Source organism: Nodularia sp. LEGE 04288, from assembly GCF_963896525.1.
GTDB lineage: Bacteria > Cyanobacteriota > Cyanobacteriia > Cyanobacteriales > Nostocaceae > Nodularia.
Window position 1 is genome coordinate 57,672 of the sequence record NZ_CAWQOY010000182.1, and the last position, 47,993, is coordinate 105,664.

Here is a 47,993-nt window from a genome sequence, read left to right on the forward strand (position 1 = left end):
CCAAATCGGGTGGTATAATTTGACTGCGCCATTCCAATTGAGCATTAGACGTAATTGAGATATCACTTAGAACTTGGGTAGGATTAATTGCCCAAGGGCGAATGCAGCGAATATCTACAACTTGCCCATCTTGCCAAAATTGAAAATTCCCGGCTTCTTCAAATTCGGCACAATAATCTTCTACGGGTAATTCTTGTTCTCGTTGTTGCAAATCTGACGGACTAATCCAGTGGGTTGCATAGATATGCTGCACTCCAAAGCGGCGCGTCGCCCTACCTGGAGTAAAGGTTTTCAGGGCTTGGACGATGGGCATGGAGTTGATATCTGGCTCACTGTTCCGGGTCTGTGCTGGTGTAGTAATGGTTACTTCTGGCAACAACAGGTCACTAAATAAATTCGGGGGAACAAAATCAGGTAACGGGTCACGGGTTTGATAGTCTTTGTCTGACTCATCTTGATAAATGGGAAGACGCTTCCAACCAGACTCTAAACGCCTTAGCAAAGTAGGAAGTACCGCCATCATTAATGACCTGGGCGGTTCCCAAAGAATTGCTTCGACTTCATCTTTGGACAGGTGTAGGGCTGATTGCAGATATGTCTCTAAGTTGCGTTGTCCAGCTTCTGTTTCCAGAATATTTTTAATTAGTTTTATTTCTAATTCCTGACGGTTAATTAAGTAAAAATTTGTAGTTGCAAAGTCTCTCCAGACACTTCCTCTAGTTGCGGTTAATTGCTGTCCAACCCAATCCATAAAGGCGAAAACTGCTTGAATGCGAATCACATAACGATTGGCGATGGGAAGCGATCGCTTTTCTAAAGTTGGGTTAAACAGCATATCATAGCCTTGATAGGCCATCCTGTCCCGTCCGTAATCAGACAGCACCACCACCGTCCAAGGTCGCATAGTTCTGCGTCGTCCCGCCCGTCCCTTTCGTTGCAGGAAAGATGCCATATCTCGCGGTGCTTTGTGCTGTATGACACCTCCAACTTCTGGATCATTAAATCCCACTTCCAAGGATGCAGTCGCAACAATCACGTCTGCATTGGGGGTAACTCCGGTATCTTGGGAACTGGTGCGCCCAATGGTTAAAGGAAGTTGCAAGCCGTGACCGATTTCTTCACATAAATACCAAGACTGACCAGCAATTAGGCGTTCTCTACCATCAGCTGCACCATGCGATCGCAAAGCTGCTAATGGCTGTCTTCCTCGCAAGGGACGACCCCAACTATCTCGACCTTCGGCATCCAAAAGGTTGTGGAATAAGCGATTGGTAACATCTAAGTCATCAGTGAAGGCGAAAACACGGGAACCATAGAAACCTTGGCTGGGGGGGTCTTCAGACGGGTCGAGTATACGCCGCAGCAGCATCGCTGTTTGAATACTGGTAGACAACAGACTTGTCCCTGATACGGGGTCGCCTCTGAGAACTAATTGATATTCCATTCCCTCTCTGCGAGACGCTACGCGAACAGCCATTTGGTCTTCTGTGGGAGAAATTTCCTCAACTGAACCCGGCTTTAAACCTGTCAGCTGACTGAAAAACTCCGCCGCACTTTCTAGGGTTGCTGAAAGTCCTGTGAACTGGACTTTTTTGTGAATCATTCTTTGCCAACGCCGCAGCAGGTAAGCAACTTGTGCGCCGTGAACTCCTGTATAAGTATGTACTTCATCTAACAAGACGATTTGTGGAGGTTTCGCCATTGCTATGCCAAATACATGACCATAATAGGAGTTCCCCATCGACCGATTTAGCATTTCTGTGCTGGTAAAAACTAAGTCTGGGGGAGTTTTCGCCATGCGATCGCGTGTTAAAATTACTTCATCTTCTTGGATAACAGCACCACAGGAGGGGTTGAGACAATGAAGTTTCTCTTTACCAGCTTCTAAATCTGCACGTCGCCAAGATAGCGCACCTTCGCATTTGGGACACCGCAGGTAAGGACAAGTAAACCCACCACTTTCTGATACCCATTTATCCTGTACCAGATTCAATGTTGCGCTTCTGGGAGTTAAGCCAAAAAATGCCCCAATCAGGATTTTACGCTGACCTTCTGCCTTAAGGACAGCATCGAGACGACGTGCTTCTTGATAGGTTTCAGAAAATTGGTCTTTGAGGAGTTCGTTCCGGGGATAAATTGCTAGTCCCTTACTCCAATACTCATTGTTTTTCAACAAACCTGTAATATGCGTTAGCGCTGGTAAGTAAAAAGATAAAGTCTTCCCCGTTCCTGTCCCAGCACAGACAATCATCCCACGACTTTTTGTGCTATTTAAATCCCGCAGCATTCGACTCGTAGCACGTAGCTGAAAATCTGCAAGTTGAACCTCACCGCGCGATGGCGAATTTAGTATTGCTGTAACGGCTTTTCGTCGGGTCGGAGTTAATAATTTATCTGCCTCTAGCTGTTCAATTACTGTTTTAGGTGTAATATCCCTATTGGGATAAATTCTCGGACGGATTTGTAAGCGATAATCAGCAACTAAAGTAGGAGATGTTTGCCAATTATTATTAGGGAACAGTTGGCGAAGACGGGCAAATAATCTCACCGCTTCTGCCATTCGGGTGCGGAAAAGGTGACGACCTCTGAGATTAAAATCAAACAACAATTTCCGTTCGAGGATTTGGTCTATAAAATCCCAAACATCTTCATCAATCTCGTAAGTATTCAGAAAATCTTCCGCAAGTTCTGCAATTTCATCTTCTGAAAATCCACCATCAACAATTCCCCAGGTCAAAAGTTGAACTTCCTGGCGTTCCAGCTTATCTAAAAATTCTCTAATTATTTTATCCCAATTGGTAGTCACCCTTGCTCTGCCCTTACTTTAATTTAAGTTAAGCGAATTTGAAAAGAATCAGAAATGCCATTTTGATTAATCCAATCTTGAACTTCTGGAGTTAAAAGATTTAAAGGCGATCCTTGCTCAGATGCTGCTAGGAGGAAATGCGATACTGCTTCTGGAAATTCATCAGACTTGAGACTCTTCCAAGAATGTTTTAATTGCTCTATTTTTTGTTCATATATTGTAAATTCAGCATTATTTTTAGGGAAAATAACGTTTTTTATCTCTTTATCTATAATCTGTATTTGCAAAACAGTTTGTTTAAAAGCTGCAATTTTAGCCAATAAATTGAGTATTTCGTTGTTCATAATAGGCATTTTTTGATCGCGGTAGCTTTTCCATCCCTCGCTGAATTGCTGTTCCAGAGTAGTTTTTAGATTTTCTACATTTGACTTTAAAAAATTACCTTTAAAATTTTTATTTTCAAGAATCCAATCAGGATTATTTTGTAAATTCTCCTCAGCATTGATAACGAACTTTAGAATGAACTCCACATTTTGAGTTAAATTAATATTGTTAATACCCCTTTGGCGAAAAGCTTTTAATGCTTCCATAAGTGGCTGAATGGTTGCAAGTGCATCACTAATTTGCTTTTGCCTAGTTTGAATAATTTGAAGATTAGCTGCAAAAATTATCAGAGATTTTCTACGTTGAGATAATTCAATTAGTTCCTGTGATTTTTCTATGATCATGGTGTATCTCCTTTCATTTCATTCATGATAATGCGTAAATTAGCTAACCCATCACAAATTTCTTGGTAACTAGATTCTACTTTTGCTCCATCAGATTGCTCTAACTCCGAAATACGACTTTTGGCTTCAAGAATCGAAGCATCCAAAAAATTATTAGTGTTATCGAGAAATTCTGAAGAATCAGTAATTATTTCTTGATAATCTTTGCTTAATTCTTGAAGTAATTTACCAATGTTATTTTCTGGTTTTTCTTGCTCATTTTGTACGCGGTTCATTGTGTCTCTATAAGGGTTAATTGCTGTACGCCTGAATTTATCTAACACAGTAGACATTCCTTCAAATCCTTTCTTAGCGCGAAATACGCCTGCATCTTGTGCTGCTTCCATTGCAGCTTTGAGGGTGTCAATAACATCCTTTTTCTTAACATCTTCTCCCAATTCGGATATTAGACACTGATAGATATTTAACTGTCGTTCGTACTCTTCTAGAACAGCTTTCTCTAACAATTCATCGACTTGTTGACGCACCTTTTGCAACTCTGGAAACTTATCGCGGACATCTTCAGGAATTTGCTGTTGAGGTTCCCAAGGTTTACGCACTTTTTCTAGAGGTTCAATAATTTGAATTGCATCAATAATTTGAAACGTTGAATTACTACCTTTTGTACAAGCAATTCGACTTTTAACAATATCTAATAATGCTTCCCGGTTTCTCTTGAGACTAAAAGTATCAAACAGCTTTTTCCAACTAGATGCACGAGTTGTATCATCGCTTTTATCTAAGTCGATAAACAAAGAATTAATCAAATTTTCGAGGGTATTAGTAGGATACCCTGCCATTGTGGCGCTAATCGCTAGTAATTCCACCGCAGCAGGTACGGGGTTCCAAGGTTCACCAGATTCGCGGGGATAAAGGCGAATTTTTTCGATGATGTACTGACTCCAACGTTCTAGATACTTTGCGTACATACGAAAATAGCGATCGCCATTTTCAAACTTCCAGTTACCAAATTTATTGTACTTTAATATACCTTGGATTACGTATACTGTTTCTGTAAATTCCTTATCATCATCTGGGTTAAGAGGCAGCGATACAATAATTCCAGAATAACGTGTTCTCTTAAGTTTCTTTGGGTTATGGAAAATGAGATTTTCTTGCTTAAGTAACTTCCCACCACTACCGATGAAACTACCCTTCAGCAGCATTTCCGTATCCCATTCGATTTTTTCGATAATAGCGGGGAAAAGTAACTGACGAATATGTTGTGCAAGCGTATCTGAGAGTTGTCCTTGATTATTCCAACTGTTGAGTTCTTCCAGCCTTTCTTGTAGCGAAGTATCAATCTGATATTCCCCTGAAGGTTCTACAACCCTTGGCGGTACTCGACGATTTTCGGGTATAACCTGCGGAATTTCTTTCGGTTTAGTCTTGACATCAAGCAGAGGTAAGTTAAACGCAGTATGAACTTCTGGAGACAAATTGCAAAGTTCATTACTATCATCCCACAAATCTAAAAATATCTCCCGACGCTTTGAATTTTGTGGGTCTTTAGTTTGAATATGTAACTTCACATCAGTACTCAATTTCATGTTACCAAAGTAGTTTCCTAAAGTAACTGAAGGAAAAGTTCCATTTTTAATATCATCAATAGAATTTTGTAGAGTGTGTTTTAAAACATCTCTGATTAAAATTCGGGGATTAAATTCACCTGGATTTACCCTACTAAACATCTGCGCTAAAGCTTTAGAATTGAAAGGATAAAGACCCATTCCCTGAACATGACCAAATCCTGTATGACAAGCTTGGGAATGTTGGCATTCGTTACAAGCACTTTCTATTTCATCTCTATTTTGAGAATTAGCCCAGTTTTCAATATCTTTTTCCTTTAAACGAACAGCATTGAGATATCTAGCAACAAATACTTGAATATCATCCTGAGTAATTAAAGATTTATCACCAACTGTATCAATATTAAGATTGACGCTGAAGGTAACGCGCTGTTGCACTGTATCAATCAAATTTTTAAAATAACCTGTAGTACAAGCTAATGCTGTACGTATAGCACATAATTGCTTATTTTCACCTTGCTGTGGTTTTGCTAAAACTGCTTCGAGGACTTCCCTATCAATACCTTGCAATTTAGCAAAATCTTCAATTAAAAGCACTAATTCAATATTTTTTTCTGCTAATGTCTCTCGGACTTCACGCATTAATTGTTGCAAGTCTTCTCGACCGAAATTTAAAACTTGGGTAATAGCAGGATCTAAGTTATCATTCAACCAAGTCACAGTTTGCTTTTGTATATCCTCATCCTTTATTAATAAACTATAAAATTCTCGTGCCTTTTCTCCAGCCTTTTGAAAATCTCGAAAATTAAGAGGTAAATCTTCAATAGAAAACTCACGGCGTTCATTAATATCTTCAACAGTATATTGATATCCCAATGTATGAATTACTAAACGATGGATAATTTCTCCATCTCTTAATAAATGTTCTCGAAAAAAATTATCATATAGCAAAGCAGGTAAATTTTCGATTAAATATTCCTGCGTTTCCTCATCAGCAAGTTTAGCGCGTGTATGTTGTCCGTTAATACCAACTTGAAAAGCTAAATTGTTTAATAATTGTTCTCTTGCAGCCCTATCTGTGAAAGTGCGGCTCGATTGATTTAACCGTTTGCGGTACTCATCTAATTTATCTACCTCAAATTCTGCAATATTTAAAATCTTTTCAATAATATCTTTTAAATTTGTCCCAATTCTGGGAATGAGTAACACCTTCCGTTTATCCGTTGATTTTATATTAGCTTGCAACCAACGAATCAGGTGAGATTTTCCCGTACCTGATTCACCCAAAACGGGTACAAAAGCAAAATCTTTTTCAGCTAAAAAATCATGAAGAAACTGCGATTCATCGTATTCACTCTTCGATAATGCCTTAATAGAGTCTTGACGATACATTGCAATAGGATGATGTGTAGCTAGAAACAAATGATTTGAAGTTTGGGTTGCTTCCACATTCATCACTTGACTAATCATATCCAGGTTCCAGCAGACAAACTTTTCAAAAGTCATGACTTTTCTCCTTTCCAAATAATGTGAGAAATTCGCCCATCATTGTCAACTTGGTTATTGGCTTTTGGTAAAATCATAAAGGCAGAATCAGATTGTCTCTCAAGCTGAATATCACCCTCATCGTGAAGTCGAAATAAGGCAAAAGCTGTACTTGTAGAAAGAAAATTAGTTTCACGTTTACCAATTTGTGTTTCTACCTCCTCTCGAAACTTTCCGGTTTCAAATAAAGGACATTGTTTTGCTAATCTTTTAATAAAATCTTGGATGGTAATTTCTTGTTCTCCATTAAACAAATGGTTGAGATTTCGTTTAATATAAGCACTTGGGTCGGGAACTGTGACAGGTTTTCCTGCTAAAGTATGACCCCATGCAAAACCCAAGTAGCGCATCCAATCGTCCATTTGGACAAAGAGACGACTGCTTGACATTTTCAAAAAATCGCCTACTTTTTGTTCGCTAACCCGGTTTTCAACTTCTTCCCAAGTTCCAGGCGCATCATAAATATCCTGTGCTAAATACCAAGCGCAAACCCGACCAAAGTCCTCTTCATCTTCGTTATCAGATGCAAAAAATAGGTAAGTGAAAGTATCAGGTAATAGCTTGTCACCAATCTGAGGATTTATTGCGTCTTTTGGTAAAATTTGGTTAATTGCAACTTCTTTATCCTCTTCAATTAAAAGTTTGCATTTTATGCTTTCCCTAATAGCATCATTGAACATAGGATGGGAGGATTTTTTATCTTTCAATTTTTCTTCACTCGCTAAATGTTCAACTAATTTATCAGGAGATAATATTCTTTCTAATACATCTCTCTTTTCTCTTTGTCCTTTAGCATGAAGTAAATATCTAAATATTCCCCGCATTCTACTGGGATGAGCTAAACCTGTTTTTAAAACACTCATATACTAATCTCCGTACAAAATACATCGAATTTAAAGTATCTGCCAGAAAAAACATTAATTAATCTTCTGTCCTCTCTGTTTGGGTCTGGTGTATTGATAGGAACTAAAATAATACGTGTCATTGTTGATGTACTGTAATTTGATAAATATTTTAATGGTATAGGTATTCCTGGAGCATGAAAAATTAAAGTAGGAATACGTGGCATGAGTAAAGGTTCGTAGCTATCAAATAGAAAAATAAACGAGTTATGTATTTTACTACTTTCTTTCAAAAAGTGATTATATTCTGGAGAAACTACAATATTCTTCATTCCTTGTTCTATTAGCCACTTAAACAATTTTCGACCTCTTGAAAATTTATTTAATTGTTCCAGAGAATCATAGAAAATAAGCAGAATTTTCTCGCCTGCAAACAACCTTTGGATTTCTTTCCCCTGAATAAAATTTGGTTTTTGCCATACAGGTCTGGAAGTAGGCATTATTCCCGGAAAAGGTGTGATTCCATTTTTTCTACAAACAGGACAACCCCCACAGGCACGAGAAACTATCACAGAATTTCTGGTTTCTGGAGTTTGACGTGGGGGGATGCTATACCCTTCCGTGAATATCTCTGAAATACAACGTTTAGGTTTTAAAGCTTCTTTCATTAATTGCAGGTTTTTATGACTCCAGGTTTGGCGTTTCTGGCGCACTGTTTCCACTTCAGATTCCCAAGTTGATTTTTCTAAATGAAGCTGATTACAGATACGAATAATGCGAGAATTGCGGTACAAATCCCAAGCTGCTTGATAAGCTTCTTCTGGTTGTGATTCAAAGTTTTTCTTTTGGGGAGGCTCGACTGAATCAATTGCAATTAAATTGGCTTGATTCATCAGCGTTAAAGTGCGGATATTCCAAGCCCTATTTTGATTATTTATCTGATCAATATTTTTTTCTTGAAATGAACGAGGTGTTTCTACTGGTACGCGAAAACGTCCATCACCTAGAGTTTCTTTTTTATAAAACATAGTTTGCCAACGTTGCAAACCCAATTCAATAGTTATTGCTGAGTTATCATTGAGGTCTTGGGCGAGTCCGAAGTCTTCAGTTGTATATAATGTTAGCGACATACAAGCTTTACCGTCTCTTCCTCCCCGTCCGACTTCCTGATAGAAACGGTCAATGGTTTCGGGAATACAAACATGAATTACTGCCCTGACATCTGCTTGGTCTATACCTAATCCAAAGGCAGAAGTAGCCACAACTATATCAATCTTTCCTGACCGCCATTTTTCAATTAGTTGCTCTCGTTGCTCAGTAGTAGATTTACCTGTCATTCGGTCACATCGTTTAAACCCAGCACGAGTTAATTCTCGTTTCCAATCCTCGACATCTTTAACTTGAGTCCCGTAAATAATTAACGGGCGAGGAAGATGATAAACTGCCTCAAGTAACCTTTGTTTTCTTACTTCTTTACTTTCACATCGCTTAAACCAATAAGCAGGCTCTGGTCGCAACTGTACCGCCGATATAACTTTTAAGTCCTTGTCAAATAATGTTTCAAGGGTGTCTAAACAAGATTCTGTTAATGTTGCTGTTAGTAATAAAGTTGTGAAGGAACTAAGACGCAATAAATCTCTTCGCAAACCAGGAATTTCTTGAAAGGCGGGGCGAAAATTATCTCCCCATTGCTCTACCATGTGCGCTTCATCGATAATAAAGTACCGTAAAATCCCCCGATGGGCTGCTTCATACAGAGCAGGTGCCAGAGAATCCATTAAACTTTCAGGAGAGGTAAAAATTATTCTTTGAGTTCCGGCGCGAATGCGATCGCGTATCCCTTCTCTTCTTTCTTTACCCTCTACAGAATCATCGCTATAATACGCTGTGGCATGGTGTACGAAAGGTTTTAATGCCCGTTCTTGGTCAATAGCCAATGCTGTAGTCGGTACAACTACCACACTGACACCATTATTGTTTCTGGAGTTGAGCAATGCAGGTAGTTGAGCGCAAAGGCTTTTTCCCGCACCCGTAGGTAAGTTAATAATTAAAGTTGAATTATCAGGAGCAGTCAAAACTGCACGAATTGCTTCACGCTGTCCGATACTGCGATATGTGTCCAACTCCATTAATTTCAAAAACGGGTCGCCGGAAACTGGTTCATCATTCCGTCGAGGTTTTTCATTCCATAAAGGGGTATCTGGGGGATATTGGTCAGCCAGGTCAAGCCATTCCGGTTGCCAAGGACGAGCGCTAATGAGATAGTGTTCTTGATCTTCGCGCAGCACGGTTATGCTAGCCTGCTCCCAAATACTGCGATTAGGAAAAGGAGGTTTGCGGGTTACTAAAAGAGTCGTTGCAGAACTTCCACCCTGTTTTTCATCTTCCCGCCGCAACACATGACGCACTAGGCTAACAATATCCCCAGACTTAGGGGAGTTTTGCAGCGCATCCAACAAGCGCTGATGACAAACTTCTGAAACATGGCTTGTATCTTCAGGGATATCACCTGTTTTGAGAATTTCCCGAAGTTCTGAGAATGAGTCATTCATAAATCATCCTCCTCAGATTGAACTGGAGGTCGCCCAGAAACGATAATAAAACCAACAGAATCAAGACGAATGGAGGGATGACGAATTCCTTCGATAATTACTTGGCTTAATGCCGTTTCGTTATTGAGTTCTTGCTCCAGTAACGGATGAGAAATTCGCTCTTGGTCAGTAAGTCGGTTGAAACGTAGACGCAATTGGTCTAGTCTCTTACCTAATTTTTGTTCAGCCCGGATGACGCTATTTTCACACAATGTCATAAATTCAAGGCGCTGACTGAGTAACTCTAAAGACGTGCGACGTGCCTGATGGCAAAATTTTGGCCAATTGCTAGACTCAATAAAATTATCAAGAATAGATAAATGACTTTTGGCTAAGTTGTAATCTCGGTGTTTACCACCTTTGCCTTTATAAGGAAGTTGCAGGATATTTAATAATGTTTCATCTTCAACAGCACACATTTGTTCATATCGGGCATCAATAAATACACTTTCTACAATGGGAGGGAATAACCCATCTACGCGTCTTTTCAAAATTTTAGATTTTGTACTTTTTTCTGTATATTTTGTTAAATCTGTTTCAATAATGTAATTAAATCGGAAACCATACCACTCTTCACCTTCCGCAGAATCCCAAGTTTCTGCAACTCTCCACATAGCAAAAGCTTTACCCCGGTCGTCCCAATGGATATAAGATGATAGTGCTTCTACAAATTTTTCTCCAATGCGGTAGAGTTTTACACCAGGTTGTTGATTGGCTAAACTGCGGTTAAAAGTCCCAAACTCTTCTAAAACCCTGGCAAAATTTCTGTTTAAATCATCTGCTGGGATTAATGTCTTTTCGGTAGGTTTATAACGCTTTAGTGCCGATACATTAGGATTATTGATTGCCCTAAATCTCAACGCATCACAAATCCAATCTTCAGTTAATTGTTCAATTTCCTGATAACGAGCATCATAATCGTCTAAAGCTTTAAAATATTGGGTAGCGTTCTCATCGAGAGCATCTATTTCATCTAGGGCATTTTGTTCGCTAATTTTTACTTGTTCCTGCTCAATTTCTTTTTGAATTACTTCTATATTTTCTAATAACCCATTTGCACCAGATTTAAAGAAAATTTCAGCTAAGACTGGTAATTTTTCATCAACATAAAACTGGAGACTGGCAATAGATTGTTCAAAGATATTAAACCCTTCTTTTAATAAGCAATACCATGCATCGTGGAGACTATCGGGTAGGTCTACGCCAGCAAATACTGTTAACTCAACTTTCAATGGACGACCAATACGGTCTATCCTACCAATTCTTTGTTCTAGGCGATTTGGCGACCAAGGTAGGTCAAAATATATCATGTAGTTGGTAAATTGTAGGTTACGACCTTCTTCGCCGGAGAAGTCGCAAACTAAAATGAAGCATTTTGAGTCTTTTTTAAACCGATTTAAGTTATTCTCAACTTGAGCGCGAGTTTGTCCAACTTGATGACTAACGACAGTTCCCTCACCAAAACAATCACTCAAGTAACGGACAATTTCGGTACAAGTTTGGACAAAACTGGTAAATATAACAATTTTTGGCAGACTGTCTCCCGGTATGGGTCTTTTTATCCGTTGTTGAACCTCTGCAAGCAATTTAGTCCCGTTAAATTTCAAGGATTGTAATTTTAAAGGTTCACAGAGTTGATAGAGTATAACTGTCTTGAGTAATTCCAGGCGATCGCCATCCTCTGAAGGTTGTTCTAGAATTTGCAGCAGGCTTTGCAAAATCTCTGCTTCCCCAGCAAATTGAGGAGTTTCAGTGAGGATACGAACACTATCAGCACCAAATTCTGGAATTAATTCCGCAGTGAATATACCCTTCGGATACTCTTCTATAACCCCTTCGGGGAACGCAGTTGTCTGAATCGGGAAACCCTCTCGCAGCGCTGTTTCATTACTTAAACGTGCTTGAATTACTTGTTTTAAAATACCCAGCCAAGTACCAGAAGCACGGAAGAACAAGAGAAAAATGTGGTAATATGGTTTGTCATCAGGAGCTACATCACGCCACTCCTCAATTAGTTCGTGGATGTCAGGCGATCGCTCATCTAAATCGTATTCGGTTCTAAGTGTAATATTACGGTCAAAAATCACATCTTCTACGGAAACGCGACGATTGCGAAGCATCCGGCGATGAAGTCTGTAGGTATCGCTAATATGAGTCCGAATTTCCCTGACAATTTTAACTGTATCAGCAGCCTTTGCTTGTAATCTATTTTCTAGCTTGTCTGCCAATTGAAGTAAATACTCATCTTGAGCAAACAAGTTACGGAGTTGTTTGAGATTAGTTTTCAGAACGAAAGGGTTTGCGCCTTCTTTAAATGACAGGAGAATTCTACCAATATCTTGACGTTTTACTACCCTGTCACGAAAACCTGCTAAGTCATCAAGTTGATAAGTTGTCGGGTCAAGCAGATGCAGCATTGCTAGAAAATCTTGCTCGTGGTTGAGTACAGGAGTGGCAGATAATAAAAGTAAGCGATCGCTTTTATGGGCAAGATTTTTGCAAGTCTCAAAACGCTGGCGCAAGTCTGCATCGTTAGAGGTCGCCATTGCCGCAATGTGGTGGGCTTCATCTAAAATTAAGCAGCCGATATTCGCTTTCGGGTTAATTTTAGAGATATCTTCAATCCTTAGCAAGTAGCAGTAAGCACTGAACAAGTTTTACTTAGTGTTTCCCATTCGTGAGCGTGCTATTTGACGTTGTTCTAGAAGCTCATTTAGTAGCTGATGTTGACTATCAGGGTGTTCCCAGTCTTCAATAAATCGTTTCAAAGCAACGTTGACCATATCTTGTATGCTTGGTGCAGCCTTCATATATTGAGGATCAAGAGAAAACTTGATGTGCTGCAAGATTGCGTACATTTCATCTGGAACTCGTACTGGTTGTGCCAAGGTTTGTGACTCTAGTGAAACTACTCTGCTAGTATTTTATTCAAAATCTAATCTTGTATACAAGTATTAATGAAGTCATGTTATTATTCTTTTCTAAGAGAATCGCTAAAAGTGTTATAAATTAAGAGTTTTTAAGATTCCACAGAAACTCAGACGGAGGAACTGCTATTTTAGCAGTGTCAAATTGGATATCTGTCCAGGGAGAAGCATTTTGTACATTAGCAATTATTCTAGCCCAATCAAGATTATTTGCAATTTTGATAACCCGCTCTGGTTGGACGGAAATCTCATATAAAAGGAGATGAATATGTTTCATCTGCTGTAGTTGAAACAGAGGTGAATGATTATTTTCTAAATTTGTGTAATGGTTAATCCAAACTTCATGTATAAAGTTAATACCAGGAAATAAAAATAACAAATATACTGCTACTACTCCCTGGTATTTGAAAGTACCCGCCTTTAATTGGATTTGCACTCTTTCGCCAAGTCTCCAACTTTCTCCAGGTTTCATTTTAAATAGAAACATTGGAGAATAATCAGTAGTAAGACGGTTACTTTCCGTCACAACTGGGATAAAATAATACTCAGATCCCTGCTCTTTTTTTGCCCAGTTCCAAACTGATGTTCCAACTTCATTATTCAGCAGAAGTTCTATAAAATCTGTTGATTGTGATTCCTTCATAACTCTCAATAGTTGAAATTTTTGAATTATGGGTGTATTAACATCTTACCTTCAGCAAGAGTTTATTCGACGAGCTTGCCCAGGATGGGTATGTCGTCATGAGAGTGCGATATTATCCAAGGATCTGACAAATTTCTTAGGCTATACTCCTCGTGTAGATGTCCTACTAGAACGTCAAGATGGTTCAAGGCGGCTATGGATTGAGTTCGAGATTAGCAGAGCAGATCCAGTGGCAAATCATGCCAAATTTGCTACTGCTCACTTATTCCAGCCACAGCAAGAAACTGACAGCTTTATTAGTATGGTTAGCTCTCATGTGGCGCGTGGGCGGCGAAATTTAGCAGCAAATACTATTTCATTGATGCGACACATAGGTATGAGTGCTTTTCAAACGGTACTGTTCCCACAGATACCTAGAGAAGAGATTCAGTATCTTAATCATTTAACCCTGCAAAATTTAACAAACCTGAGTCTAGCGGTAGAACCTGAAATTGAACGTGCTATGTCTGTTTCAGCAACCATTTTGACTGCTTCATCTCGTCGCATTCATTTCGCAGGTGACATGATGGATGTGATGCTCAACCTTCGACAATGGAATCATGATGTAAATACCTCTCAAGGAAAAAAATTATGGGGAAAGCGCACAATTACTTACTTTGTTTTTGATCCACACTCCAAAAGTTTTGCTCCGTCAAAATTCTGCGCTTATATAGCTATTCCATCTGTATTTAACTCTCATGTTACTAACGTTAGTTATATCAATAGAGCGCAAATGACAGTAGAGCTTTACGTAACTCTAGATGGTACAGATAGTCGTTTTGATGGTCATAATGCTCACAAGCATCTTACTCAAAGTTTAGCTATGACTCCTTGCAAATACAATGAATCTTCAGAAATAGGAGTTATATTTAATGAGTGGCTTAATCATCACTCAAGTAGTATTAACGTTCATCCTAATGGTGCTGTGTTTTTATTACCCCCTTCATGGTTTAAATAGTTAGAATTAATCATCCTTGAAACCGCTTTCGAGTAAATGTTTAATTCGTATGGAGTGCTTATCCACAAAAGGAATCCGAACGGCAGCATATTTTTTATCAGTAACAGTATAATAATTTGCCTTTGGATCTAACCAAGCACGGCGTAAAGGACTAGCCGAATCAAAACTTGTTACACCCAAGTGACGAAAGGCTGGAATAGCACTAATTCGAGCTACCCCAAATAAGTGCAATCGAGTATTAGAAGTTAAATGAGGATGAATTTTCTTTAAGATTTCTATAATCTGTTGGCTCGGAGTTCTAGCTAATCCACCAAGTGCAATATATTCATAACCCATACCAATATATGCTTTGACAGCCTCAGGATAAGATTCAGGGTCCCAACCCTGAACCGCACCAATGGGAGTAAATTTATATTCTCCACTTCGATGCTTTTGAATAAAATCTTCAGCATTTTTAATAGTTAAATCATAACGTTTTTCCCTAACACCTGCTTCAGCAAATGGACCAACTATCAAATGGTGAATACTGACCCCATAATTAAAACCTAAACTCTCATAATAATCCAAAATTTCTTCGGTACTGTAGGGAGGGACTTCTTCCTTGAAATAGCCAAAAGCCCCACAATCTCCCATTACTGAACCTGGAAAGCGAATAAATTGATGGATACCAATTTCGTTAATTTTAGCTTTCTTTGTTTTGCTATTTTCAACAACTACTTTAGAAACTAAAATTCCATCATAGTTAGAAAATGGAAACATTTCGTGAGCATACACGTCATTTTCATAGAGGTTTCGACTAGGTGTACTCATATCGTTTAAAAAGTCATAGCCAGGGTCTACTCGGTCATCCCATTCTGGAATGAAATACTGCATACCCAAATGTATATTAGGGGCTGGAGGCAAGTCAGGAATCGACAGAAATTAATTTTCCATTTTCAAAATTATTTGCAACTTTTTTTATTACTTGTATTACTATTAACTTTTTTTTTAGGTAATTCCGGTGGCATTTCTAATTGATGTGGTACACGCTCCATAGATTGAGTGAATACTTCTGGTTTCTCATACACCCTTTGTAGCAGTTCAGTTTCAATAGACACACATTCAGCAAATTGCTTTAAAAGAAAACCTTTAAGTCCGAATAAACCATAGCAATAATGCTTTGCTTCTGCATTAGAAAGAGTTAAAATAAAAGTTTTTGCAGTTAAATCTTTGATGTGAGACTTACTTGTTTTTGAAGCGAAAAATATCAATGTCTGCTCAGGTTTAGTTGCAACTGGCAGACGAAGAGATCGCAGATAGTTTTCTCCCAATAGCAAAAACACCAAATCATAACCAACAATAGCTTGTTCAAAAGCTTGGTGAACTTCTAAAAATTTGGCCCATTCATCTATCTCATATCCCTTCATTCTGTTGAAGGTAACTTCGTAAGGCACTATAATTTTATTTTCAGGAATTAGCCCATACCCAGCAGATAGAATAACTAAGTCCACTGCTTGTTGACCAACCGACTGGCGTAGTAGTTCTACTCCTTCTATTGCTCGCAGGTGTTGCAACCCAGTGTACATCTGAGTAGCTGGGCAGGCAAACTCTCCCAATTCATCAGAGCGAGATTGCAAACGAGCAGAGTCTTTGAAATCTTCCAGTGTCAACTGGTTAGTTGGCTTAAACCGCTTTTCTCCCGTGCAAGAAGTAATAATCAATACACGATAATTATGCCCGAAGCTAGTTGAAGCTAAAGATGTTGTTAGGGATGATTTAACCATCTTTATACTTTACCCAAAAATTAAGAATTTCCAAAACTAGTAGTTTGAAAAGTTTTTATGCAACATCAATAATATACCTCTTGAAAAAAAATTGTGGTGATATGTATGGTTGACAAAATTTCAAGTTAATTAGCTTTGTGAAGGTCATAGTTATAAATTCCAGCCATTAAGTGACAATCAGAAGTAACCACCAAGCGTTTAGCTTGCCAAACAAAGAAGCGAAGTATGAAACATGGCAAGAGTTTGAGCGGATATTTAATGATGAAAAGACCAAGAAAAGATATATACAACAAATAAGTTTTGACGAATCAAAACTCATAATATATTGGCGAATCACTACTGACCTAGATAATTGACCAAAAAATCAGACTTCGTATGTCAAAACAGACTTAAAAATTGACATGGCTGAACAATTCTGACTTTTCACGGAAAGTCCTCAAACCACGAAACAGTATGGCTTTTTATACACAAGGATTCTCAACAGTTATGGTTGATCAGAATCTCTAACGTAAAAATCAGGTTATTACATAGCGGTCGAAAGCAGAGATTTTAACAGACATACCAACAAACTGTAAGCTATAGCTATAGTCATCCAGATTAGGACGTAAACTATAAGAGTTCCCACATAGCATCATGAACTGCGTACACCAGAAAACATAAAAATGGGATAAGCCAAAAATCACAGTATGCCAATCTAGCACAAACCCTTCTGTATTAAGCTGATTAGCCAAACCTGTTTTTAGTTTCCCTTGACTACTTCTAAGGTTAATATCCCTTGAGGTTTATTGACGAGCAGTTGCATGATGTCCAACCACGCAGAACCCATGAGGGTATCGGGAATATCATCCCCAACGTGAACGGGAATAATAAACTCGGTGTCATCAATGATCACCCTGCCTTCATACAAATTGAACTGACCTTCCCCTCGTGCTGTTGTCATGAAGATTTGGGCAGCAATTCTTAACCACTCCAATGCTTCCAAGTCTTGGGTATTAATAGCCAGCCACCCCGCAGTAAAGCCAGTATCAAATAGAGCTTCCACAGAAAATACATCTCCATTGGCGGCCAGCATCTGGATTTCAAACCATAGCTCACCATTGTCCCCAAAAGCACCTACACCCATAGTCTGCCACAGGTTCCAGTATCATTCAGGCGAAAGATGGTAAGCTTGACATCGGTATCGTCATAAGAATGACGGATTTTTTGGGTTAGTCCTGGCAAAGTTTGATCAATCAAATAATTTTCACTTTCGGGGTCGATGGCAATAAACCAGTTGTAATGCGTTTCTATTAAATGCTCCCGCAGGCGTTCAAACACAGCCCGACATTGCAAAGCCAGAGTATTGCTGTGTTCCCGGCGGTGATCAAGGTCTGACGGTGCGATCACCGATGGTGCTAGAATACGGCTTCGACGACGGGGTTGGTAAACTTGTGTCATATCAACAGTTAATCGCTTGTGTGATTTTATTATGGCGCAATGCCAACTTGCATGAACCTATCCCACTAATACCAGATTGTGGTAATCTACTCTTGATATGAGTTGGGTGTATCATTTGATGGCAGGGCGTTTTGAGGGATTGAGTGACCTGGAATGGAAGTTATTTGAGGATATATTTCCCAAAGAGCCATTGAATCGTGGCAAAGGAATGCCTCACGCACCATACCGCTATGTATTAAATAGTTTGTTGCACATTCTGATTACTGGGTGTCGATGGTGTGATTTACCAAGGGGGGGTATATGGGCATCAAAAAGCTCATCCCACCGATGGTTAAAAAGGTGGCGGGAGGATGGAACATTTGAACACCTACAGGGACGTATACTAGCGATTGCTGATCATAAGGGACTAATAAATTGGAACTTTGGCGCGGTTGACGGGTCTTTTTCCCCCTGGAAAGGGAGGTGGTGAAGAGGTTGCTTATGGCGGCAAAGGTAAAGGTATACTGATTCATACGCTGACGTTCGGCAATGGAATGCCTCTGGCTAATTGCACTACCCCAGCCAACGGTAATGAGCGAGAACAAGTAATTCCCTTACTGGATAAGGTTAAACTCAAAACATTAAAACGGGGCAGACCACGTAAACGAATCAAAGTGCTGGCTGCTGATAAAGGTTACGACTCAAAACAAAAACGTGCTGACCTCCGAAAACGAGGTATTCGTCCTCAAATTCCAAAGCGAGTCTGGAAAACCAAGAAAAACAAAGTCAGACCTATCAAAATCTCCGTCCCCAGATTTCAACAAGAGCGGTGTTTTGCTTGGTATCAACGCAAATATCGTCGCCTTGTCGTCAGATGGGAACGTCAAAAGGTTTATTTTGACGCATTCATAGACCTTGCTACCATCCACATCTGGATTAACAAAATATTATTAGTGGGATAGATTCATCAAGAGTAGATTACCACAATCTGGTATTAGTGGGATAGGTTCACCAGATATTTTTGCCAGTGAACGTGCTGATGATATGGTCTGTAACCATTCCTCCGCAGTTGTTTGGTCTGTAACGGCATATAAATTTTCATCTATTGCTTGCATATGGCAAGTCTTGCCACCTGATACACTTAATTAAGTATTAACTTGTAGGCTCTAAATGTCAAGTTAATAACTATTAAATGAACATATCATATGATATCTCTGTTCTGAGGCTGTGCAACTAAAATAAAAAGTTTGACTTTAGTCTCAATACAACAAAGTTGAATTTGCGACGGGCTACGTCTACGCACACTCTCATCATCAAGGTTTATCATAAATTGCAGGTCGCTATCTCGGTTCAGGTATTGATTTCCCTTCGATTTTGCAGATTAACAAGCTCAGAAATATCAGGATTAGTAAAAGGGAAAAGAAGATTCCTGCTCCCTCTCCTTAGTAAGGAGAGGGATGGGGTGAGGTTTGAATTAAGTCAAAATCGCCCCACCCATTAACCGTTCATAACGATATTTCAACTCAGCTTTCATCAAAAACCAACGTTCGAGAGTTGCATCCATCTCGATCACTTTCTCCGCAACTTGTCGGGCTAACAGCAAAATTTCCTCATCTTCCACCAAACTTGCCAAAGTAAAATCTGCTACACCCGATTGACGAGTTCCCAGCACTTCCCCAGGGCCACGAAACCGCATATCCATTTCCGAGATAAAAAAGCCATCCTGGGATTGTTCCAATACCTTCAGCCGTTGTTGAGCATCAGCACTCTTAGAACTACTCATCAATAAACAGAAAGACTGAGCCGCACCACGACCAACACGCCCGCGCAATTGATGCAGTTGTGATAAGCCAAATCTCTCAGCATTTTCAATTAGCATAATTGTTGCATTGGGAACATCTACACCCACTTCTACAACCGTAGTAGAAACCAATATTTGCGTTTGATTATCGCGGAATTTGGTAATTGCTTCGTCCTTATCTGCGGAACTCATCCGACCATGCAATAACCCCACCTGAAAATCAGGAAAAATACTTTCTTGTAACTTTTGATGCTCCTCTACAGCCGATCGCAAGTCCAATTTTTCTGATTCTTCCACTAGAGGTAAAACGACATAAACTTGTCTTCCTTGGGCAACTTCTCGGCGGATTAAGTCGTAAGCTTCAGTACGCTGTTGACCTGTTAATACAGTGGTCTGAATTTTTTGCCGTCCTGGTGGTAACTCATCAATCTGGCTAACATTCATATCCCCATGTATTGTTAATGCCAATGTCCGAGGAATGGGGGTGGCGGTCATAGTTAATACATGGGGTTGGTCGCCTTTTTGCTGTAACAACGCCCTTTGTTTAACGCCAAAGCGATGTTGTTCATCAATCACCACTAAGCCCAATTGGTTAAAGTTAACAGTGTCTTGAATTAAAGCATGAGTTCCCACTAATAAAGGTAATTCACCTGTTTGTAGCTGAGAGTGAATTTCTCGCCGTTTGGCAACTTTGGTAGAACCTGTCAGTAATTCTACGGGTAAATGCAACAGGTTAAACCAACTAACTAACTTGCGGTAATGCTGTTCTGCTAAAACTTCCGTGGGAGCCATTAACGCCGCTTGATATCCCGATTGAATGGCGGCGAGGATCGCAATTACAGCCACCACAGTTTTACCAGAACCCACATCGCCCTGTATCAGACGATTCATCGGGGTAGATTTTTCTAAGTCTGTAAGAATATCGTTGAGGACTCGTTGCTGTGCGCCAGTCAGTTGAAAAGGCAGAATTTCCGAGAATTTTTCGACTAACTGACCTTTGGGGGCGAGAATAGCGCTGGTTTGAATTTGGCGGGCTTGGTGCTGACGTTGTAATAAACCGAGTTGCAGGTAAAAGAATTCATCAAAGACTAAGCGACGACGAGCAGCTTGCAGAGTCATGCTGTCATCTGGAAAATGGATGTTAGCGATCGCATCCTTCAATTCCATCAAATTATACTTTGTCCTTAACCCTCTAGGCAAAGGATCTTTCAGGTGAACCGTAGCTGGTAAAGCCGCCGTTATCGCCTGTCGCACCATAGTTGCCATCACACCCTCAGTTAGAGCATAAATTGGCACTACCCGACCAATAGTCAAAGAATCAATCGTATCTCCTGGATGTGCTAACACCTCAAGTTCCGGGTTATCCAGCGTCAAGCCATATTTACTTTCTTTCACCAACCCACAAGCCGCCAAAATACTACCCACTGGGTAACGGCGTTTTAAACCTTCTTGCCAACCGCGACTAGCAAAACGCGCCCCCGCAGAAAAGCGAGTAATTTTAATTTCACCAGTATTATCTTTGAGAACTAATTCTAAAATCGATAATTTCTTATTTCTAGGGCTAGTAAAACAGTTACAACGCTTGACATTAGCAATGATTGTCACCGTTTCACCCCCCTGCAATTCCCGGATATTCACCTGACGCGCATAGTCAATATGATCACGGGGATAGTAGAAAAGCAAATCGCGCACAGTATACAAATTCAGCGCCGCTAATTTATCCGCCTGACGAGGGCCGATTTCTGGTAAATCACTGAGTTTTTGCTCAATGTTGGGCGCTAACCTCCGACTCACTTCCGCCACAATTGGTGATTTCGGTTGAAGTTTTTGGCGTTGGTATATCTGTGATTTCTCTGTGCTATTTTCTTTTGGTTCTTGCTGTAACTGGTAGAGATACCTCCGAGTTTCCGCTATCAGATGCTGTCTTTCTGACTGTTCCAGATGGGGATAATTAGCAAATTTTGCCGCTAGTTCTTGCCAACGGCCACGTTCTGATGGGGGCAAAGCTGTGGGGAATTTCCCAAAAGTCAAGCAGAGAAATTCACTGAAGCGGTATTGTCTGCCCATCAAGTCTGTGAAGCCTTTGTCTGCTTCTATTGCCAAGGCTTTGTGCAATCTTACCCAATCTGGTTTGTCATTAGTCATTGGTCATTAGTCATTAGTCATTAGTCATTAGTCATTGGGAAGTTACCGTCTTCTCCCCCCTGCTCCCTGCTCCCCTGCTTCTTCCCCCACTCCCTACTCAAACCAACAGGCACGCCATGCAGATTCAGCTTCAGCAACTGAGCGCTCGCGTTGCTTTTTTTGATAATCTCGCCCTACCTTATTTAGCTGAACTAAGATATTGCGAATTTGTCTGCGGCCAGATGAGACATTAGTATCGGCAAATTCAATTTCCCCCAATCGGAGGTTAATCGCCATCACCTTTGTGAGTCTGGAGTCTTCTGGATCTTGTTCATTTTCAATTTCCACCACCAAGTTTAAGAGATTGGGTGGCCCTGGCATCACCTCAGCAGATGCTTCTGAGACCGCCGCCGCCGCTTCTAAAATTGGTTTTGGTAATTTTTGCGGTAAAATACTAGCTTTTTGTAACAAAAGATTAGCATCGTGGGAGACTTTTTTTAGCGTCTGTTGCGTTAAATCTTCCAGATTATGTTGCCATTTTGCCAGTTCTATGGGGTTGGAGAAATCAGGGGTGAAACTTTTCAGGGCTGAAGTTATCAGCGGCAAAGCAGATGCTTCAGATAAAATATATGTTAGTATCTCATCTCGCTCATCCTGGTCATCTTGGTCATCCTGGTCATCCTGGTCATCCGCCTCCTCTTCCTCATCCGCCTCATCCGCCTCCTCTTCCTCCTCTTCCTCGTCCTGCATATAAGAAAGTAATAAATCAGCTGCCTCTTGACCCAAATTGCGGATAGCTTGTTGCAATTGTTGACGCTGATTCAGAGATAACTTGAGAAAGTTTTCGGGATACCCTTGGGTACATAGATGGTAACTTGCGAGAATCAACTGTTTCCGCAAGGCTTGCCCCAATGTCGTTAAATAACTGGCATAAGCATTGTGGAGTTCTGCCCCGATCTCGCGGATCGCTGCTTGCAAGGCTGTAATATCCCGTTCAATTAGCTCAATTGCTCTAGCCATATTTTCTCTGATTAATTGCCAATCTCATAGCGTAGCGTGGCATCAGCCATACTTTATTATGGTACAAACGTACCTATTATTTTATTTATCTGTGTAGCTTACGGCTAGCTGCTATGCGTCTACATCTGTGGTTCATCTACCACGATACTGACTAACTAATAAAATACAGGCCAGTTGATTGTGACTGACCTGCAATTATACAAGTGATGAGTTACCTTTGTAACTCTTAACTTCTAACTAAAGTTACTTCGTACCCATTTGTGCAGCAACTTCTTCAGCAAAATTACTTTCTTGCTTCTCAATGCCTTCACCTAAGATATAGCGAACAAAGCGATTAACTTTGATATCTTCGCCTACTTTGCCTTTAACTTGTTTTACCAAGTCTTCTACAGAAATACTCTGATCACGAATGAAAGGCTGATCCAACAAAGTCAATTCTTTCAGGCGTTTTTCAATCCGTCCCTGAACAATTTTTTCTTTGATGTTCTGTGGTTTGTTACCCAAATCATCGCGCCCCATTTCAATTTCTGTTTCTTTTTGGGCAAATTCGGCGGGGATTTCGTCTACGCTGACATACTCGACATTGGGACAAGCTGCAACTTGCATCGCCGCATTCTTTGCCAGAGTTTGAAACTCTTCATTCTGAGCTGCTGACTCAGTTTGGGCGTTCAGTTCTACCAAAACACCAACTCGACCACCAGTGTGAATGTAGCTGTCTACAATACCTTGTTTGCCTTCTAGGGCAAAATTGATAAAGCGACGCACCTGAATATTTTCACCTAGCTGGGTAATGGTTTGCTTGATGAACTGGTCTACACTGACTCTGGTTTGTTCAATATAGGGTTGAGTCAACAAAGACTCCACACTATCCGCAGTTGCTGCTTGCTGGGCTAGGTTCTTAACTAGAAGTTTAAAAGCTTCGTTACGGGCAACAAAATCGGTTTGACAGTTAACTTCTATCAGCACACCAACTCGACCACCTGGTTGAATGTAGGTGTCTACTAGACCTTCTGCCGCAATGCGATCGCTTTTCTTACCTGCCGAAGCGATTCCCTTTTGTCGTAGCCACTCTATACCTTTTTCGATGTCGCCGTCATTTTCTTTCAGCGCTTTTTTGCAGTCCATCATGCCCGCACCAGTTTTTTGGCGTAGCTCTTGGACGAGTTTTGCAGATATTTCCGCCATGTTGCCTAAATTCCTAACTTAACCTTGAGTTGTAATCGCTCACGGGTGTTGAGTATTTCTATCTTACTCAGGGCTGGGGAAGAAAAAGCGATCAAGTATGAACTGTGAAGAATTGAGTATGAAGCGTGAGCTTGTTTTAGTCTCCATACTCAATGGTTCGGTTACTTAATTATGCTTATGCTTTCACTTCTTCATCAGAAGTGGAGTCAGCCATAGACGCTTCCGGGTAGTCGCCGTCATCATAGTCGTCGTCATACTCAGAACCGTCATAATCTTCGTAATCGTCTTCACCTTCGAGCTTACCGCCACGACCTTCAAAAATCGCATCCGCCAATTTGCCCACGATCAACTTAATTGATCTGATCGCATCGTCATTGGCTGGAATGGGGATATCTACTACGTCTGGATCACAGTTTGTATCTAGCATAGACACAATTGGCAGTCCCAGTTTTTGGCATTCTTGAACTGCGTTATATTCCCGGCGTTGGTCTACAATCACCACCACATCGGGGACTTTCCGCATATTCTTAATACCACCCAGGTATTTTTGCAGCTTCGTCATTTCTCGACGCAACATCGAAGCTTCTTTTTTGGGCAATAAATCTAGTGCGCCGTTTTCTTCGCGGCGTTCCAAATCTTTCAGGCGGTCGGCTCTGGTTTTGATCGTCGCCCAGTTGGTGAGCATTCCACCCAACCAACGTTGGTTAATGTAGTGAGAGCCACAACGAGCCGCTTCTTGAGCTATAATTCCGGCTGCTTGGCGTTTAGTACCAACGAAGAGGAATTTTTTACCTTGCTCAGACTGCGATCGCATATAGTTATACGCATTATCCATCAACTGGGCAGTCTGCACCAAATCGATGATGTGTACACCATTACGGGAAGTATAAATGTACGGAGACATTTTGGGGTTCCAACGTCGGGTTTGATGCCCGAAATGTACCCCTGACTCCATCATTTGAGCCAATGAAACTACTGGCATATTTTTTGAACTCCTATTCGGGTTAAACCTCCACCCAGTTGTATTTCCCTCTGAGGAAACACCCGAATGACTGGATGTGCGAGATTAGACAACCCTCCTATTATATCACAATCAATTCGCCAATGAAACTAAATAATTCTTTTTTATTTTTTAACCTATTTTTATAGCTAATCATTAACATAGTCATATTTGATTGTATCATTTTATAAATGTAGCCTTATATAAAAATTCATTTATAAGTATTTATCACACTCAATATAAAATAAATGAAAAACCCACCAACCCCGAAAAATGAGAAAGAAAGACTCAATGCTCTGCAAAAATACAACATTCTTGATACCGAGTCAGAACAGTCATTCGATGATTTAACTGCTTTAGCTGCCTATATTTGTGGTACTCCTATTGCTTTAGTCAGCCTTATAGATGAGAATCGGCAATGGTTTAAATCTAAACTTGGTTTAGAAGTAACAGAAACACCCAGGGAACTGGCATTTTGCGCCCATACTATATGTCAGCCGGAAAATGTGTTAATTGTACCAAATGCTTTAAACGATGAGCGATTTGCTACTAACCCGTTAGTGACATCCGACCCCAATATTCGGTTTTATGCAGGCGCACCTCTAATTACACCTGATGGTTATGCTATTGGCTCTTTATGTGTAATTGATCGTGTACCAGGAGAACTGAGTTTAGAACAAAGACAAGCATTAGCAGCTTTGAGTCGTCAAGTAATTAGCCAGTTAGAACTGAGAATTAATGTAGCTCAATTACAACAAAATATTACCCGCCGTAAAGAAGCAGAAAAAACTCTTCGCAGTACTAATTCCCAATTGAATCAAGTTGTTAATAATTTGCGCCAAACTCAAGTTCAACTAATTCAAAGTGAAAAAATGTCTAGCTTGGGTCAAATGGTGGCTGGGATAGCTCACGAAATCAATAATCCCGTTAACTTTATTCATGCTAATCTCGGTTATTTGAAAACTAGTCTTCAAGAAATATTTGATTTACTATGTCTTTACCAACAGCACTATCCCCAGCCCCATGAGGAAATTCAAACTCAAGCAGATGCGATAGATGTGAAATTTTTGATTGAAGATTTACCAAATATCCTCGCATCTATGGAAAATGGTAGTCAGCGGATTCAGAAAATTATTGTGTCCTTACGTAACTTTGCTCGCTTGGATGAAGCAGAAAAAAAACGTGTTGATATCCACGAAGGGATTGATAATACGCTGTTAATTTTGCAGCATAGACTGAATGCTACAGCAACATATCCAGAAATCCAAATTATCAAAGAATATGGTCATCTCCCACAGATGGAATGCTATGCTGCACAACTCAATCAAACATTTATGAATATTTTATGTAATGCTATCGATGCTATAGAAGATTTATGGGTAGCAAACACCAATAAAATCAACTCGAACCAACAGATAATTGAGCCTATCAACTTTCAAAAAGCTACACCAAAAATTCGGATTCGTACCGAAATTTCTCCTGAAAATTATGCAGTTGTGCGGATTGCTGATAATGGCGGAGGTATTGTAGAAACAATTCAAAAACGGATATTTGACCCATTTTTCACCACTAAGCCCGTAGGCAAAGGTACAGGATTAGGGCTATCAATCAGCTATCAAATTGTGGTGAAAAAGCATGATGGAAATCTCAAGTATAAAACCCAATTAGGCAAGGGGACTGAGTTTCTGATTGAGATTCCTCTAAAAAATTAAGCAATTGGCTGTGTAACGCAAATAATCATACTTAATATTTAATATTTCATTTAGATTCCTAGCCATTCCATATTAAATATCAATTGTTTTGGTATTTAGATTCTGCATAAGCAGCATAAACTCCCTTGACGTTGTACCAATTGAGAAAAATTCGGGCAACTTCTAACGCCAACTGGGGTTTACCTAAATTAATTAGCCATTGCAAGAAAGGAGCCATTGTCCGCTCGTTCAGTGTGCCATTAAGTGAGAGAATGCCCCAAAGTAAACGATGAAACCAAGTCATCTGGATCATCATTCGCACTTCCCAAGAAGGATGCTTTTGATAAAATAAAACTCCCATGCGTCCGCGTTGAATTTCTTGGTCAATCAAACGGGGAATTTGCGCTAAATTAAACGGTGGATGCCAGTGATAACCAACGGCTGCGGGACATTTAATCAGTTGTAGTCCCAGTTTTTTGAGTCTTACACCTAATTCTAAATCTTCCCAACCATAGAGTTTGAAACTGTTATCAAACAGTCCGGCTTTTTCTAGCCAATGTTTGGGGATAGCTACGTTACCTGTGGCAAAAAAAGCTGCGGAAAAATCTGTAATTTTATAGGGTTCTGCGGTGGGGTGATCGAAATTGCAAGTATTAATTACTGCACCGTAAGTAAAAAAGCGATCGCTTGCCAACTTCTCCCTTCCCTGCACCAGCGCCTCTGCATGAGCTGCTAAGAAATTTTCTAAGACTACCAAATCACTATCAATAAAGATAATTGTGTCTCCCAGTGCCTTTTCTACCCCCAAATTCCGAGCCGCCGCCGGCCCGGCGTGATCTTGCTCAAAGCATCGCACATGGGAAAATTCCTCCTGGTTTGCCACCAGCCACTCCAATGTGCCATCAGTAGAACCATCATCGACTAAAACAATTTCGTAACTCGTTATTGAACTTGATGCACTCCACTTCTGCACCTCCAAAGCTCGGAGGCACTTTTCTAAAATCGGCTGACGATTGTAAGTCGGTATCACAACGCTGAAAAACACAGTCTCACCCACAACAGGATTACCCATCTCCAGAATAGGACAGCAGAGTACTGAACACTGTTCCATTCTCTATCTTCGATGATCGAAGCTACGTACTCAGCGCAGCTATCGCAAGGCTTTACAAAAGATACTCAAGCTCTGACTACCAGCTGATACCATTTTCTATTATCGGTAAAAGCCGGGTCAATTTATAGAACTTTGTCAGAACTTCACCATCAAATAAATAGAAATAATTATTAATATATTTAAGCATTATTCATGCTAATTAGCAACTAGAAAACTGACTCGATAGTGCTGATAGGGATTTTTTCTATTTTATCCGCAGAAATATATTCCTAATTTAATAGAAATATTTCTCATGAAAATAGGATTTATTCTCAAAAAAAGCTTCTGGATAAATTCAAATTAAACAATACATAATCTCATCTTAATGCTTGTTACCTAAATTGAAACAGACTGGATAAATTTTGTCTGCGTCAGCAGTACAAGCGCAATTTTACTTGTTATTAACTGAAAAGAAATGAAAATGGCGGAAATTTTCAATATCTGAGTTTTTTCTGTCAATATGTAGAGTTTTTCTTTACTAGATTGCACTAGTCATTAAGAAATTAACTGAATAGCAACTGCGTAAACCTTAAATGGAGAATAGAGAATGAAAGGTCATCTTCACCCCAAGAACGATATAACCATAAATCCATCCGGTAACGAGTCAATCCTTGACGTGATTGGACGCGTCAGCATTAAGCGCAGACGTTTTGTGATGACAGCTGTAGGTACATCAGCCCTAACTGTATTAGGTGATATGTCCCTCGGTGGTTTCCTTCAAACTGTGGAAGCAGCACCAGTTCCAGCCGGGCTTGGATTTGGTGGTATTGGCTTCGAGAGCATCGAGCCAAATCTCCGCAACCCAGCAACAGGAAACCTAGAGAAGGATCTGGTCACTGTTCCTAAAGGGTACACAGCCAGAATACTATCTGCTTGGGGTGATCCTATCATGCCTGGTGCGCCAGACTGGTTTCCAGATGCGTCCCAGGATGCTGCCGCACAGGAAAAACAAGTAGGGATGAACCATGATGGAATGCACTTCTTCCCTCTCCCAGGACGGAGTTATCTCAATCGGACATCCGGGTTGCCAGTGCCTCTTGAAGGCCGCACATACAATAGCAGTGGCATACTGTGCGTTAACCACGAATATACCCAAGAACAGTTCCTGCACCCCGACGGTAATGAAGGTAGCACCGTCATGACAATTGAGAAAGCCAGAAAGTCTCAGGCTGCTCACGGCGTATCTATCCAAGAAATATCTAAAGACAGATTCGGTAATAACTGGAGTGTTGACCGCAATTCCCGTTATGGTCGCCGCATCACTGGTAACACAGAAATGCGAGTTTCCGGGCTTGCGGCGGGTGATGCGCTGATGAGATCAAAGAAATTCTCAATTGAACCTACTGGCTCATTTGAAATTGGCACCAACGATGGCTACACCGCTTATGGTACGATCAACAATTGCGCCCACGGAATCACACCCTGGGGTACTTACCTCACCTGTGAAGAGAACTTTCAAGGTTACTTTGCTAACCCTAATCCAGATATAGTTAACATTCCTGGTCTGGAAAATAAAGCAGAAGATATCCGCAATGGACAGAGACGCTACGGTATCGGCGGCTCGTCTAGTTATCGCTGGCCTGAAGTTGATCCACGCTTTGATGCTTATAACAATCCCCTGGAACCTCATTTGTTCGGTTGGGTAGTCGAGATTGATCCCTACGATCCCAAAAGCAAACCAGTCAAGCGCACTTCGATGGGTCGATTCAGACACGAAAGCGCTCAATATGTTGTTGATGATAACAACGGTCTGGCTTTCTATATGGGTGATGACAACGTAAACGAGTATATCTATAAGTTCGTTTGCTCTCGACAATACAATCCTAATATTCGTAATGCTAATACCGACCTACTTGACCACGGTACTTTGTACGTTGCGAAGTTCAATGACAATGGTACTGGCGAATGGCTACCTCTAGTCTACGGTCAGCGCGGTCTCACACCAGCGAACGGATTTAATAGCCAAGCTGAAGTGCTAATTAAGACCAGAGAGGCTGCGGACAGAGTTGGCGCGACAATGATGGATCGCCCAGAGTGGGTTGGTGTACGTCCTCGGATTGGTGGATTCAATGAAGTTGAAGTCTACTGCACCTTGACTAACAACAGTCGTCGCGGAACAAATCCGGCCTCAGTGAATAACCCAGATGGTACAACTCCTGGAGGTAATGCACGTCCTCCGGTTGATGCTGCTAACCCACGTCCCAACAACGCTTACGGTCATGTTATTCGTTGGCGTGAAACCGGACGCAGCGTTACAGCTACCACCTTCAATTGGGATATTTATGTTTTGAATGGCGACAAAAAAGACCCAGACCCCATTCGTCAAGGTAATATCAATGGTGATGACTTCGGCTCACCAGATGGTCTTTGGTTCGACTACTACGGTCGTCTCTGGATTCAAACTGACCAGTCCGGTACTGGTACAGGCGACTATCTCAACATCGGTAGTAACTCGATGGTTTGTGCCAATCCTAATGATCCCAGAGAGATTAAGCTGTTCCTCACCAGCCCAACAGACTGTGAGGTAACTGGTGTAATTACTACACCTGATAATAAAACCATGTTTGTGAATATTCAGCACCCAGGTTCTCGCGGAAGTGTTGCCAATCCTACAAGCAACAGCGACTGGCCACATAGTCAAGGTTATGGCCCATCTGGTCGCCCCCGTTCTGCAACAGTGGTTATTACCCGCGATGACGGTGGTATTATTGGTGCTTAATTCTTGATGTCCTAATATGGCAATCCTATAGATTTACCAACACAAAAGAGACTCACATCGGACTTGAATAAGTCGGGTATCTTTGGGTTCGTAACTTCTTGAGGATTGCTATAGTTAATAGTTATCTACGAAATAGCGATCGCGCTTACAGCACTTTGCCAGTCAATGAAGTCCACATTTTAAGATGATAAATCTTGTGGGGTGGCTATTCTGCCGGATTTGGTGGACTTTACTCAGATGAAACGTGCTGTAATTTCACTAATTTAATCAGTTTTAAATATTAGGGTACATTTTGATTAATGTACTCTAATTTATGATGATTTTTGCTTAAATCTATGCAAACAATAATCGACTAAAACTAATCCAAATTATTTGATTTACATTTGATTGAATTAACCAAAAATATTTAAAATCTAGTTTATTATTTCATTAAGGTTAGGTTAAATTAACTTTATTTCCTGAAAAAAATAATTTATTGAAATTAAAATTTTATCCCTTGACTAAGTAATTACTTTTAAGTAATATAACTGTGTTGTAAGATTTACGCACTATAAGTTTTAACCAAAACTTAACCTAAATTGTGCTGGAAATATCATGTTATTTCACTTCAGATATTAAAGAGTAAGCACACCTTAAATTCAACAGGTTGTGTTGATAAAATCACTGGCGCTCACAGTAACTGAAATAGTGAAATTTTCCACAGCACAGATGTAAGATGCGTAGATGGCAATCACATTAAAGTTGAAATAACAGGAATAGAAGTCAATGAAATTTAACCAAAAATTAGCGATCGCCTTAGTTGCAGTTTCCGCTAGTGTATTTGGCTTCGGTTCTCTAGCCTCTGCTGGTGAAGGCGGTGCGGCTGGAGCTGTAGCAGCTACAATTAACGCAGATGGTTTGGTAACTGATATGGCTGCGGCTGGATCTGTAGGTAAAAATGATGCAGCTGCTGTAGCCACAAGTAACTTTGGTGTTGTCTCAGCTTCCGCTTTGGGAAGTGCTGGCGTAATCGAATTACTCAGCGATAACGGCTATTTTTCCTTTGAAGACAGTGATATTTCTGACCGGGAAGTTTTCACCAATGTCACTATCAAAGGTAGTGCAGACACTGCTTTAGGAACTAGCCAAGTCAACTCTATTACTACCTTTACCGAAACCCCCATCGGATCTATCGAAACTGGGTTTTAGGGTATCAAGAATTAAGAAGAATCAATATCAGGAGTCAGACTGATACTTTCTTCAAATTCTTTCAACCCTAAATCTGTTGTGTTTATCTGTTAGAGACATGATTACCGCGTGTCTCTAGCTTATTATATCAGCGAATAAATCACAGTTAAACTAGCACTATTTTGGCAAATACCAGATAATAGTCAAATTTTTATCAAACAGTAAGTGGGCGAGAAAAATTGGCTGTATATGAAGAAATATCAATTGTCCGGAGGTGTGTTATGCAGAGGGTACTGCACCTGGAATTATTGGCGGTGCGTTGCGCTGGGGGAAAACACAGCTTACGTTGAAATTTCTTCACAAATTACTCACACCAAAATCTAATTTCATTAGGTGTTGATTCCAGGTCTATTATAAATCTTTATGATGATTTCGCCGCGCAAAAACTTAAAGCTGGCATTTGTATTATTATTAATATTTAGTTCAACAACAATATTCTTTGCTAAAAAGGCTGGCGCTGAAATATCTGCAAAAACATTGTCACTGGGACACCTCAATAATAATAGCAAATTAAAATTATCCACCACTTCAGAGGACGCTGCTGCATTAATTGCTCATCTGGAATATTGGAGAATTTTGTCAGGATCACAGAAGCAATTACCAGCCTCCGGATCTAATTTTATTCAACAAACACAAGTAACAGATTTAGCAAAAACTAATTCCCAGTCCCCATCTTGTCCTCCCAGCAATACTGGAGAAGCAGAATTTACCACAGTTACGGATTTAGCAAAAACTAATTCTCCAGTTCAGTCTTGTACTCCCAAAAGGATTAGTCAAGGAGAATCTGATCGCAAACAACTCAATCCACAACCTAGAGTTGATGAATTGGATATTGAGCAAAAATCACCCCAAACTGAACAAGAATATATTATTTCCCCTAGAATTGCTGATGAGCAAAAAATTCATCCCCGCACAACTACTATCCCACTAAATGGTGTATTCATTAATCATTTAACCCAAAGACAATTCACTGTAGGTTCCAGATTTGGTAATAACCAAAATACTACTTTTGATCTGAACGGACTGGTTAAGCTGAACGGACAAGTCCAAGAAAACTTGACAACAAATAATATTTTCACCGTAGACCAAAAAGGAGAATATTTGCAACTGCAAACGTTGAGAAAAAGTAGAGAAATTACGGTTAATCTCACAGAACCCCTGACTGTACTGGGTACAGAACTGCAATTAAGCCTCGTAGGTTCATGTATCTTACCTGGTAGTAACCCCAATCAAATCTGCACATATACTCCTGGTTTAACATCTGCTGATATTGATCCTGATACCCAGACACCAACTCGGATTTTTCAAACTGCAAATGTAGGTGATGTGGTAGAACCAGAAACACTAGCAGCAATTAGCCAACCGGGGTTTCAATCTGGCGCTAATGGTCAAGAAATTGGGATAGATTTATTTTTACCTAATACAGGTTCGTTTGTGGGTAATATTACTGGAGAGCAACTTTCTATTAACAGAAGAGAAGAAATAGAAAACACACCCGCAGCAATTTATTCTAGAGTTAGACAGATTGTGAAAGTGAATGACCGCGAAGCTGTAATGGGTCGGACAGTACGGGGATTTAGCTTGATTTTAAATGATGATAATACTTTACTAAATACAGCTTTGCAACTGGGATATAATTTGTTGCCTGATATTGTACCTAATATTGCTAGTTCAGAAAATCGAATTAACGCAAATGTTAACAATAATTTATTTTTAGCTGCTAATAATGTCAGACTTCCTGCTAATAGTTTGACTGCTTATCATGGGGGAATTGCGAGAGCGCAGAGTGTACCACCAACAGCGGTAAATTTGAGCCAAGTACCTGCGGCGACTTTCAATAGTATTTGGTTGGGTGCTTCACCTGTGATCGAACGAAGTTCTGCTTTTACGACTCGTTTTGAACAGATTAGCCCTCTGACAGTTTTATCCTCTGGTGGTGGAGAAGGGGGATTTGAGTCTGATATAAATTTTATTTCTAATATTAATAATCAAAATTTTTCCACAGCCAATTTAGACAATTTTTACACTCAGGTTTACGTCACAATTCTCAATCAAGAAGTGAATAATGTAGCATCTAACAGATATAGGGAAGAAACAAAATATGCACCACATCTGAGTTTTACAGGCAATATCACAGGGACACAGGATGCTTTGAGGTATTATACAGGTGTGATAGGTGCAGAAGATATTAAAGCTTATGGTGGGGTGGATTTTAGTAAAAATACCTCAAATGGCTGGACTTTTTCTGGCGGTGTAATCGGCTATGTTAATCCAGATATTGATTACTACAGTCAAGTAACAGGTAGTGTTGGTAAACGTATCTCTTTGAGTGGGAATAGTAATTTAGTTCTATCCACGGGAGTTAATTATGCTTTTGATAGAGAAACTCGCCCCAATGATTTTGTAAATTCAATTACAGTTAGATCCAGAGTCAATTTAGGCAATGTTTGGTTGGGTTTAACGAATTATTTTGGGGATGTTTTACCCGATTCTGTGAAGAATACCCTAGTAACAAGTGTTGGTATTCAATTTAGCCAGAATTTTTTATTATCAGGATACTATAGTCCGATCAATGAAAATGTAGCTCGTTCTGTCTATGGTGCTGATGCGAGATTGAGACTCGGCACAAATCAGAATAGTCCCATACTCAACCTATCTTGGAGAAATAATGACTACGACTATGGCAGAGATAGTACGGGTAATGAATTGAAAATCAACGAGAATATATTTACTGTGTTTTTGAGAGGTAATTTTTGAAGAGGTTTTTCAACCTACATATCTTATAATAATTACTCATTCTTTGTTTTCCTAATTGGAGAAACTAATGGGTCGCGCTAAAAAGGTTGTCTTGGCATATTCTGGGGGAGTGGATACTTCCGTTTGTATCCCCTACCTAAAAAATGAGTGGGGTGTAGAAGAAGTGATTACCCTCGCAGCAGATTTAGGTCAGGGAGATGAATTAGAGCCAATCCGAGAAAAAGCGCTGAAATCGGGTGCAAGTGAGTCTTTGGTGGTTGACGTTAAAGATAGTTTCGTGAAAGATTATGCTTTTGCGGCGATTCAAGCCAATGCTCTCTACGAAAATCGATATCCTTTGGGGACAGCCTTGGCTCGTCCGTTAATTGCTAAGATATTAGTCGAAGCTGCTGATAAATACGGTGCTGATGCGATCGCTCACGGTTGTACAGGTAAAGGTAATGATCAGGTTCGCTTTGATGTGGCTTGTGCGGCTCTGAATCCCAATCTGAAGATCCTCGCACCGGCGAGAGAATGGGGGATGAGTCGTGAGGAAACCATCGCTTATGGTGAGCAATTTGGCATTCCTTCACCAGTCAAAAAATCTTCTCCCTACAGTATTGATAAAAATTTACTCGGTCGTAGTATTGAAGCTGGGATACTGGAAGATCCAGCAGTTGAGCCACTAGAAGAAATCTATGAAATGACGAAGGCGATCGCTGATACGCCTAATGAACCAGAGTACATTGAAATTGGTTTTACACGAGGTATTCCCACCAGCCTCAACGGGACACCGAAAAACCCCGTGGAGCTAATCGAACAACTCAATCAGGTGGTAGGAAATCACGGTATTGGGCGGATCGACATGATGGAAAACCGCTTAGTAGGGATTAAATCGCGGGAAATCTACGAATCACCCGCTATGTTAGTGCTAATTCAGGCACACCGGGATTTAGAAAGTCTGACTTTGACAGGAGATGTCAGCCACTACAAGCGAGGTATTGAAGAGACTTACACCCAAATCGTTTATAACGGTCTTTGGTATAGTCCACTCAAAGGCGCACTTGATGCTTTTATTCAAAAGACACAAGAACGAGTTTTGGGAACTGTGCGAGTCAAACTTTTTAAAGGTAATGCTACTGTAGTCGGCCGTTGGAGTGATAATTCACTCTATAGCCCAAACTTGGCAACCTATGGTTCTGAAGACCAATTTGACCACAAAGCAGCTGAAGGCTTTATTTACGTTTGGGGTTTACCCACTCGCATTTGGGCGCAGCAAGGTAGAAGTTAGGAAATAGGGAGTGGGGAGTGGGGAGTGGGGAGTGGGGAAAAATCTTAACCCCTGCACCCTGCACCAGTACCCCCTGTTCTTAATTACTCACCAGCTGCACGTTTGACTTGGCGGGACTCTAACCAGATGGGGACAGCAATCAAGGCTACCAGGATTAGTAAAGCTGCGATCGCAAATTGACTCACCCAAGCAACTAGTTGTTCTAGGGAGACAACTTTGCCAGCAAAGAAAGCTAAGGTTACCATCACAGTAGCCCAGGTGGTTGCTCCTGCTAAGTTATACAAAAAGAATTTTCTGAAAGGCATTTCCGCTATACCAGCTAGGGGTGCTGCAAAAATTCTCAACAACGCGAAAAAGCGCCCAAAAAATACAGCTTTCGTAGCATTTTCACTAAATTGATTTTTAATATTCAACAATCGCTCATCGGAAATCCGAAAGATTTTACCTATTTGTACTAGGAAAGGCCAGCCGCCAATTTTACCAATCCAATAGCCGCAAGCACCACCAATCACAGCACCTGCAACGGCATCACTGAGAACTAACCAATAGTTCAGTTCCTCACTACCAGCGAGAAATCCGCCGACCAAGGTCACGGTTTCTCCAGGAAGGGGAATGCCCAAATTTTCTAGCAAAATGCCCAAAAAAATTGCCCAGTAACCATACTGGTGGGCAAATTCCTGGATGTTTTCTAGTGAAATCAGCTCAAGAGACATCCCGCACCGCCGCCTTTACAATTTTTTACCTTTCATCTATCTTGACTCTTCTATGGCTGGGGTGTCAATCAATCCGCCACGTCCAGTCATCAGCAGTTGCTAGCACGGATACATATTTCATGCTACCTTGTCAAGGATTTATCATGAAAAATTTATAATACACCTGGTAATATATAAAAATATGGTAAAAGATACTGTTGATACCGAAATTCTCCAGCCATTATGCCTATATTTAGGAGATATCAACATAAATTATACGGCATAATTACTGAAAAAATTTGTCTCAACAGGACTGCTGTAAATTGCTCAATCTGAAAATCTCACAGTAATTTTGTCGTTGAAACTGAATCAGTATTGATGTCAAATTTTTGTTCTGTTACTTGTTCCAACTACTGAGTTAAATTCATGACTATCTCACAAGATCAAGTGGTTTTATTTAAGCCCCAAGGCAGCATAGACTTGCAGGGTGGAATAAATTTTAGCGCCCGGATGCTTGCGGTAACACCCCAGCCTGATCAACTCTGGGTGATTGATTTGTCAGAAGTAGATTTTATGGACAGTTCAGGATTAGTTCCTTTAATCAATGGACTCACATCAGCACGTGAAAGTGGTTGTCGTCTAGTTTTGTGCAACGTGCAAGCTCCGGTAAGATTAGTTTTGGAACTAACACAACTGGACTCAGTGTTTGACATTTTCGACACTTACGAAGATATTTTCAGCAACACCAAGGATAAAAAGTTAGCTCTGGCAAGCTAATTTACCACAGATGTATGAATAGTGAACATTAATTAATCCGACTTTGAAATAGAGAAGTTAGTTTAAGCAGGTGCAGTGGGAAATCACCTAAAAGCAAATTTTGTTAACCGGAAAACGAAACTGCACCAGGTGAAAATCTGATGTTGCTACTAAATAAAAGCAGCAAAAATCGACCACTTCCACAGAGGCAAGTGGTTTATTTTTGGGTAAAAATGCCGTTATGATGTAATAAAGGGGCTAATTTAGGATTTTTATTGACTAATATTTCCTGAGTGCTAAAAGCCTCCAGATTTATCAGTGGAATCAATCCAAAAGACGCTCTCTACGAGACGCTGCGCGAACGCGGACTCGCTAACGCTACGCTATCTAAAATCTAAAATCTAAAATTGGATAACATTCCCAACTATCAGGCATTCTGCACAGTAGAAATATTATTTTGATTTGGGTGAGATTCTGAGCGAGCAAAATTCGGTAAATCAATGCCACTGTGACTAGCCGTGCGGGTTTTGATGGCCAAACGGTAACTCACACTTTGCAGTTCTGCTTGAAGTTTGCGGTTTTCTCGTTGTAGTGTTGCCACTTTTTCTCTGACTGGGGCCATCCGCTCCTCGAACTTACGACGGTAAATTTGAGGTAATTCTTGGATAACTTGCTCCAACATCCGACTGCGATCGGTGAGTTCTTGTACTGACTGCCGCAGTTGGTAAATTTCGGTGTCACGAGTGGTAATTTGTTCTTGATAGAACGTTACCTGCTGCTCAACGGCTTGCAATTGTTCTTGCAATGCTTGTAACTGACTCAGATCATATTCTGGTTCAGAACGCTGGGGGATAAAGTTAGTATTGCCCTTAACCAGCCGGAAAAGTTCTTGAGATAGCTGCTGCACTAATTGGTCACGAAGCTGCAACTCTTGGCGCAGCTGCGATACTTCGGTAGAGAGAGCTTGAATGTTGGGTGTGTCAGTTTGGCTCACAGTGGCTTACAGCTCCCATTGACGAATGCTTGTCGAATCGTAGGTATAACTGCGATGGTACTGCCTTTAGTAGGTATTTGTTTATTTAGCATTCCCCACTCTATGCAGAAAAAGACTAATGGTAAAATTTTTTTAAAATTGACTATTTTTATGGCTGAGTACTGAGTGGGAAAAACTCCACACTCAGCACTGCTTACTCAGAAGTTTTCTTAGGCAGAAACAGCAACTGTCTCTTCGGCTTCTTCTGCTGTTTCTTCTGGTAGATCCTGCTTAATAGTCAAGTAGCGAATCACGTCCTCACTCAAACGCATTGCACGTTCCATGGGAGCGATCGCAGTTCCAGGACCAGTGTAGTCCATTTGAACGTAGATGCCATCCCGATGCTTTTTAATTTCATAAGCTAGGCGACGTTTACCACGATTTTGAATTTTCATATTCTCAGCGCCTTGTTCTGTGAGCAAGTTCTGATATTTACTAATTGCTTGCTCTACCTGTTCATCTCCTAAATCGGGACGCAGGATGTAAATTGTTTCGTAAACTATGGACATGATTTTAAGTCACCTTATGGACGAAGGGGCTGCTGATGTGATTTTATACAGTAATATCACAAAGGATATGAGTAATAATCAACATCGAAGCAACAAGGAACTATAATCTTACCAGTTTTCAATTTGAATCATTAGCAAAATCCGCAAAATTCGCATCTTTAACAAGAAACTGCCTTTAGGGCGATGAGGGAGTCATCCCACCCACAAGGCAAAAAGCCCTTCTCCTACGGGAAAGGGTGCGTGGACAGTGAAGCTATCAACTGAAATCAGACAGTAGTACAGGCATACTTCCCAAATTGAGACTATAGTTATTTAGTCTCAGGCTCAGGCTTCTACTACAGACTGAAGATTGCTAACCGCTAACAGCTTTTAATCGCAGACAAAAGGATATTAATCAAGGTTATGGCGCAGCGCTATGTGCGAGTTCAAAATCTAGAAGGCAAGATTTACTATGGATTGCTACAACTATCCCTCAATGTGGAGGTGCTAGATGCTCCACCCTGGTTACAAGGGCAACCCACAAATTTAATTCTAGAACCCGAAAATTACCAAATTCTGACTCCCTGCGCTCCTTCCAAAGTTGTGGCGGTAGGCAAGAATTATGCAGACCATGCCGCAGAAATGGGAACTACAGTACCAAATGAACCATTAATATTTCTCAAGCCGCCGACATCGATCATTGCCACGGAAACAGAAATTATGTATCCGCTCCAATCGCAACGGGTAGATTACGAAGGCGAGTTAGCACTAGTGATTGGCGATCGCACCTGTGACTGCACAATAGAAGAAGCCCAAACCAAAATTTGGGGCTATACCATTGCTAACGATGTGACAGCACGGGATTTACAACAAAAGGATGGCCAATGGACTCGCGCTAAAGGTTTTGATACATTCTGTCCTCTAGGCCCTTGGATTGTCCGAGAATTAAATCCTGGGGCGAGATTGCAGACCTTTTTGAATGACGATGCTATCCCTGTGCAATCTGCCTGTATTGATCAGATGGTGTTTCCTCCTGATGCTTTAGTGTCCTACATTAGTCAGGTGATGACACTACTACCAGGAGACGTGGTGTTAACTGGTACGCCATTGGGTGTTGGGCAACTGCACATAGGCGATCGCGTCCGTGTCGAAATTGAAGGCATCGGTCGCCTAGAAAACACCGTGACTGGGCGTTAACTGCTAGCGCACTTGCATATGCACTGCATCAGAAATTGCTGGAATTTCTGCATAACGCCCAAATAGGGATTGAGCAACAGAATAGACAACTGCTGCTATTATGCCGATAAAGATGGTGTTGGCGATCGTTTCTAAGGCAAAGCCAGCACCAGGAATTGAAACCAAAACTTCCAGCAGTATGGAACACAAAAATAAAACAATGTTCAAAAGAATGGCCTGCATAGTGTTGAAACGAATGAAGTGACTAATTTTTTCGTTTCTCACCACTAATAGGAACAAGGCAAAGAAAATAATCAAGCTGGCAAAGGGTAGTTGATAAATTCCGATTAATGGACTCAATGGAATCAGCAACACCCGTGTGACTGGGAACTGTGTGAAGAAAAAGCTACCGAAGGCTAGACTTTGAACTAGGGGTAGCAAATAAGGTAAACAAGCAAAAATCCGGTCGGAAACCGTTACAGACCCGCGCCAAGTCATTGTGCGTTCTCCTATGGCTAAAATTTCAGACTTCTTGAGCTTAGGATAACGCAGTTGCTTAGTCTTGCTGACAAATCCGATTATTCTATATACGCAATTCGGAAACCCATCAGACATTCATACTGTGCTGGCTGCTGTGCAGTGAGTTGGCGAATTGCTTGACCGCATCGCAGTTGACCTCCACGCCAACGGGGTTGACCGCTACCGTCAGCAAGTAAACAAGATTGGCAAACTTGCGTGGAGGCAAGGATTTGATTATCCATTAAAATGACTAACATCGCTAACCCTCCTTTGACACTCCTCACTCTAAAGAGATGAGGATTCTTGCTTCATCCGTCCTCCCTAGAAACCAGAGTACAAGTATTCCAATTTCCCCGTTTGGATACGTCCACAAGCACACACGGACTGCCCGACCGTGTTTGAAAAGGCTTTTAATTTCTGGTTTTTACTCCCACATTTGTACAAGATTTAGGATTTATACTACCAGGGTTCCGGCTCAGGAGTCGTCCGCTTGACCTACTTCGTTTTTTATTTGTGCGCTTTACCGCTAAAGCTATAATACCGCAAAAACCGCCCTAGAAGGGCGGGGCTTTAAACCCCAGGTTTTCGGTAAATAGGGGGTAATAAAAAAATCCCAAGTGAACTTTAATTTATTTTATGTTATGTATGAAAAATATCTACCTTTTTGTAACAAATCATACAGAAGCCCTGCCGTTAAGCTTGTCCAGTTATCTCTTGGATGCCGATGAAAGGTAAAATTTGAGATTCAGGAAAAAGCTTGACGATAATAAAGAAGTCAGTACTAAATAAACCTTAGTCGTTAGCAGTCAAAAACTCTTAACGGTGAGCGTTGATTGAGGTGCTACACCAAGCCCAAATCGATTGTTGTGCAAATTTCCACCAAGGATAATTTTAAGTGACTAGAACGAATTCCGAAATTTTGGCTAACTCCGATCCGGCGATCGCCGAATTAATTAACCAAGAACTACAGCGTCAACGCGACCACCTAGAGTTGATTGCTAGTGAAAACTTTACCTCAGCTGCTGTATTAGCCGCCCAAGGTTCCGCATTAACCAATAAATATGCCGAAGGATTGCCAGGTAAACGTTACTATGGCGGTTGTGAATTTGTCGATCAAATCGAGCAAATCGCCATCGACCGAGCTAAACAGCTATTTGGTGCAGCTCATGCCAATGTCCAACCCCATTCTGGCGCTCAGGCAAATTTTGCAGTTTTCCTGACATTACTGCAACCCGGTGACAAAATCATGGGGATGGATTTGTCTCATGGGGGACATCTCACCCACGGTTCACCAGTGAATGTTTCGGGTAAATGGTTTGAAGTTTGCCATTACGGTGTCAGCAAAGAAACAGAACAGCTAGACTACGAACAAATTCGGGAGCAGGCGCTGAGGGAGCGTCCCAAGCTCTTAATTTGTGGATATTCAGCTTATCCTCGTGTGATTGATTTTGAAAAATTCCGCAGTATCGCTGATGAAGTCGGCGCTTACTTGCTGGCAGATATTGCCCATATCGCTGGTTTAGTGGCTACTGGTTTGCATCCTAACCCCCTTCCCTTCTGTGATGTCGTCACAACCACAACTCATAAAACTCTCCGTGGTCCTCGTGGTGGTTTGATTTTGACCCACGATGCAGAATTAGGCAAGAAGCTCGATAAATCTGTTTTCCCTGGCACTCAAGGCGGTCCCTTAGAACACGTCATTGCCGGAAAAGCAGTGGCTTTTGGGGAAGCACTGAAGCCGGAATTTAAAGAGTATTCGGCGCAAGTAATTGATAATGCTCGTGCTTTGGCAAGTCAACTGCAAAACCGCAGTTTAAAATTAGTATCAAATGGAACGGACAATCATTTGATGCTAGTAGATTTACAGAATATTGGACTTACCGGAAAGCAAGCCGATCAACTGGTGAGTGGCGTGAATATTACCGCTAACAAAAATACAGTTCCCTTTGATCCGCAATCACCATTTGTTACCAGTGGTCTGAGGTTAGGTTCTCCAGCCATGACTACACGCGGCTTGGGTGTAACAGAATTTACGGAGATTGGGAATATTATCGCTGACAGACTGCTTTCGCCTGATTCTGAGACAGTAGCACAAGATTGTCGCCAACGGGTCGCCGCATTGTGCGATCGCTTCCCCTTGTACCCACATCTACAAATCCCAGTACCAGCCTTAGCTTAAGTTCACCTTTGTGGATAGTGTCAAGTTGTTTAATGAACCACGTTGGCGCTAGCCTCTCCCTTTGGGAGAAGACGTGTTCGCGTAGCGTCTCCGCCAGGAGAAGGACACGAAGGAAGATGAGAAGAAGAAGATAGGTGATTTTATATTGGGAAGTAAGGAATTACCAATATATCTCTTTTTTTGGGGTGGGCTGGAAAGCCCGCCTTTTTATTTAACAAGAATATTAAATAACATCAAAACCCAGGCTTTAAACCTGCATTCAAATCTCCCCTCTCCTTAGTAAGGAGAGGGGCTGGGGGTGAGGTTCTTTCTGTATTTTTTTAAATTCATATTCAATAATTTGTTACTGTAAAATACAGGCCTTTCTTCCTTCCCTTTCATCTCAATGAGTGCAGAAATTATTTGTGTTGGTACAGAACTCTTACTAGGGGATATCCTCAACAGTAACTCGCAATATTTAGCCCAACAATTAGCCCAACTAGGGATTCCCCACTACAATCAAACAGTCGTTGGCGATAACCCAGAAAGATTAAAGCAAGTTATCGAAATTGCTATATCAAGAGCGCAAATTCTTATTTTTACAGGTGGTCTTGGTCCCACACCCGACGACCTCACCTGTGAAACCATAGCGGATTTTTTTGGCGTTCCCTTGATAGAACGTCCCGAAATCATCGAAGACATCACTCAGAAATTCGCCCAACGTGGTCGGGTAATGTCACCCAGTAACCGCAAACAAGCATTAATTCCCCAAGGTGCAGACATTTTACCCAATCCTACTGGGACAGCACCGGGAATTATTTGGCAACCGCGCCCCGAAATCACGATTTTTACCTTTCCTGGTGTCCCGTCAGAAATGCACCGGATGTGGACAGATACAGCAGTCCCTTATCTCAAAAATCAAGGCTGGGGAAAGGAGATTATTTATAGCCGCAGTTTAAGGTTTTGGGGGATTGGTGAATCTGCATTAGCTGAAAAAGTTGCTCCCTATTTTAACTTACCTAATCCCACTGTTGCCCCTTATGCGGGTAAAGGTGAAGTCAGATTACGCATTTCCGCCAAGGCTGATTCAGAAGCTGCGGCTGAGGCTTTAATTTCACCTGTGGAGAAACAGCTAAAAGATATTGCTGGCTTAGATTATTACGGGGCTGATGATCAGACTTTAGCTTCTGTAGTGGGTAATTTGTTGCGTTTATCAGGGCAAACACTATCAGTAGCCGAGTCCTGTACTGGTGGTGGTTTAGGACAAATGTTAACGGATATTTCTGGGAGTTCTGATTATTTTTGGGGTGGGGTAATTTCTTATGATAATTCGGTGAAGGTGGGGTTACTGGGAGTTAACCCAGAGGATTTAGATAAATTTGGGGCGGTGAGTGCTACTGTTGCAGAACAAATGGCGATGGGGGTAAAAACTCGCCTTTCAACTTCTTGGGGTTTAAGTGTCACTGGTATTGCTGGCCCAACTGGAGGAACAGAGACAAAGCCTGTGGGTTTAGTTTACATCGGTTTAGCGGGTCCAAAAAATGAAGTTGCAAGTTTTGAGTATCGCTTTGGTGCGATGCGGGGACGTGATTTAATTCGTTATGTGAGTGGTAACACTGCTTTGGATTTGCTGCGGCGAAAATTGATTAAGTAGTCACTAGTACCGCAAGGCGGAAGTCAAAAGTCAAAAGTCAAAAGTCAAAAAGCTTATAAAATGGGCTTTTCATAGATTTTGAATGGTCTGTTTATTTACGCCAACTTGTACTAGGATAATGGTGGGTTACGCTGCGCTAACCCACCCTACAATTTTTGGGTAATTTATTTTTTGGTGTTTCCTAATGACTCCCCGTAGCAGAATAAAATTGCCAAGTTATTCTGTTTCTGTGAACTCTATAGTTTCTACAAAGTCTAAAATATTATCCTTGATTTCCTCGGCTTCTTCTTTAATAGAACTGGGTTTTTCACCGTTAAAAAAGCTGTGCTGGCTGCTGACTATATACAAATAGTTAGAGTTCATAAATGCCAGTAACCCTCGGTATGCATCTAGTCTGGTGGCTGTGCCGTTATTTGTTGATTGGGAAATTGTTGAACCTTGGGGCATATCAATGAGGGCAAAGTAAGAACCTTCAACTATGTCTTTCAAATATTCGGTATACCTAACCTCAGCTTTTGGCATATTCGTAAAAATGGCTTCTGGCACATACTTGTTGAGTAGAATTGATTGCAAATATTCTTCTTGTCCAATAGATTCCACTTCTTCTAATTGTTCTGAGGAGATGGGATAATGATCGATTCTCAGCATAGTCCCGAAGTTATCAAAAAAGCCAACTACCCCGTCTTCACTTTCTACTTTACCTCCCTGCTGTGGATCAACAGGAATTGGGACGGAAAAATTACCAGAGGGCGATTCATATACCTCGTCGCCATAATCTCTGACTATTACTGTGTCTTCTTCGTCGTCTAGGTAAATTTCGTTTTCTGCTTCTTGATAGGCCGCAATTACTTCCTGTGTAATTTCATGGGCTTCTTCATCTTCTAGGTCTAAGGCTTGCTGCAACTGTTTGAGATACGGCTGTTTCTGTTGGGGGATAATCAGATCGTCTTCATCTATACTGACCATTACCCCGACAGCAAACGCATCTAGAACTAGTTCATCGGAAAGGCTTTTACTGGCGACATTAAATAAGCTTCCCAGTCCTTCAACTTCTGCAATTCCGATGAGTCTATCGACTATTTGGGCAATTTCATCTTCTGAGTATTCTTCAAAAACCTCAAAGTCCCAAAGGATACTCGCTAAAACTTCTGCGTCTACCTCCTCTACAGACAAATCAGCCATTTCCGTGACAACTGCGATCGCAGCTACGGCTTCTTCTGGACTCAGTGATTCTTCTGTGGTTTTTGTTGAATTAAAAATCTTGTCATATTTAGTCACAATTATTACCTCTTTGGTTTGGTAGTACTAACATATTAAAAGTAACAATGGTCAGTTTAGTAATGTAGCGAACCTTTTGTTCAAAAAATTCGCTCATGTCTACTTGACTTGATATCTCTGGGAGTAACAAAGAGCGCCAATTCAGCCTTACTGAAGTTCGCTGGTAGTAAAACTCCTGATTTACCCTATCCTGAATGTGAGTCATACAGAGAGTAAACGGTAATTTCTTGGGAGAAATGGGGTTTAGTTTAGTAACCTTGGTGTATTGTGTCACCCTAAGATGCTTGAATATTTTATCCTTAATACTTACTCTACAATTCAATTCTCATAGCGGTAATCATCTTTTGCTTTAATCAGGTGGCAAATGAATTTCATCTATGGGTAGAAATATCAACTAGCTAGCGATAGATTTCTATACCAAGGGTAGGATGTAATAATACCGTTGTTTGTAGTGACACATGATAATATCTCAGCTGTACTCATGACTCTACAAACTGTACTTTCATAAAATTGCATCTTCTATGGTAAATCAGGCATCCCAGTCCTCACCAGATCAATATACAGTAGGTTCTGCTAGTACAGAACTAGAATCTCTGATTCAAACACCGTCATCAGATACTGAAATTGATTTAGAGTTCCTTTACACCAGAGATATTGAATTTCGCCAAGAAACTATTTACTTTCTGGTGGTTGATCGTTTTTATGAAGGTGATCCAGATAACAGCAAAGGTACTAACTCAGACCTTTACGATGGTACTGCCCAAGATTGGGGTAAATACTGGGGTGGTGATTTGCAAGGTGTCATCGATAAATTGGACTACCTCAAAAATATGGGAGTTACGTCTGTCTGGTTAACTCCCCTGTTTGAACAAGTGGACGATTTATTTATTAGCAACGCAGCAATGCATGGTTATTGGACAAAAGACTTTAAGCGCATCAATCCGCGCTACATTGCTAATGGCGAAAACCCTTCTTTAAACGAAACTCAAGAAGCTAAAAATACGACATTTGATCGGTTAATTACCGAACTGCACAAGCGCAAGATGAAGTTGGTGCTGGATATTGTCTGCAACCACAGTAGCCCTGATACTAACGGTAGTAAGGGGGAATTATATGATGATGGGGTGAAAATTGCTGACTTCAATAATGATATCAATCACTGGTATCACCATTATGGGGAAGTGCAAGACTGGGAAGATGATTGGCAAGTGCAGAATTGTGAACTAGCAGGTCTGGCGACCTTCAATGAAAATAATAGTGAATATCGGCAGTATATCAAGTCAGCAATTAAACAATGGCTAGACCGGGGTGTTGATGCACTACGGGTAGATACTGTCAAGCATATGCCTATCTGGTTTTGGCAAGAATTCACTGGTGATATGAGTAATCACAAGCCAGATGTATTTATTTTTGGTGAATGGATTTATAACCATCCTAGTGATGATCTCTCCGTAGAATTTGCCAATAACTCAGGCATGACCATGCTAGACTTTGGGCTGTGTATGGCAATTCGTTCGGCATTAGCACAGGGTGCAGCAAACGGATTTCAGGCAATTCAAGATATCTTTGACCAGGATTATCGTTACAATGGGGCGACTGAGTTAATCACCTTCATTGATAACCATGATATGTCTCGCTTTCAGTCGCTGAATCCTGACCCAGCGATGTTGAAGGTGGCGATCGCTCTGATTATGACAGTTCGTGGTATTCCTTGTATCTATTACGGTACAGAACAGTATCTGCACGATGATACGGATGGTGGTAACGACCCCTACAACCGCCCGATGATGGAAAAGTGGGATACTGAAAGTGAAATTTATCGTGTTCTCAGATTGCTGTCTGGCTTACGGCGGCTGAATCCGGCGATCTCAATGGGTAGTCAGTGGCAAAAATATCTTACACCCGATGTCTACTGCTACATCCGCCGCTATCGTGACTCTGTATGCTTTGTGGCACTGAATCGGGGCGGAGAGGTGACTTTACCAGAAGTAGAAACAGAACTACCTGATGGCGAACATACCTGTGTGATCACTCGCAATAAGTATGAAGTCAAAGACGGTAAAGTTTATAATTTACTCCTGGAAGAACGGGGAGTAATTGTTTTCAGCCACGTGGGAGAACGGATTAAAGGGCAAACTATCGTGCGGGTACAACTGAACGGGGTATATACCCAACCAGGTGAAACCATTGTAGTCACTGGAGACTGTCCAGAGTTAGGCAACTGGGATATCAGCAAGGCTTATCCTTTAGAGTACATCAACTCCAACACCTGGTTTGCAGAGATTCCCTTTGATGAAAGTACTGGTAACTTGATTAGTTATAAATATGCCATGTGGCGCGAAGGGCGATCGCCTCTGCGGGAAAATCTCGTCAATCGCCGTTGGGTAATTGCCAAGGAAGGCACTGTCAAATGGCGTGATACCTGGGCTTCAGGGCGGGAATCTTAGGGGGGAGTGGGGAGTGGGGAGT

The 47,993-nt window shown here is 40.9% G+C and carries 37 protein-coding genes (1 of these 37 only partly in view); 13 read left to right on the forward strand and 24 right to left on the reverse strand.

What is annotated here, in order from left to right; all coding sequences use genetic code 11:
• From dpdJ to AACX33_RS26290, 8 genes are all read right to left on the reverse strand, one after another.
• Positions 1-2,806: the 5' portion of a protein DpdJ gene (gene dpdJ, locus AACX33_RS26255; protein ID WP_193999819.1), read on the reverse strand. 1,739 nt of this gene lie to the left of the window's left edge; 2,806 of the gene's 4,545 nt are visible here — the first part of the coding sequence; its start codon is at positions 2,804-2,806; its stop codon lies off the left edge, out of view.
• Positions 2,807-2,829: 23 nt separating this feature from the next.
• On the reverse strand, positions 2,830-3,534 hold the full coding sequence (locus tag AACX33_RS26260) for a hypothetical protein (RefSeq protein WP_193999821.1): 705 nt from the start codon (positions 3,532-3,534) through the stop codon (positions 2,830-2,832).
• A complete protein-coding gene (dpdH, locus tag AACX33_RS26265; RefSeq protein WP_193999823.1) occupies positions 3,531-6,608 on the reverse strand; it encodes a protein DpdH in 3,078 nt (1,025 codons plus the stop codon). Before dpdH ends, AACX33_RS26260 begins: the two co-directional genes overlap by 4 nt.
• Complete coding sequence (gene dpdG, locus AACX33_RS26270) at positions 6,605-7,471, reverse strand: protein DpdG (protein ID WP_227788830.1); 867 nt, start codon at positions 7,469-7,471, stop codon at positions 6,605-6,607. Before dpdG ends, dpdH begins: the two co-directional genes overlap by 4 nt.
• A gap of 35 nt (positions 7,472-7,506) precedes the next feature.
• Positions 7,507-10,041, reverse strand: a complete 2,535-nt coding sequence (gene dpdF / locus AACX33_RS26275; protein WP_193999827.1) for a protein DpdF — start codon at positions 10,039-10,041, stop codon at positions 7,507-7,509.
• Positions 10,038-12,734, reverse strand: coding sequence for a protein DpdE (dpdE, locus tag AACX33_RS26280; protein WP_227788831.1), 2,697 nt, complete (start codon positions 12,732-12,734; stop codon positions 10,038-10,040). Before dpdE ends, dpdF begins: the two co-directional genes overlap by 4 nt.
• Positions 12,735-12,737: 3 nt before the next feature.
• The gene (locus AACX33_RS26285) at positions 12,738-12,968 is read right to left on the reverse strand and encodes a hypothetical protein (protein WP_227788832.1); all 231 of its coding nucleotides are present in this window, start codon (positions 12,966-12,968) and stop codon (positions 12,738-12,740) included.
• A gap of 121 nt (positions 12,969-13,089) precedes the next feature.
• Entirely contained in the window at positions 13,090-13,650 is a 561-nt protein-coding gene (locus AACX33_RS26290; protein ID WP_193999829.1) for a hypothetical protein, read from the reverse strand.
• Between the two features lie 28 nt (positions 13,651-13,678).
• Between AACX33_RS26290 and AACX33_RS26295 the strand changes: the two genes are divergently transcribed.
• Positions 13,679-14,647, forward strand: a complete 969-nt coding sequence (locus tag AACX33_RS26295; protein WP_193999831.1) for a hypothetical protein — start codon at positions 13,679-13,681, stop codon at positions 14,645-14,647.
• Positions 14,648-14,653: 6 nt separating this feature from the next.
• Here AACX33_RS26295 and dpdA read toward each other — a convergent pair whose 3' ends face one another.
• The 4 genes from dpdA to AACX33_RS26315 form a co-directional block, all read right to left on the reverse strand.
• Complete coding sequence (dpdA, locus tag AACX33_RS26300) at positions 14,654-15,520, reverse strand: tRNA-guanine transglycosylase DpdA (RefSeq protein ID WP_193999833.1); 867 nt, start codon at positions 15,518-15,520, stop codon at positions 14,654-14,656.
• 68 nt (positions 15,521-15,588) lie between these two features.
• The gene (locus AACX33_RS26305) at positions 15,589-16,410 is read right to left on the reverse strand and encodes a DUF6884 domain-containing protein (RefSeq protein WP_193999835.1); all 822 of its coding nucleotides are present in this window, start codon (positions 16,408-16,410) and stop codon (positions 15,589-15,591) included.
• 739 nt (positions 16,411-17,149) lie between these two features.
• A complete protein-coding gene (locus tag AACX33_RS26310; protein WP_193999837.1) occupies positions 17,150-17,533 on the reverse strand; it encodes an aspartyl protease in 384 nt (127 codons plus the stop codon).
• Positions 17,524-17,847, reverse strand: a complete 324-nt coding sequence (locus tag AACX33_RS26315) for a hypothetical protein (RefSeq protein ID WP_193999839.1) — start codon at positions 17,845-17,847, stop codon at positions 17,524-17,526. The genes AACX33_RS26310 and AACX33_RS26315 overlap by 10 nt, the downstream gene beginning before the upstream one ends.
• Before the next feature lie 118 nt (positions 17,848-17,965).
• Between AACX33_RS26315 and AACX33_RS26560 the strand changes: the two genes are divergently transcribed.
• Together AACX33_RS26560 and AACX33_RS26320 are read left to right on the forward strand one after the other, a co-directional pair.
• The gene (locus AACX33_RS26560; RefSeq protein ID WP_193999841.1) at positions 17,966-18,316 is read left to right on the forward strand and encodes a transposase; all 351 of its coding nucleotides are present in this window, start codon (positions 17,966-17,968) and stop codon (positions 18,314-18,316) included.
• Positions 18,279-18,788: a transposase gene (locus tag AACX33_RS26320; RefSeq protein WP_228048952.1), complete on the forward strand. Its 510-nt coding sequence runs from the start codon at positions 18,279-18,281 to the stop codon at positions 18,786-18,788. The genes AACX33_RS26560 and AACX33_RS26320 overlap by 38 nt, the downstream gene beginning before the upstream one ends.
• On the opposite strand, the gene AACX33_RS26325 is transcribed toward AACX33_RS26320, so the two are convergent.
• The 5 genes from AACX33_RS26325 to rpsB form a co-directional block, all read right to left on the reverse strand.
• A complete protein-coding gene (locus AACX33_RS26325) occupies positions 18,777-18,941 on the reverse strand; it encodes a hypothetical protein (protein ID WP_193999845.1) in 165 nt (54 codons plus the stop codon). The genes AACX33_RS26320 and AACX33_RS26325 overlap by 12 nt on opposite strands.
• Positions 18,942-19,300: 359 nt before the next feature.
• Positions 19,301-21,772 carry an ATP-dependent DNA helicase RecG gene (gene recG / locus AACX33_RS26330; protein ID WP_193999847.1) on the reverse strand — a complete coding sequence of 824 codons (2,472 nt, stop codon included), beginning with the start codon at positions 21,770-21,772 and terminating at the stop codon, positions 19,301-19,303.
• A 93-nt stretch (positions 21,773-21,865) separates the two neighbouring features.
• Entirely contained in the window at positions 21,866-22,771 is a 906-nt protein-coding gene (locus AACX33_RS26335) for a hypothetical protein (protein WP_193999849.1), read from the reverse strand.
• Positions 22,772-23,014: 243 nt separating this feature from the next.
• Complete coding sequence (gene tsf, locus AACX33_RS26340) at positions 23,015-23,956, reverse strand: translation elongation factor Ts (protein WP_193999851.1); 942 nt, start codon at positions 23,954-23,956, stop codon at positions 23,015-23,017.
• A gap of 175 nt (positions 23,957-24,131) precedes the next feature.
• Complete coding sequence (gene rpsB / locus AACX33_RS26345) at positions 24,132-24,938, reverse strand: 30S ribosomal protein S2 (protein ID WP_193999853.1); 807 nt, start codon at positions 24,936-24,938, stop codon at positions 24,132-24,134.
• 266 nt (positions 24,939-25,204) lie between these two features.
• Here rpsB and AACX33_RS26350 point away from each other — a divergent pair, with 266 nt between their 5' ends.
• Complete coding sequence (locus tag AACX33_RS26350; RefSeq protein WP_193999855.1) at positions 25,205-26,668, forward strand: sensor histidine kinase; 1,464 nt, start codon at positions 25,205-25,207, stop codon at positions 26,666-26,668.
• A 79-nt stretch (positions 26,669-26,747) separates the two neighbouring features.
• On the opposite strand, the gene AACX33_RS26355 is transcribed toward AACX33_RS26350, so the two are convergent.
• Positions 26,748-27,719: a glycosyltransferase family 2 protein gene (locus AACX33_RS26355; protein ID WP_193999965.1), complete on the reverse strand. Its 972-nt coding sequence runs from the start codon at positions 27,717-27,719 to the stop codon at positions 26,748-26,750.
• Between the two features lie 625 nt (positions 27,720-28,344).
• On the opposite strand from AACX33_RS26355, the gene AACX33_RS26360 reads away from it, so the two are divergent.
• The 4 genes from AACX33_RS26360 to AACX33_RS26375 all read left to right on the forward strand — a co-directional run bounded on the left by AACX33_RS26360 (position 28,345) and on the right by AACX33_RS26375 (position 35,770).
• Entirely contained in the window at positions 28,345-30,516 is a 2,172-nt protein-coding gene (locus AACX33_RS26360; RefSeq protein WP_193999857.1) for a PhoX family protein, read from the forward strand.
• Between the two features lie 765 nt (positions 30,517-31,281).
• The gene (locus AACX33_RS26365; RefSeq protein WP_193999859.1) at positions 31,282-31,704 is read left to right on the forward strand and encodes a hypothetical protein; all 423 of its coding nucleotides are present in this window, start codon (positions 31,282-31,284) and stop codon (positions 31,702-31,704) included.
• Between the two features lie 402 nt (positions 31,705-32,106).
• Positions 32,107-34,500: a hypothetical protein gene (locus AACX33_RS26370; protein WP_227788833.1), complete on the forward strand. Its 2,394-nt coding sequence runs from the start codon at positions 32,107-32,109 to the stop codon at positions 34,498-34,500.
• Between the two features lie 67 nt (positions 34,501-34,567).
• On the forward strand, positions 34,568-35,770 hold the full coding sequence (locus AACX33_RS26375; protein ID WP_193999861.1) for an argininosuccinate synthase: 1,203 nt from the start codon (positions 34,568-34,570) through the stop codon (positions 35,768-35,770).
• Positions 35,771-35,853: 83 nt separating this feature from the next.
• Here AACX33_RS26375 and AACX33_RS26380 read toward each other — a convergent pair whose 3' ends face one another.
• Positions 35,854-36,483 (reverse strand): DedA family protein, encoded by a 630-nt coding sequence (locus AACX33_RS26380; protein WP_193999863.1) that lies wholly within the window; start codon positions 36,481-36,483, stop codon positions 35,854-35,856.
• 405 nt (positions 36,484-36,888) lie between these two features.
• Between AACX33_RS26380 and AACX33_RS26385 the strand changes: the two genes are divergently transcribed.
• Entirely contained in the window at positions 36,889-37,239 is a 351-nt protein-coding gene (locus AACX33_RS26385; protein WP_193999865.1) for an STAS domain-containing protein, read from the forward strand.
• A gap of 406 nt (positions 37,240-37,645) precedes the next feature.
• On the opposite strand, the gene AACX33_RS26390 is transcribed toward AACX33_RS26385, so the two are convergent.
• A complete protein-coding gene (locus tag AACX33_RS26390; protein WP_193999867.1) occupies positions 37,646-38,212 on the reverse strand; it encodes an Npun_F5560 family protein in 567 nt (188 codons plus the stop codon).
• Between the two features lie 209 nt (positions 38,213-38,421).
• Complete coding sequence (gene rpsF / locus AACX33_RS26395; protein ID WP_193999869.1) at positions 38,422-38,760, reverse strand: 30S ribosomal protein S6; 339 nt, start codon at positions 38,758-38,760, stop codon at positions 38,422-38,424.
• A gap of 402 nt (positions 38,761-39,162) precedes the next feature.
• Between rpsF and AACX33_RS26400 the strand changes: the two genes are divergently transcribed.
• Positions 39,163-39,936: a fumarylacetoacetate hydrolase family protein gene (locus AACX33_RS26400; RefSeq protein WP_193999871.1), complete on the forward strand. Its 774-nt coding sequence runs from the start codon at positions 39,163-39,165 to the stop codon at positions 39,934-39,936.
• Positions 39,937-39,939: 3 nt separating this feature from the next.
• On the opposite strand, the gene AACX33_RS26405 is transcribed toward AACX33_RS26400, so the two are convergent.
• Positions 39,940-40,413 carry a Tic20 family protein gene (locus tag AACX33_RS26405; RefSeq protein ID WP_193999873.1) on the reverse strand — a complete coding sequence of 158 codons (474 nt, stop codon included), beginning with the start codon at positions 40,411-40,413 and terminating at the stop codon, positions 39,940-39,942.
• An 80-nt stretch (positions 40,414-40,493) separates the two neighbouring features.
• Positions 40,494-40,691 carry a hypothetical protein gene (locus tag AACX33_RS26410; RefSeq protein WP_193999875.1) on the reverse strand — a complete coding sequence of 66 codons (198 nt, stop codon included), beginning with the start codon at positions 40,689-40,691 and terminating at the stop codon, positions 40,494-40,496.
• A 638-nt stretch (positions 40,692-41,329) separates the two neighbouring features.
• On the opposite strand from AACX33_RS26410, the gene glyA reads away from it, so the two are divergent.
• Complete coding sequence (glyA, locus tag AACX33_RS26415) at positions 41,330-42,613, forward strand: serine hydroxymethyltransferase (RefSeq protein ID WP_193999878.1); 1,284 nt, start codon at positions 41,330-41,332, stop codon at positions 42,611-42,613.
• Positions 42,614-42,998: 385 nt separating this feature from the next.
• Complete coding sequence (locus tag AACX33_RS26420) at positions 42,999-44,246, forward strand: competence/damage-inducible protein A (RefSeq protein ID WP_193999880.1); 1,248 nt, start codon at positions 42,999-43,001, stop codon at positions 44,244-44,246.
• A gap of 216 nt (positions 44,247-44,462) precedes the next feature.
• Here AACX33_RS26420 and AACX33_RS26425 read toward each other — a convergent pair whose 3' ends face one another.
• Positions 44,463-45,524 carry a tellurite resistance TerB family protein gene (locus AACX33_RS26425; RefSeq protein WP_193999883.1) on the reverse strand — a complete coding sequence of 354 codons (1,062 nt, stop codon included), beginning with the start codon at positions 45,522-45,524 and terminating at the stop codon, positions 44,463-44,465.
• 521 nt (positions 45,525-46,045) lie between these two features.
• Between AACX33_RS26425 and AACX33_RS26430 the strand changes: the two genes are divergently transcribed.
• Positions 46,046-47,971 (forward strand): alpha-amylase family glycosyl hydrolase, encoded by a 1,926-nt coding sequence (locus AACX33_RS26430; protein ID WP_193999885.1) that lies wholly within the window; start codon positions 46,046-46,048, stop codon positions 47,969-47,971.
• Positions 47,972-47,993 lie beyond the last annotated feature (22 nt).

Excerpts from the sequence above, each read along its gene's own strand:
- AACX33_RS26370 (WP_227788833.1), top strand. The coding sequence starts at position 32,107 with ATGATGATTTCGCCGCGCAAAAACTTAAAGCTGGCATTTGTATTATTA.
- AACX33_RS26405 (WP_193999873.1), bottom strand. The coding sequence starts at position 40,413 with ATGACTTGGCGCGGGTCTGTAACGGTTTCCGACCGGATTTTTGCTTGT.
- rpsB (WP_193999853.1), bottom strand. The coding sequence starts at position 24,938 with ATGCCAGTAGTTTCATTGGCTCAAATGATGGAGTCAGGGGTACATTTC.
- AACX33_RS26290 (WP_193999829.1), bottom strand. The coding sequence starts at position 13,650 with ATGAAGGAATCACAATCAACAGATTTTATAGAACTTCTGCTGAATAAT.
- AACX33_RS26385 (WP_193999865.1), top strand. The coding sequence starts at position 36,889 with ATGACTATCTCACAAGATCAAGTGGTTTTATTTAAGCCCCAAGGCAGC.
- AACX33_RS26325 (WP_193999845.1), bottom strand. The coding sequence starts at position 18,941 with ATGCAAGCAATAGATGAAAATTTATATGCCGTTACAGACCAAACAACT.
- AACX33_RS26410 (WP_193999875.1), bottom strand. The coding sequence starts at position 40,691 with ATGTTAGTCATTTTAATGGATAATCAAATCCTTGCCTCCACGCAAGTT.
- AACX33_RS26380 (WP_193999863.1), bottom strand. The coding sequence starts at position 36,483 with ATGTCTCTTGAGCTGATTTCACTAGAAAACATCCAGGAATTTGCCCAC.
- AACX33_RS26365 (WP_193999859.1), top strand. The coding sequence starts at position 31,282 with ATGAAATTTAACCAAAAATTAGCGATCGCCTTAGTTGCAGTTTCCGCT.
- AACX33_RS26400 (WP_193999871.1), top strand. The coding sequence starts at position 39,163 with ATGGCGCAGCGCTATGTGCGAGTTCAAAATCTAGAAGGCAAGATTTAC.
- dpdA (WP_193999833.1), bottom strand. The coding sequence starts at position 15,520 with ATGCAGTATTTCATTCCAGAATGGGATGACCGAGTAGACCCTGGCTAT.
- AACX33_RS26350 (WP_193999855.1), top strand. The coding sequence starts at position 25,205 with ATGAAAAACCCACCAACCCCGAAAAATGAGAAAGAAAGACTCAATGCT.
- dpdH (WP_193999823.1), bottom strand. The coding sequence starts at position 6,608 with ATGACTTTTGAAAAGTTTGTCTGCTGGAACCTGGATATGATTAGTCAA.
- AACX33_RS26295 (WP_193999831.1), top strand. The coding sequence starts at position 13,679 with ATGGGTGTATTAACATCTTACCTTCAGCAAGAGTTTATTCGACGAGCT.
- dpdF (WP_193999827.1), bottom strand. The coding sequence starts at position 10,041 with ATGAATGACTCATTCTCAGAACTTCGGGAAATTCTCAAAACAGGTGAT.
- AACX33_RS26355 (WP_193999965.1), bottom strand. The coding sequence starts at position 27,719 with ATGGGTAATCCTGTTGTGGGTGAGACTGTGTTTTTCAGCGTTGTGATA.
- AACX33_RS26420 (WP_193999880.1), top strand. The coding sequence starts at position 42,999 with ATGAGTGCAGAAATTATTTGTGTTGGTACAGAACTCTTACTAGGGGAT.
- AACX33_RS26375 (WP_193999861.1), top strand. The coding sequence starts at position 34,568 with ATGGGTCGCGCTAAAAAGGTTGTCTTGGCATATTCTGGGGGAGTGGAT.
- AACX33_RS26305 (WP_193999835.1), bottom strand. The coding sequence starts at position 16,410 with ATGGTTAAATCATCCCTAACAACATCTTTAGCTTCAACTAGCTTCGGG.
- AACX33_RS26430 (WP_193999885.1), top strand. The coding sequence starts at position 46,046 with ATGGTAAATCAGGCATCCCAGTCCTCACCAGATCAATATACAGTAGGT.
- dpdG (WP_227788830.1), bottom strand. The coding sequence starts at position 7,471 with ATGCGGGGAATATTTAGATATTTACTTCATGCTAAAGGACAAAGAGAA.
- AACX33_RS26560 (WP_193999841.1), top strand. The coding sequence starts at position 17,966 with ATGGCAGGGCGTTTTGAGGGATTGAGTGACCTGGAATGGAAGTTATTT.
- rpsF (WP_193999869.1), bottom strand. The coding sequence starts at position 38,760 with ATGTCCATAGTTTACGAAACAATTTACATCCTGCGTCCCGATTTAGGA.
- AACX33_RS26260 (WP_193999821.1), bottom strand. The coding sequence starts at position 3,534 with ATGATCATAGAAAAATCACAGGAACTAATTGAATTATCTCAACGTAGA.
- AACX33_RS26335 (WP_193999849.1), bottom strand. The coding sequence starts at position 22,771 with ATGGCTAGAGCAATTGAGCTAATTGAACGGGATATTACAGCCTTGCAA.
- AACX33_RS26315 (WP_193999839.1), bottom strand. The coding sequence starts at position 17,847 with ATGACACAAGTTTACCAACCCCGTCGTCGAAGCCGTATTCTAGCACCA.
- AACX33_RS26310 (WP_193999837.1), bottom strand. The coding sequence starts at position 17,533 with ATGGGTGTAGGTGCTTTTGGGGACAATGGTGAGCTATGGTTTGAAATC.
- tsf (WP_193999851.1), bottom strand. The coding sequence starts at position 23,956 with ATGGCGGAAATATCTGCAAAACTCGTCCAAGAGCTACGCCAAAAAACT.
- recG (WP_193999847.1), bottom strand. The coding sequence starts at position 21,772 with ATGACTAATGACAAACCAGATTGGGTAAGATTGCACAAAGCCTTGGCA.
- AACX33_RS26360 (WP_193999857.1), top strand. The coding sequence starts at position 28,345 with ATGAAAGGTCATCTTCACCCCAAGAACGATATAACCATAAATCCATCC.